Source organism: Micromonospora sp. NPDC049044 (assembly GCF_040649215.1).
In the GTDB taxonomy this organism is placed as follows: Bacteria; Actinomycetota; Actinomycetes; order Mycobacteriales; family Micromonosporaceae; genus Micromonospora.
Genome location: NZ_JBEZFA010000016.1, coordinates 1 through 57,671, shown reverse-complemented (window position 1 = coordinate 57,671; position 57,671 = coordinate 1). Strand labels below are relative to the sequence as shown.

46 protein-coding genes, 5 tRNA genes and 3 pseudogenes (1 of these 54 running past the window's edge) are annotated in these 57,671 nt (G+C 69.7%); 26 read left to right on the top strand and 28 right to left on the bottom strand.

What is annotated here, in order from left to right:
- Positions 1–1,996, bottom strand: partial view of a ricin-type beta-trefoil lectin domain protein gene (locus AB0B85_RS15840; RefSeq protein WP_357407742.1) — the 5' portion only. It extends 701 nt beyond the left edge of the window; 1,996 of the gene's 2,697 nt are visible here — the first part of the coding sequence; its start codon is at positions 1,994–1,996; the stop codon falls past the left edge of the window.
- A gap of 513 nt (positions 1,997–2,509) precedes the next feature.
- Here AB0B85_RS15840 and AB0B85_RS15835 point away from each other — a divergent pair.
- From AB0B85_RS15835 to AB0B85_RS15825, 3 genes are all read left to right on the top strand, one after another.
- Positions 2,510–3,229 (top strand): hypothetical protein, encoded by a 720-nt coding sequence (locus AB0B85_RS15835; protein ID WP_357407740.1) that lies wholly within the window; start codon positions 2,510–2,512, stop codon positions 3,227–3,229.
- A gap of 254 nt (positions 3,230–3,483) precedes the next feature.
- Positions 3,484–5,490: a hypothetical protein gene (locus AB0B85_RS15830; protein WP_357407738.1), complete on the top strand. Its 2,007-nt coding sequence runs from the start codon at positions 3,484–3,486 to the stop codon at positions 5,488–5,490.
- Positions 5,491–5,508: 18 nt separating this feature from the next.
- Entirely contained in the window at positions 5,509–5,904 is a 396-nt protein-coding gene (locus tag AB0B85_RS15825; RefSeq protein WP_357407736.1) for a hypothetical protein, read from the top strand.
- A 293-nt stretch (positions 5,905–6,197) separates the two neighbouring features.
- On the opposite strand, the gene AB0B85_RS15820 is transcribed toward AB0B85_RS15825, so the two are convergent.
- From AB0B85_RS15820 to AB0B85_RS15795, 6 genes are all read right to left on the bottom strand, one after another.
- The gene (locus AB0B85_RS15820) at positions 6,198–6,650 is read right to left on the bottom strand and encodes a SitI3 family protein (RefSeq protein WP_357407734.1); all 453 of its coding nucleotides are present in this window, start codon (positions 6,648–6,650) and stop codon (positions 6,198–6,200) included.
- A 10-nt stretch (positions 6,651–6,660) separates the two neighbouring features.
- Positions 6,661–7,059, bottom strand: coding sequence for a hypothetical protein (locus tag AB0B85_RS15815; RefSeq protein ID WP_357407732.1), 399 nt, complete (start codon positions 7,057–7,059; stop codon positions 6,661–6,663).
- A 158-nt stretch (positions 7,060–7,217) separates the two neighbouring features.
- Positions 7,218–7,745, bottom strand: coding sequence for a DUF6244 family protein (locus AB0B85_RS15810; RefSeq protein WP_357407907.1), 528 nt, complete (start codon positions 7,743–7,745; stop codon positions 7,218–7,220).
- Between the two features lie 196 nt (positions 7,746–7,941).
- Complete coding sequence (locus AB0B85_RS15805; protein WP_357407905.1) at positions 7,942–8,538, bottom strand: kinase; 597 nt, start codon at positions 8,536–8,538, stop codon at positions 7,942–7,944.
- A 284-nt stretch (positions 8,539–8,822) separates the two neighbouring features.
- Complete coding sequence (locus tag AB0B85_RS15800; RefSeq protein ID WP_357407730.1) at positions 8,823–9,830, bottom strand: NADP-dependent oxidoreductase; 1,008 nt, start codon at positions 9,828–9,830, stop codon at positions 8,823–8,825.
- Complete coding sequence (locus AB0B85_RS15795; protein ID WP_357407728.1) at positions 9,827–11,125, bottom strand: MFS transporter; 1,299 nt, start codon at positions 11,123–11,125, stop codon at positions 9,827–9,829. The genes AB0B85_RS15800 and AB0B85_RS15795 overlap by 4 nt, the downstream gene beginning before the upstream one ends.
- Positions 11,126–11,174: 49 nt before the next feature.
- Here AB0B85_RS15795 and AB0B85_RS15790 point away from each other — a divergent pair, with 49 nt between their 5' ends.
- The gene (locus AB0B85_RS15790; RefSeq protein WP_357407726.1) at positions 11,175–11,567 is read left to right on the top strand and encodes a MerR family transcriptional regulator; all 393 of its coding nucleotides are present in this window, start codon (positions 11,175–11,177) and stop codon (positions 11,565–11,567) included.
- A gap of 194 nt (positions 11,568–11,761) precedes the next feature.
- Here AB0B85_RS15790 and AB0B85_RS15785 read toward each other — a convergent pair whose 3' ends face one another.
- Both AB0B85_RS15785 and AB0B85_RS15780 read right to left on the bottom strand, forming a co-directional pair.
- Complete coding sequence (locus AB0B85_RS15785; protein WP_357407724.1) at positions 11,762–12,424, bottom strand: pentapeptide repeat-containing protein; 663 nt, start codon at positions 12,422–12,424, stop codon at positions 11,762–11,764.
- A 157-nt stretch (positions 12,425–12,581) separates the two neighbouring features.
- Complete coding sequence (locus AB0B85_RS15780) at positions 12,582–13,313, bottom strand: SDR family oxidoreductase (protein WP_357407722.1); 732 nt, start codon at positions 13,311–13,313, stop codon at positions 12,582–12,584.
- Positions 13,314–13,418: 105 nt separating this feature from the next.
- Between AB0B85_RS15780 and AB0B85_RS15775 the strand changes: the two genes are divergently transcribed.
- Positions 13,419–14,267, top strand: coding sequence for a LysR family transcriptional regulator (locus AB0B85_RS15775; RefSeq protein ID WP_357407720.1), 849 nt, complete (start codon positions 13,419–13,421; stop codon positions 14,265–14,267).
- A 68-nt stretch (positions 14,268–14,335) separates the two neighbouring features.
- Here the strand turns inward: AB0B85_RS15775 and AB0B85_RS15770 are convergent.
- Positions 14,336–14,402: transfer RNA gene (locus AB0B85_RS15770), tRNA-Lys, on the bottom strand.
- A 59-nt stretch (positions 14,403–14,461) separates the two neighbouring features.
- Positions 14,462–17,536 carry a VWD domain-containing protein gene (locus tag AB0B85_RS15765; RefSeq protein ID WP_357407718.1) on the bottom strand — a complete coding sequence of 1,025 codons (3,075 nt, stop codon included), beginning with the start codon at positions 17,534–17,536 and terminating at the stop codon, positions 14,462–14,464.
- A 283-nt stretch (positions 17,537–17,819) separates the two neighbouring features.
- On the opposite strand from AB0B85_RS15765, the gene AB0B85_RS15760 reads away from it, so the two are divergent.
- A complete protein-coding gene (locus tag AB0B85_RS15760; protein WP_357407903.1) occupies positions 17,820–19,484 on the top strand; it encodes a Na+/H+ antiporter in 1,665 nt (554 codons plus the stop codon).
- Between the two features lie 39 nt (positions 19,485–19,523).
- On the opposite strand, the gene AB0B85_RS15755 is transcribed toward AB0B85_RS15760, so the two are convergent.
- Positions 19,524–21,797: a DUF4132 domain-containing protein gene (locus tag AB0B85_RS15755; RefSeq protein WP_357407716.1), complete on the bottom strand. Its 2,274-nt coding sequence runs from the start codon at positions 21,795–21,797 to the stop codon at positions 19,524–19,526.
- A complete protein-coding gene (locus AB0B85_RS15750) occupies positions 21,797–22,105 on the bottom strand; it encodes a hypothetical protein (protein ID WP_357407714.1) in 309 nt (102 codons plus the stop codon). Before AB0B85_RS15750 ends, AB0B85_RS15755 begins: the two co-directional genes overlap by 1 nt.
- 109 nt (positions 22,106–22,214) lie before the next feature.
- Between AB0B85_RS15750 and AB0B85_RS15745 the strand changes: the two genes are divergently transcribed.
- Both AB0B85_RS15745 and AB0B85_RS15740 read left to right on the top strand, forming a co-directional pair.
- On the top strand, positions 22,215–22,682 hold the full coding sequence (locus tag AB0B85_RS15745; protein ID WP_357407712.1) for a TspO/MBR family protein: 468 nt from the start codon (positions 22,215–22,217) through the stop codon (positions 22,680–22,682).
- Between the two features lie 169 nt (positions 22,683–22,851).
- A complete protein-coding gene (locus AB0B85_RS15740) occupies positions 22,852–24,432 on the top strand; it encodes a sigma-70 family RNA polymerase sigma factor (protein ID WP_357407710.1) in 1,581 nt (526 codons plus the stop codon).
- 111 nt (positions 24,433–24,543) lie between these two features.
- Here the strand turns inward: AB0B85_RS15740 and AB0B85_RS15735 are convergent, their stop codons facing one another.
- Complete coding sequence (locus AB0B85_RS15735; RefSeq protein ID WP_357407708.1) at positions 24,544–24,972, bottom strand: carboxymuconolactone decarboxylase family protein; 429 nt, start codon at positions 24,970–24,972, stop codon at positions 24,544–24,546.
- 211 nt (positions 24,973–25,183) lie between these two features.
- Positions 25,184–26,056 (bottom strand): SDR family NAD(P)-dependent oxidoreductase, encoded by an 873-nt coding sequence (locus tag AB0B85_RS15730; protein WP_357407706.1) that lies wholly within the window; start codon positions 26,054–26,056, stop codon positions 25,184–25,186.
- Positions 26,057–26,250: 194 nt separating this feature from the next.
- Between AB0B85_RS15730 and AB0B85_RS15725 the strand changes: the two genes are divergently transcribed.
- Positions 26,251–27,114, top strand: a complete 864-nt coding sequence (locus AB0B85_RS15725) for a helix-turn-helix transcriptional regulator (protein ID WP_357407704.1) — start codon at positions 26,251–26,253, stop codon at positions 27,112–27,114.
- 508 nt (positions 27,115–27,622) lie between these two features.
- On the opposite strand, the gene AB0B85_RS15720 is transcribed toward AB0B85_RS15725, so the two are convergent.
- Positions 27,623–27,698, bottom strand: a tRNA-Lys gene (locus tag AB0B85_RS15720).
- Between the two features lie 271 nt (positions 27,699–27,969).
- On the opposite strand from AB0B85_RS15720, the gene AB0B85_RS15715 reads away from it, so the two are divergent.
- The 4 genes and pseudogenes from AB0B85_RS15715 (at position 27,970) to AB0B85_RS15700 (ending at position 31,576) form a co-directional block, all read left to right on the top strand.
- Complete coding sequence (locus tag AB0B85_RS15715) at positions 27,970–28,572, top strand: DUF4956 domain-containing protein (RefSeq protein ID WP_357407702.1); 603 nt, start codon at positions 27,970–27,972, stop codon at positions 28,570–28,572.
- Complete coding sequence (locus tag AB0B85_RS15710; RefSeq protein WP_357407700.1) at positions 28,569–29,390, top strand: polyphosphate polymerase domain-containing protein; 822 nt, start codon at positions 28,569–28,571, stop codon at positions 29,388–29,390. The genes AB0B85_RS15715 and AB0B85_RS15710 overlap by 4 nt, the downstream gene beginning before the upstream one ends.
- Positions 29,387–29,857, top strand: a pseudogene (locus AB0B85_RS15705) (chitobiase/beta-hexosaminidase C-terminal domain-containing protein); the annotation flags it as partial. The gene AB0B85_RS15710 and the pseudogene AB0B85_RS15705, both read left to right, overlap by 4 nt.
- 24 nt (positions 29,858–29,881) lie before the next feature.
- A complete protein-coding gene (locus tag AB0B85_RS15700; RefSeq protein ID WP_357407901.1) occupies positions 29,882–31,576 on the top strand; it encodes a CotH kinase family protein in 1,695 nt (564 codons plus the stop codon).
- Between the two features lie 60 nt (positions 31,577–31,636).
- Here the strand turns inward: AB0B85_RS15700 and AB0B85_RS15695 are convergent, their stop codons facing one another.
- The 4 genes from AB0B85_RS15695 to AB0B85_RS15680 form a co-directional block, all read right to left on the bottom strand.
- The gene (locus AB0B85_RS15695; RefSeq protein WP_357407698.1) at positions 31,637–34,621 is read right to left on the bottom strand and encodes a glycoside hydrolase family 3 C-terminal domain-containing protein; all 2,985 of its coding nucleotides are present in this window, start codon (positions 34,619–34,621) and stop codon (positions 31,637–31,639) included.
- Between the two features lie 408 nt (positions 34,622–35,029).
- Positions 35,030–35,824, bottom strand: coding sequence for an ABC transporter ATP-binding protein (locus tag AB0B85_RS15690; RefSeq protein WP_357407899.1), 795 nt, complete (start codon positions 35,822–35,824; stop codon positions 35,030–35,032).
- Positions 35,825–35,850: 26 nt separating this feature from the next.
- Entirely contained in the window at positions 35,851–36,567 is a 717-nt protein-coding gene (locus AB0B85_RS15685) for an ABC transporter permease (RefSeq protein ID WP_357407696.1), read from the bottom strand.
- Between the two features lie 187 nt (positions 36,568–36,754).
- The gene (locus tag AB0B85_RS15680) at positions 36,755–37,711 is read right to left on the bottom strand and encodes an ABC transporter substrate-binding protein (protein WP_357407694.1); all 957 of its coding nucleotides are present in this window, start codon (positions 37,709–37,711) and stop codon (positions 36,755–36,757) included.
- 193 nt (positions 37,712–37,904) lie between these two features.
- Here AB0B85_RS15680 and AB0B85_RS15675 point away from each other — a divergent pair, with 193 nt between their 5' ends.
- The 4 genes from AB0B85_RS15675 to AB0B85_RS15660 are packed head-to-tail and all read left to right on the top strand — an operon-like array spanning position 37,905 to position 41,209.
- The gene (locus tag AB0B85_RS15675) at positions 37,905–38,867 is read left to right on the top strand and encodes a GntR family transcriptional regulator (protein ID WP_357407692.1); all 963 of its coding nucleotides are present in this window, start codon (positions 37,905–37,907) and stop codon (positions 38,865–38,867) included.
- Positions 38,868–38,904: 37 nt separating this feature from the next.
- Positions 38,905–39,840: a DUF6282 family protein gene (locus tag AB0B85_RS15670; protein WP_357407690.1), complete on the top strand. Its 936-nt coding sequence runs from the start codon at positions 38,905–38,907 to the stop codon at positions 39,838–39,840.
- Positions 39,837–40,553, top strand: coding sequence for a PIG-L deacetylase family protein (locus AB0B85_RS15665; protein WP_357407688.1), 717 nt, complete (start codon positions 39,837–39,839; stop codon positions 40,551–40,553). Before AB0B85_RS15670 ends, AB0B85_RS15665 begins: the two co-directional genes overlap by 4 nt.
- Entirely contained in the window at positions 40,550–41,209 is a 660-nt protein-coding gene (locus AB0B85_RS15660; RefSeq protein ID WP_357407686.1) for a 4-carboxy-4-hydroxy-2-oxoadipate aldolase/oxaloacetate decarboxylase, read from the top strand. Before AB0B85_RS15665 ends, AB0B85_RS15660 begins: the two co-directional genes overlap by 4 nt.
- A 175-nt stretch (positions 41,210–41,384) precedes the next feature.
- Here the strand turns inward: AB0B85_RS15660 and AB0B85_RS15655 are convergent.
- Both AB0B85_RS15655 and AB0B85_RS15650 read right to left on the bottom strand, forming a co-directional pair.
- A tRNA-Lys gene (locus tag AB0B85_RS15655) sits at positions 41,385–41,460 on the bottom strand.
- Positions 41,461–41,548: 88 nt separating this feature from the next.
- Complete coding sequence (locus tag AB0B85_RS15650) at positions 41,549–44,230, bottom strand: BNR repeat-containing protein (RefSeq protein WP_357407684.1); 2,682 nt, start codon at positions 44,228–44,230, stop codon at positions 41,549–41,551.
- Positions 44,231–44,470: 240 nt separating this feature from the next.
- Between AB0B85_RS15650 and AB0B85_RS15645 the strand changes: the two genes are divergently transcribed.
- Together AB0B85_RS15645 and AB0B85_RS15640 are read left to right on the top strand one after the other, a co-directional pair.
- Entirely contained in the window at positions 44,471–44,905 is a 435-nt protein-coding gene (locus AB0B85_RS15645; protein WP_357407682.1) for a DUF6010 family protein, read from the top strand.
- Between the two features lie 16 nt (positions 44,906–44,921).
- Positions 44,922–45,863 carry a helix-turn-helix domain-containing protein gene (locus AB0B85_RS15640; RefSeq protein WP_357407680.1) on the top strand — a complete coding sequence of 314 codons (942 nt, stop codon included), beginning with the start codon at positions 44,922–44,924 and terminating at the stop codon, positions 45,861–45,863.
- A 94-nt stretch (positions 45,864–45,957) separates the two neighbouring features.
- Here AB0B85_RS15640 and AB0B85_RS15635 read toward each other — a convergent pair.
- Positions 45,958–46,033, bottom strand: a tRNA-Lys gene (locus AB0B85_RS15635).
- 188 nt (positions 46,034–46,221) lie between these two features.
- On the opposite strand from AB0B85_RS15635, the gene AB0B85_RS15630 reads away from it, so the two are divergent.
- Positions 46,222–47,496 (top strand): Ig-like domain-containing protein, encoded by a 1,275-nt coding sequence (locus tag AB0B85_RS15630; protein ID WP_357407678.1) that lies wholly within the window; start codon positions 46,222–46,224, stop codon positions 47,494–47,496.
- 250 nt (positions 47,497–47,746) lie between these two features.
- Positions 47,747–49,039: an Ig-like domain-containing protein gene (locus AB0B85_RS15625; RefSeq protein WP_357407676.1), complete on the top strand. Its 1,293-nt coding sequence runs from the start codon at positions 47,747–47,749 to the stop codon at positions 49,037–49,039.
- Between the two features lie 142 nt (positions 49,040–49,181).
- Here the strand turns inward: AB0B85_RS15625 and AB0B85_RS15620 are convergent.
- Both AB0B85_RS15620 and orn read right to left on the bottom strand, forming a co-directional pair.
- Positions 49,182–49,254, bottom strand: a tRNA-His gene (locus AB0B85_RS15620).
- A gap of 107 nt (positions 49,255–49,361) precedes the next feature.
- On the bottom strand, positions 49,362–49,958 hold the full coding sequence (gene orn / locus AB0B85_RS15615; RefSeq protein ID WP_357407674.1) for an oligoribonuclease: 597 nt from the start codon (positions 49,956–49,958) through the stop codon (positions 49,362–49,364).
- 66 nt (positions 49,959–50,024) lie between these two features.
- Here orn and AB0B85_RS15610 point away from each other — a divergent pair, with 66 nt between their 5' ends.
- Positions 50,025–51,317 (top strand): glycosyltransferase 87 family protein, encoded by a 1,293-nt coding sequence (locus tag AB0B85_RS15610; RefSeq protein ID WP_357407672.1) that lies wholly within the window; start codon positions 50,025–50,027, stop codon positions 51,315–51,317.
- 340 nt (positions 51,318–51,657) lie between these two features.
- On the opposite strand, the pseudogene AB0B85_RS15605 reads toward AB0B85_RS15610, so the two are convergent.
- The 3 genes and pseudogenes from AB0B85_RS15605 to AB0B85_RS15595 all read right to left on the bottom strand — a co-directional run.
- Positions 51,658–51,873, bottom strand: a pseudogene (locus AB0B85_RS15605) (hypothetical protein); the annotation flags it as partial.
- Between the two features lie 691 nt (positions 51,874–52,564).
- A complete protein-coding gene (locus AB0B85_RS15600) occupies positions 52,565–53,305 on the bottom strand; it encodes a YcnI family protein (protein ID WP_357407670.1) in 741 nt (246 codons plus the stop codon).
- A gap of 17 nt (positions 53,306–53,322) precedes the next feature.
- Positions 53,323–54,987 carry a copper resistance protein CopC gene (locus AB0B85_RS15595; protein WP_357407668.1) on the bottom strand — a complete coding sequence of 555 codons (1,665 nt, stop codon included), beginning with the start codon at positions 54,985–54,987 and terminating at the stop codon, positions 53,323–53,325.
- 202 nt (positions 54,988–55,189) lie between these two features.
- Between AB0B85_RS15595 and AB0B85_RS15590 the strand changes: the two genes are divergently transcribed.
- The 4 genes and pseudogenes from AB0B85_RS15590 to AB0B85_RS15575 all read left to right on the top strand — a co-directional run.
- The gene (locus tag AB0B85_RS15590; protein WP_357407666.1) at positions 55,190–55,780 is read left to right on the top strand and encodes a sigma-70 family RNA polymerase sigma factor; all 591 of its coding nucleotides are present in this window, start codon (positions 55,190–55,192) and stop codon (positions 55,778–55,780) included.
- A gap of 32 nt (positions 55,781–55,812) precedes the next feature.
- Complete coding sequence (locus AB0B85_RS15585; RefSeq protein ID WP_357407664.1) at positions 55,813–56,337, top strand: MauE/DoxX family redox-associated membrane protein; 525 nt, start codon at positions 55,813–55,815, stop codon at positions 56,335–56,337.
- Entirely contained in the window at positions 56,330–57,046 is a 717-nt protein-coding gene (locus tag AB0B85_RS15580) for a thioredoxin domain-containing protein (protein ID WP_357407662.1), read from the top strand. Before AB0B85_RS15585 ends, AB0B85_RS15580 begins: the two co-directional genes overlap by 8 nt.
- Positions 57,043–57,671, top strand: a pseudogene (locus tag AB0B85_RS15575) (hypothetical protein); the annotation flags it as partial. The gene AB0B85_RS15580 and the pseudogene AB0B85_RS15575, both read left to right, overlap by 4 nt.

The following is a 57,671-nucleotide window of genomic DNA, read 5'->3' as shown; positions in this document are numbered from 1 at the left end:
CCCGGTACGCGTCCTCAAGGCCGGAGTTCGCCGCGATGCTGTACGCCGCCGCCGGCCAGACATAGTCGGAGGAGACGAGGATGTCGGCGACAGTGCTGTTCGGCAGGTTCTTGTTCGAGACCTTGTTGATGGGACCGTAGATCTGGGTGATGCTCAGGTCGTGCTTGCGGCCGAAGTCGTCCGAGTTGATCATCCAGGTGACGTTCTTGTCGATGCTCAGCACGTTGTCGCGGAAGGTGATGAACGCCGATCCCTCGTCCGGGTGCAGCCCGTACTTGTGACCCGAGGGCACGCCCTGAAGGTAGTTGTTGGTGATCGTCGTCCCGGGCTGACTGCCGAGCGTGTAGATCGGCGCGGTGTCACTGAGGCGCTGCACCGTGTCGATGATGTGGTTGTAGCTGATGGTGTTGTTCCGCGCCGTCGTGGTCGGCCGGTTGGGCACGATCGAGCCCGACGACCCGTCGAAGTTCCACCAGCCCCAGCCCATCGTGATGCCGGACCACGGCGCCTTCTCGATCCGGTTGCGCTGGATGGTGAGGGTGTCGACGAAGTACGCCGAGATGGGGCTGTGCCCGTTGAACAGGACGGCACTGTCGTACAGATAGTTGTTCTTGATGTCGATGTTCTTCGGCAGCCCCTCGACCTGCGCGGAGTACTTCTCCCGGTTGGTCGACGTGCCGTCTCCGATGTAGACGTGCTGGGGATGGCCGACATCGATGGCCGATCCCGCGACATCGTTCGTGTGGTTGCCGATCAACTGTGAGTTCTGCACGTCGTTGACCATGCTGACGCCATCAGCGCCGGTGTGTTGGATCTTGTTGCGCTGAAGCAGGATCCCGTCGGCGTTCTGCACCTGGACGATGCCGGGAGTGACGTCGACGTTGCGGTAGTAGTAGACGTGGAAGTTGCCCTTCGCGTACACCTGGGCGCCGAGGTTGCCCTGCTGCGCCTGCTTGAAGGACGAGCCGGCGACGTTGAACAGGTTCCAGTCGGAGTGCTGGATCGTCAGGCCGGAGATGGTGATGTTGCGGGCGTGGCTGCTCGTCGAGGTGCCGGCGATTCGCAGCAGCGTGGTGACGTTGTTCGGTGCGTAGACCGTCGCGGTCGACATGTTGTCGGCGCTGGCCTTGTAGTAGTAGACCGTCTTGGTGCCCTTGTCGAAGTAGAACTCGCCGGGTGCGTCCAGGAACTCGTAGGCGTTCATGAGTTTGTGGGTGCCGCCGACCTGGGCGTTGCCGTTGAACGCGCCCTGGGCGATCGCGGCACCCGGCTGCTGGAACAGGGCAACCCGGTTCGCGCCGTCGGTGGTCACCTGGCGGACGCCCACGATGGCAGTGGTCCAGGTCGTGCCCGTCTCGATTTCGATGTCGTCCTGGTTGCGCGCGATGGCGGGGAAGTCGCTCTGGCTGTATTTCGCGCCGTCACACTGCGACCCCGACTCCCAGGCCCACGCGGCCTGGTTGGCCGTGATGTTGTACGTCCCGTAGCAGCCCCCGGAGCTGACCGTCTTCGTCGCCATGACGGCCCGCTTGTCATTGACGTACAGCGCCCGCAGCTTGTTGGCGCGGTCCAGTGGCGCCTTCCAGATGTTGCCGCTGTGCTGGGTCCACCCGGTCACCTGGACACCGCCGTCGAGGACGGGCCGCTCACCGGGGTAGGCGCCGTAGCTGATCCGGAATCCGTTGGTGCCCGAGTCACTCGCGCCGAATTCGACAGTGCTGCTGATCGGATAACTGCCGCCGCGCAGCAACACGTTGATGTCGCCGGTCATATTCGTGTTCACCGTACGAACGACGTCCCGGGCGCGTTGCAGAGTCTTGAATGGAGAGTCGAGCGTGCCCGCGTTCGCGTCGTTACCGTTCGGGGCGACATAGTAGGTCGCCTGGACCGCGGCCGAGGCCGGCAACTGATTCGTCAGCACGGCCGGCACTGCCGCCGAGACGAAGACCGCGAGCGCCAACAACGACGTTCGAGCGGTGGATATGGCTGATTTCACGTACTGTTCCCTTCACTTGCCGTCGACGGGATGCCGAATGTGGGTATCGAGCGACGAGCACGGAACAGCGACGCCACTAAGGACTGGCGGAGGGCTGTTGTTGCCCGACCGCACTCCTTTTCCAATCGCTACGAAGCTCTCCCTCGGACTGTATGTCGAACGTGTGACGAATGCAACAGCCAATTAAGAGTGGTCAATACGCAAAGTCTCCCGTACCGGGCAGACCGCCCGACGCCCACTGCACGCCCTGCCGGCATCGTCCGATGAATCCGCGCCAAGGACCGGGCCGCCTCCGGGACGGTCCAGGCAGGATGAGTACGAGCACTCATCCTGCCGCTACCGTCGGTCGGCATGCTCGACGCCATGGCTCATCCCCACCCAACGACCGGCCACGTCGACCGAGGAACGGTGGCCTCCCCGCCGCGGCCGCGTGGCCGGCGCCAAACAACGCCTCGACGACCTGCCGGCACCCGTCGTCGCGCCATCGCCACGCCACTGGCCAGCGCAATGGTGGTGGCGCTCTGCCTGCTGTCGGCCGGCTGCGCGCAGTACCGCGACGGCGACTCGATGGCACGGGACCAGGCCGCGGCCGAGGCGAGGCACCTCAACGAGAAGCTCGGTACGCCGAACCGGGTGCGGGATGCCGAGTACATCGCCGCGACCGCCATCCTCGAACCGACAAGCGCCGACCCGCCGGGCATCCAACGTGAGCCGCTGGCCTGGTCAGGTCGGGTCTTCGGGGACGAGCAGGCCACCATCGACGTCCGGATCACGGTGCGGGTCGAGGAGAGTCACGGGAACTTCGGCGCTCCCGGCAACTCCGCCGGCCAGGCCACCCGGTGCTACAACTACCTGCTGAAACTCTATCGCTCCGCATCATTCAAGGAGATCGACTGCCCGTCCGTGGTGACCCCTCCGGTGCCCACGGCCAAGCCGTACCCGGACATGCCCAAGGACGCGGTCGAACGACTCACCGCGGTGCTGCGCACCGCCACGCCCGACACCCTCGCGGCCGCGGTGCGGGCCGCCTTCCCCGAGAAGCACGTCACCGTCGACACGACCACCCACCAGAACGCCCTGGTCGCCGTGCTGGCCGTGCCCGCCGAGCGGGAGTGCCTCCTGCTGGTCCGCACCCCCGACGGAGCCATCAAACAACCGGGGTACGACCGGGAGTGGCTGGAACCGGGCGAGATGGGTTGCAACACCGGGTTGTACGTCTCACCACCGCGTTAGCCGAGGATGCGCTCATGCGCTGCTGCTACAGGGCCTGGTCGCCGTACCTGACGCCGACGCTGCGGGCTGCTACCACCCAGGGACCTCAGACCCCGAACGAGGTGCCGTCTTGTTCACGAGGAGGAGACCTCAGAACGGAGCGTTCGGTCACTGCCCCACGACCATGCGTCGCTGAGCCTGCGGGCAGGCTGGAAATGTGTTCCTTCGATTGCAGGGACTCCATAAGATCTCCAACAATCAAGGAGGATGACTCGGTGGGCGATTTCCAGCGGTTCGTGGAGGATGTGACGCAACGTCTGTCCACTATGGCCCAGGGCGAGTTGTACGTCGTCGGCGACGGACTCGACAGGGACTCACTCTGGCTCACCTTCCTCGACTCCTTCCCTCCCGGTACCAACCCGCGGTTCCGTGAGCGAGCCGCGTACGACTGCGCGACCTGCCGCGGGTTCATCAAGCACTTCGGTAACGTCGTCGAGATCCGCGACGGTCAGGTCCGCTCCGTCTGGTCCGGGGTGTCTGCATCCGACCCGGTCTTCTCAGTGGTCGCCGCCGCAATGGACGAATTCGTCGGCACGCTGCCGTTGTCCACCATCTTCCGGTCGAGTCAGGCGCAGTACGGGACGAGGACCACCCGGTCGTTGCGCGACGGCCAGGTCGAGGTGTGGCACCACCTGCACGGCCCGGTGGAGAAGCGGCACCGCACCGAGGACGTCGGCGCGGCACAGGGCAGCTTCGACGCTGCGGTGCAGGTCTTCCAGCGTGGCCTGGACGAACTGACCCCGCACGCTCTGGACACCGTCTTCGGCCTCATCGTCGACAACGCCCTCTACCGCGGCGCGGAACATCGCCCGGCGGTGACCGAGTTCCGCTCACTGCAGAAGCGGTGGACCCAGGCGACCGACCGACGCGCCTTCGTCTTCGCCAACGCCGCGAACCCGGCGGCCCGGTTCCGCAACACAGTGATCGGCACCCTCGTCCAGGACCTGTCCACTGGTGCGGACCTGGAGCAGGCGGTCCGGTCGTTCGAGGCGAAGGTGGCACCGCAGAACTACCAGCGCCCCACCGCGTTGATCACCCCAAGCATGGTCAAGGCCGCCATGAAGACCATCGCCGAGCTGGGCATCGAGGAGTCGTTGCAGCGACGGTTCGCCCGGCTGTCCGACATGTCGGTCACCAATGTGCTGTGGGTCGACAACGACACACAGCCGCGGATGAAGGACGGCCTCGAAGGGCTGCTCATGCAGGCGGCCACCACCCGGTCGGGTGCGTTCCTCCGCGACGCCAAGCCGGAGGAGATGCCCGTGGTCGCCTTCATGAAGAACATCCTGCCCGGCGCCACCGCCATCGACCTGTGGGTCGCCAGCACCCACGAACCGCACCTGGTCAGCCTCACCACCGGCCAGCATCCGACGGCTCCGAGGTTGTTCCGGTGGGACAACGATTTCGCCTGGTCCTACGGCGGCAACGTCACCGACTCGATCAGGGAGAGGGTCAAGCGGGCGGGCGGCAACGTCACCGGCAAGCTGCGGGTGAGTCTGTCCTGGTTCAACCGTGACGACCTCGACCTGCACGTGTATGAACCCAACGGCGAACACATCTGGTACCAGGAGAGGCGCAACAAGCTGGACGTCGACATGAACGCCGGCGGGACGCTCTCCCGCGAGCCGGTGGAGAACGTCACCTGGAGAGGCCGTATCCCCGACGGGGAGTACCGGATCGAGGTGAACCAGTACCGCAAGCGGGACAGCGCGCAGGTCGGCTTCGTGATCGAGACCGAGAGCAACGGAAAGATCGAGCAGTACCGCCACGAGCGGGCGGTCGGCCAGAAGGAGACCATCGAGGTGGGCCGGATGACGGTCGCCGACGAGGTGATCACCGCCTTCCGCCCGGGCAAGGACATGCAGCAGGGCAGCGCGAGCCAGGACCTGTGGGGTGTTACCACCGAACAGTTCGTGCCGGTGTCCACCATCATGTACTCGCCGAACTACTTCGACGACAACGAAGTCGGCAATCGCCACTACTTCTTCATGCTGAAGGGGTGCGTGAACGACCAGCCGACCCGGGGCATCTACAACGAGTTTCTCCGTGGCGACCTGCAGCCGCACCGCAAGGTGTTCGAGGTTCTCGGCGATCGCACCAAGTGCGAGCCTTCCCCCGATCAGCTGTCCGGCCTCGGCTTCAGTTCCACGGTCCGCGACTCGGTGATCGCCAAGGTGACAATGGCCGGCGGCCGGCGCCACCTCATCAGCATCCAGTTCTGATTTCCTAGAAAGGCCATCGTGACCATTTTCGAGCAGGCCACGCGGGAGAAGTTCCGCTACCCGTCGATTAAGGGACTGCTGACCACGGAACAGCTGTGGGAGCTTCCGCTGACCGCCAAGTCCGGCTTCAGCCTTGACGACGTGGCCAAGGCGGTCAACGCCGAACTCAAGGCCGTCGACACCGATTCGTTCGTGGCCACCGAGGCCAATCCGGCCAAGGCGACCCTGGAGTCCAAGCTGGAGGTCGTCAAGCACGTCATCGCCATCCGCATCGCGGAGGACCAGGCGGCGAAGGCGGCGGCGGCCAAGAAGCTGGAGAAGGAAAAGCTGCTGGCGGTCCTGGACCGCAAGCAGGACGCGGCCCTGGAGAACCTGACCGAGGCAGAGCTGTTGGCCCGCATCAGCAACCTGTAGCCCGAGGGCCCGGGGCTCACCACTGGCTGGCGTCGCGGGCCCGGAACCACCGACGCCGGCCACGGCCATGACCTTGTCGGGCACTGGCCGCCCTCGTGCCGTGGTCGGCACTGCATCATCGGTAACTGACTGGGCCGCTCTACGGGGACCCGACGGGTGGAAGCGTGTCGTCGTCGTGGCCGGTCTGGGCTGGCCCGGCGGCAGCCGCGAGGGCCTGGGCGGCCTCGTCCAGGGCCGTGGTCTCGGTCAAGCCATAACGTCTGATCGTTCGCCGACGATCGGCTCCGAACCAGTCACCGGTCGACAAGATCTTCCCCGCCGTGCACGCTCCACCAACTCGGCGCGTGCCTGCGCAGCGTTCCCGAGAAGCGGGTCAGCAGCAGCCAGTCGGCGTCGAGGATCAGCGCGGCGTCCTCCGACCGCTCGTCCAGCACCCGGGCCACGGACGCCAGCATCGCCCGCGTCGCCCGGTCGGAGGATTCGCCCTTAACCAGCCGGAAGCCGATGGTCACGTACCGCTCCGGTTCCCACTCCCACATCGCGCCGTCACCATCCTCGGCCTCGAAGTAGCCGTGGGATCCGGCGTGGATGCTCACCGTGTAACCGCACCGATCGCTGAGGTCCGCACTCAACACCCGTGGCCTGCCATCCACCGCCGACTCCTCGGTGCCGTCCGGAGCGACGACACCGGCCAGCACATCGAGAGGAATATCGCCGGCCAGCGTCAAGCGGTACTCGGTCGCCATGGACAGCCCTTCAGTCTCGTCGCAGAATCTGGATTATCGCCCCGCTGCGCGTCACCGCGACCAGTTCCTTCAATCCTGCGATCGGCCAGTCGTCGAACTGCTTCTGCAACGACCCGAGATCGCCACGCCAGTCGTGGAGGTTCACCATCACCCGTTGGGTCTGCTCGCTGGCGATCTTGTCGGATACCCCGCTCCACACACCTCGCACGCTCTTCGCCGGCATCGGGGAGTAACAGTCGAAGACATGTCCCTCGATCAGGTAGTCGGGATCCTTGCCCGCTTTCCCGGAATCACCGGTACCGAGCCGGGCATCGGCGATCTCCTGCCGGGTCGGGTTCTGGTGGAGTCGGTACCCCTGGGCAGCGACGGTATCGGCGCACTGGTTCTCCAGTTCCAGGGAGCGCCGCACGCGTTCGTCCTCCTTCGGAGGGATCCGGGTACGCCGGCCGGTAGGCGAGCCGCCGCGCTCTCCGGTGGGCTTGCGCGTCCATGGCGTCGTCACGCCCCTGCCGGGGGATGGCGTGGGAACCGAGGCAGGGCTGGCCGGTACGGCACCGCCAGCCCCGCTCAGTTTCCCGAAGACCCCAACTGTCGTGCCTCGGCGATCGCCGCGTCAACGGCCTGTCGGGTGGTGGCGGTGCGCTGGACCAGCATGACAAGCACCTGTTTGACGCTCTCCAGACCTTGTATCAGCGGCCCCGGCTGCCCACCCTGCAAGACCCCGACGACAAGCTGCTGCGCCTCACCGACCTGCGTGATCGTGGCGGCCGTCTGGTCACGGATGCCGTCGACCGCACTCTGGACCGGAGTCAGCCCGCTGATCGTCTCCCCCGGAGTGGCCTGCTTCGGGACAGCAGCGGCCGCCTTCGCGGCATCACCGACAGCCCCGCCGAGGCCGCCCAGTCCACCCCGGATGGTGGCGATGGCCCCGCGAACCCGCGCCACCCCGGCAGCGACCGCAGCGAACCCGGCACCCGCCGCGCGCAGCGCGATCTCCTGCGCCTGCTGATCAGCAGCGGCAGCCAGATCCTGCGCACGCTCGACCCCGGCAGCCAGCGTACGTAGCTCCGTAGTGATCTTCTCGACCTGCGACACGCTGCCGGATTCCTCCACCTGACGACGAGAGCTCAGGTGGTCGAACCTACCGGCACGGCACCGACGTCACCAGACGTCACGGAGGCCGCCGGCACGCGCCGGTGCTGCGCGGCAGCACCGGTTCCGTCTGGCCACCCAGGAGCGACGTTGGGAACGGTGTGCCGGAGCGGCAACACCGGTAGCCGGCTGAGTCGCACTACGGGGACGGCGCATTCGGTGGCAGATCGTCGTCGCGGCCGGCCTGGGGCAGCCCGGCGGCAGCGGCGATGACTTCGACGGCCTCGTCCAGCCCGATGGTCTCGGGGAGGACGAGTTCGTCGGGCCAGTCCAGGACGTCGTGGGCGGCGTACCAGCCACTCATGTCCTCGGCGGTGAACTCACTGGCCTGCGGGCGGGTGAGGTGCCGGCGCAGGGTCTCGGCCAGGGATACGTCGAGGTAGCAGAACAGCGACCGCCCGCAGTGGTCGTCTCGCAGGGCGGTCAGCACGCTGCGGTAGCGGCTGGTGTGCATGATGCCCTCCAGCACCACGTGGTAGCCGTGGTCGAGGGCGAACCGGGCGGTCTGCCCGATCAGGGCGGGTGCCGCGCCGCCGGGTCTGTCCCGCTCGCGCAGCACAATGCGGCGCAGGTAGTCCTGCTCGACCAGGGCGCAGCCCCGGCCGTGCCGGCGTCGTAGCTCGCGGGCGATGCTGCTCTTGCCCGAGCCGGAGTTGCCCCGGATGCAGACGAGGATGGTGGAGCCCGGGGAATTGCGTCCGATGCAAGAAGTGTCGGCGTGCTGGCCTTCTGGCATGGGGAACTTTAGCAGTCGCACCCACCCCTCCCGGCGACGCTCCGAGCTGCGTGTTTGCCGCGAAGATTGCATGTGATGCAGGAGTCACGCATCGAGCGGAGGGGTACGTGGCTCGGGGAGGACGCGGTGTTGCGGGCGATGTTGTCGAGGTGCGCGAAGCAGCAGTTGGGTGATCGGCGGCGGGATCGCGGACGATCACTCGGTGTTGAAGAGATCTACGGATGGGAGTTGCGCTGCACGGAGGTGTGGGAGCCGGGCCATAGCGGCGCCGCCCGGGAGCCGAACTACGGCGGCGTCGGCCAGCCGACCGCCGGCTCGTCGTCGATTGTGATGACGAGCTTCCCGGTAACCCGGCCAGTTTCGGCGTGGGCATGCGCGGCGGGCAGTTCGGACAGAGGATAGGTCCGCTCCACGTGGACCTTGAGCTGTTCCGCGTCAACGAGGTCACGTACCACGTCGAGGGGCTGGGCCATCTGCGTCCTGCCCAGCCAGCGGTACTGCCGGCCCTGTCGGTCGGCGTCCTCCTCGGTCACCCCTGGGTCCAGTGCAGCGCCGAGCAGGAGGCCGCCAGGGCGGAGGCATTCGAGGGAGCGTCGTCCGTACTCGCCGCCGACGAGGTCGAGGACGACGTCAGCGTCGCGGACCACGCTCCGGAAGTCCACCCTGGTGTAGTCGATCGGTTCGTCCACCCCGAGGTCGCGCAGGAACGGGTGGTGCGCGGTCCGGGCCGTGCCGAAAACGTAGGCGCCTCGGTGCCGGGCGAGCTGCGCCGCGAGGTGGCCGACGCCACCGGCTGCGGCGTGGATCAGGATCCGCTGACCGACGCACAGGGCAGCGTACTCGAAGATGGCGACGAGTGCGGTGCGCGCCGCGACCGGCAGCGCTGCCGCGCTCACATGGTCCACGGACACGGGTTTGGTCGCCAGACTCGCCTCCGGTACTGAGATGTACTCGGCGTAGGTGCCAATGAAGTGGATGCCGTAGACCTCGTCACCGACCCGGAACCGGCCGCCCGGCTCGGCCTCGACAACGGTGCCGGAGAGGTCCGAGCCGAGCACCAGCGGTGGCGGCCCGAGTTCCGGTACGAGTCCCCGACGGATCTTCGTCTCGCCGTAGTTCACTGAGGCCGCATGTACCCGGACCAGGGCGTGTCCGAATGCTCGTGTGGGTCGTGGAAGCCGGACAGTACGCAGCACCTGGGGTTCGCCGAACCGCTCGATGACGCTGGCGCGGATCAGGTCGGGGGCGGGTGTGGCGGCGTCGGCCGCGCGCCCTGGTACGGCGGCCGTCACGACCGCACCCCGCCGGCTTCGGCGGCGCTGCGATCCGGCGCCGCTGCCCTTCCGGGGTCGTCACCGTCTGGGACAGCGTCGGCGGGGTGATCGGCTCCGGCACCACCGGCGGTGTGCTGGCCCCGGAGACCGTTGACCACCAGCCCGACGGTGGCGATGGCGATGACGATGGCCGCGACGGTGGGTAGGGCACCGGCCTGCCAGTTGTCGAGTACCGCCCCGCCGAGCGTCGCCCCGGTGGCGATCCCGAGGTTGAGCACGGTGATGCCGATCGCCCCGGAGGTGGCCTCCCGACCGGGGGAGGCGATCCGCAGCAGGCGCATCTGGAAGACCGGTGGCAGCAACCCGATGAGTACGCCCCAGCCGGCGATCACTACGACTGCCACGGCGAAATGGAGATCGAGTAGTAGCAGTGAGGCCGCGCTACCGGCGAAGGCGGCACTGACCCAGGCTAGCGCCTGCCGTGGGAACCGGTCAGAGAGCGATCCGGCGCCGACGGTGCCGACCACCCCGGCCGCCCCGAAGACGAACAGCAGTATGCCGCTGGTGGCGTTGTCGTACCCGCCGAACTGTTGGAGTAGCGGCGCGATGTAGGTGTAGAGCAGGAAGTGGCCGGTGATGACGAGACCTCCGGCCAGCGCGACGCCGAGCACGGTCCACAGCGCTGGGTCGCGGCCTTCCTGCCGTACTGCCTGCTGGGTGGCGTTCGACAGCGGCAGGGTACGGATGCCTAGGGCCGCCAGTGCGAGCAGCGCCGCCAACCCGGCGAAGGAGACCCGCCAGCCGAGCGCGGCGCCGGCGGTGGCACCGAGCGGAATGCCGACGATGCTGGCCAGTGCGGGCCCGGCCAGCACTACCGAGACCGCCCGGCCGATCCGCGCCGGCGGGACGAGCGTTGCCACCGTCGGCACGAGCAGGGACCAGAAGAGGCCGTGCGCGGCGGCGGCGGTGATCCGGCCGGTGAGCGCCCATCCGTACGAGGGGGCGAGCGCGGTGCCGGTGGTCGCTAGGGCGAGCAGCAGCAGGATGACGGGTAAGAGCCGCCGGCGCGGTACCCGTGCGGTCAGCCGGGTCAGCGGGACGCTGGCGACGGCGATCGTCAGTGCCCAGGCCCCGACCAGTCCGCCGGCGGTCGCGGGCGTGATGTCGAGGCCGTCGCTGAGCTGCAGCAGCAGGCTCGCGGGCAGCAGTTCGGTGGTGACGGTGGCGAAGGCCGCGCCGGAGAGGAGAAGTAGTGCTCGCCAGGGCAGCCGGGGCAGCACTTCTGCTGTGGACCCGGAGGGTTGAGGCGTCATGGCTAGTACCGTAAAGTCTCTCATTCATGTGAGAGTCAAGGAGCGGTTTGTGCGGATTGGCGAGCTGTCCAGGCGTACCCAGATTCCGATCCGAATGCTGCGGTACTACGAGGAGCGAGGGCTGCTGACACCGCAGCGCGCACCGAGCGGCTACCGGCACTACCAGGAGGCGGACGTCGACCAGGCAACGCTGGTGAGCAGCCTGGTCAGATCAGGACTGCCGACCAGACTGATCCTGCCGCTGCTCCGCGACAAACAACTGAACCCGGTGGACGGGGACGAGACAGACGACGGAGACGACGACCTTGTCGCACTGTTCGCCGCCGAATTTGCCCGGCTCGACGGCCAGCTCAAGTGCCTGAGCCTCAGCCGGAACGCCGTACAGCAACACCTGCGACGACTCCGCGCCACCCAGGTCAGCCGCGGTCCAACGGCCACCTGAGCGCCCGACCGCCCGAACAGGGCGCAGACCCGGCTCAGCCGTCGGTCGGCGGTACGGTCCGAGGGGCGATCGCCGCGTCGTTGAGCAGGTCGTCGCTGTCATACGCGCCGGGCAGGGCGACCGAGATCCAAATGCCGAGCGACGCGGAAGTATCGGGCTGCCGGTGGGTTCAGGGGCACGACGCCTCCTCGGATTCACTCGTTGCGCAGGGTGAGGTTGAAGGCGGCGACGGTCAGCCGGGTGAGGTCGGCAAGTTGGCCCTCGGCGAGGGTGACGCCGCGCAGGTTGTCCAGTGGCGTCTTGAGGTCGTGGAGGCGGCTGCCCCTGAGGTCGGCACCGTCGAGGTGGCAGGAGTCCAGTTCCAGGCCGGCGAGGTCGCAGGACCGCAGTGCGATGCGCGGTAGTCGACAGGAGGACCACGCGCCGTTGGTGAGAATGCAGTCGGTGAACGCGACCGAGCCGACGGCGGCGACGCGGTGGAAGGTGGCGTAGTCGAAGCGGCAGCCGTCGAACAGGACGTCCTTGAGGCGTACGTCGGTGAGTCTGGTGCCGGTGAACCGGGAGCCGGTGATGGCGCAGCGTTCGATGGTGATGCCGGTCAGGGTCGCGCCGGAGAAGTCGGTGCGGGTGATCTCGCAGCCGTAGAGGCCGCCGGCTTCCCAGGTGCTCTCGCTCAGGTCCACGGCGGTGATCATGCTGCTGCGGATGGTGGCGCCTTCGAGGTGGGCACCGCGCCACGCTGGGCCCTCGACCAGGGCCTCGGTGAGGCCGCCGGCCAGGTCCGTCGTGGTGTCGAGGTCGTCCGGATCGAGGTCCGGGAGCAGAACCTTCACGTCGCCGATCGTGGTGGTGCGCATGTGTCCTCAACCTGTGTGGGCGCGGGGTGGGCACGCCACCCCGCGCGCCCCGGACGCCGCCCACCCAGTCCTTTCGCAGCGGCGGCGTCCACTCGGGACCGCCCGGCGCTCCGGTCACGTCACCGGTGATGAGGAACACCGACCTGGCGGCGAGCCGTCACCAGGGCACCACCCCGGCGTCCTCGAAGAATCCGCCGGTGGGCCCGCCGTCGGGCAGGGTGGCCAGGCGGATGGCGGTCGCTGCGCCCTGCTGGGGGGTACGCACGCCACGGAAGCCGTTGAGGTCGGTGGCGACGAAGCCCGGGCAGGCGCAGTTGATGAGGATGTTCGTGTCAGCCAGTTCCCGGACGTACTGCAGGGTCACCGCGTTCAGGAACGACTTGGAGGGCGCGTAGGCCACCGCGACCGGGCCGGTGGTGGTCTCACCACCGGGGCCGGACTGTCGGGCCAGAGATCCGACGCTGCTGGACATGTTCACGATGCGCGGCGAGGCGGACCGCTTGAGCAACGGCAGCATGGCGTTCGTGACTCGGATGACGCCGATGACGTTGGTCTCCACCACCGTGCGGATGACGGCAGGGTCGACGGTGCTCGGCTGCTGCGGCCGTCCGCCGGTGATTCCGGCGTTGTTGACCAGGGCGTCGAGGCGTCCGGCGCGTTCGGCGATCAGCTCGGCGGCGGTGGCGACACTGCTGTCGTCGGTGACATCCAACGGGACACCGAAGGCGTCGACGCCCGCGTCGCGCAGCTGTGCCACCGCCGCGTCCCGGCGGGTCTGATCGCGGGCTCCGACACCCACGCTCCAGCCCAGCGCACCCAGACCTGCGGCAATCTCGTACCCGATGCCCTTGTTGGCCCCGGTGACCAGGGCGATCTTCGTTTCACTCATGTCTTCGACTCTGCGTGACGGCCCGCAAGCCGTCCAAGACCACCTGGGTCAGGGACGATACCCTGACGGTATCGCCGCACCTCCGTGCCCGGCTAGGCTTCGCGAGTGGAGACACGAGAGCTGCGGTACTTCGTCGCCGTGGCCGAAGAACTGCACTTCGGCCGAGCGGCGCAACGCCTGGGCATCGCCCAGCCGCCATTGTCGCGGGCGATCAGTCAGCTCGAACGCCGGCTGGGTGTCGCCCTGCTGAAGCGTGACAGCCGCGCGGTGACCCTCACCGAAGCCGGTGCCGTCCTGCTGCACGAGGGACGAGCAGCGCTGGACGCTGTGGAAGCTGCCGAGCAGCGCACCCGCCGCGCAGCTCCCGCCGGCACTGGTCACGCCAGCGTCGTCCTGGCGACCAAGGCTGGCGCGTCAGGCGAGTTGCTCGCGAAGCTGCTGCACGCCTACGCCGCCGAACCTGGATCGGTCGACGTCGACGTGGTGCTGTGCGGCCCCGGCGAACAGGAACGACTGTTGCGGACCGGCCGTGCCGATGTCGCGATCCTGCACCACCCGTTCGACGACCTGACCGGTTTCGACACCGAGGAACTGCTCACCGAGGGCCAGGTCGCCGTCCTCCCGGCCGGCCATCCCCTCACCACCCGCACGAGTGTGCAGCTGAACGAGGTGACCGACCTGCCCGACCTGCCGCTACCGCGCTGGCCCGGCGTGGACGGCAGCTATCCCGACGGCCCGGGCCCTGAGGCGCAGAGCCACTCACAACTCTTCCAGCTGGCCGCCCTCGGCCGGACCTTGCTGGTGCTGCCTGACTCGGCCAGATCCCAGTTGAACGACGATCTCGTCGCCGTGCCGATCGTGGACGCGCCGGACGTCACCACCGTCATCGCCTGGCCCCCGCACAGCCGTTCCCGAGCCGTCGCTGATCTTGTCCGGGCCGCCCTCCGCCGCTAGCGCACCGCGACCGCGTACCCGAAAAGGCCCTGACCTGGTGTGAGCCGCCAGGTCAGGGCCTTGATCGTTGGTGCCAGGGACTCGAACCCCGAACCCCGCGGATTAAGAGTCCGCTGCTCTGCCAGTTGAGCTAGCGGCGCTCGCCGACAACGGGACGAGACGGTGGCACGCCCGGCCGCCGCCCCGAACAAGCATTACCGCAGCGTCAGCGTGACCTGCCCGGTCGCGGCCCCGGACGGGTCCACCACCAGGGCGTACGTGCCGGAGGCCGGCAGCACTGTCGGCCCGATGTCGCCGGCCCCGTTGACCACGCAGCCGCTGGTGATCGGGCTGCCATCGGGGGCGCGTAGCTCCAGTACGCCGCACTGGTCGGGTAGGTCGGAGGCGGTCGCGGTCAGCCGCACCGACGTGCCGGCGCTGGCGGTGAACCGGTAGGTGGTGACCGCGCCGGGTTGGTCGACGGTGGCGACGACCTGCGGCCCGCCGACGGTGATCGTCGCCCCCCGGTCGCGGCTGCTGACCAGCCGCAGTGTGGTCGCGCCGGTGTCGCGTCCGGTCGCGTCGACCACCACTGTGTACGTCCCGTCGGCGGGCAGCAGCGTGCCGTCGATCTCGCCGACGCCGTTGATCACGCAGCCGCTGTGCAGCAGTCGGCCCTCGGTGTCGCGCAGTTCCAGCGGGGAGCACTGGTTGGGAAGTGTGCTCGTGGGCACCTCGACGAAGACGCGCTCACCCTGCCTCCCGGTGAACCGGTACCGGGCCCGCGCGCCGGGCTGTTCGAGCGCCGCGGTGACCGCCGGGCCGTTCGCCTGCAGCGTGCCGTCGACGTCCCGAGCCGCGTACACAGCGACGGCGGCTCGTCCGGTGTCGCCGGGGGCGGCGGTGACCCGGACGGTGTACGTGCCGGTGGCGGTGAGGTCGACGCGGTCGATGTGCCCGACGCCGTTGATGTTGCAGCCGCTCGCGATCTCCCGGCCGGTCGGGTCGATGAGCGTGTACGGCGAGCAGCGGTTGGCGATCCCGGGCGCGGTGGCGTCGACGAAGACGGCGTCACCGGCCCGGCCGGGGAACGTCAGCGGCGCCCCGCCGGGGGGCAGGCTGGCGGTCGCCACGGGCACGGCGGTGATCGGCGTGGTGGCGGGCGGGACGACCCGTTCGGTGGTGGCGCCGGCCACCGCGAACTCGGGTCGGCCGCTGACCGCGACGTCGAAGACGCACTCGGTGAGTTGGGCGGGGGCCGTGACGCCGGCCCACCGGCAGATCTGCTCGGCCGTGGCGCGGCGGGCCGGGTCGAGGTCGCCGACCGTGACCTCCCGTTCGGGGAAGGAGCGATCGGTGAACGTGCCGGTGTCCTGCCCGTCGTCGTAGTGCAGCAGCGATCGGTCCGGGGTGATCCGCCAACTGTCCGCGTACGTCGGGTAGAGCTGCGCGAACGGCACCGGTTGGGTGAGCGCGGTCCCGGAGGAGGACGCGATGTCGTCGGTCGGGTCGCCGTCGAAGTCGCCGAGCAGGCCGCGTACCTTCCCGGCCCGGCCGTCGGCGAGCTTGACCAGCACCCGGTAGCCGTAGTGGCCGATCTGGTCCACCGCCGCCGCGGAGCCGTCCGGCCACGTCACGTCGTACCCGTCGGTGGGCCCGGTGTCGGAGGGACGGCGGGTGAGGGTGCCGCCGCCGGGCAGGTCGGTGCGTTCCGGCGGCGCGGCAAGTGGTGCGCCGTCGACGTGCGCCCGGGTGCCGCCGTCGGTGAGCGTGAGCGCGACCCGGTGGGCGCCGACCCGGAACGCGACAGCCGAGTTGACCGAGGCGGCCCGGCTGCCGGCCATCGGCGCCTGTCGGACCTGCACCTCCAGCGGGTCGTTGCCGGTGGCGGTGACAAGCGTGAACTCGCCGACGGCCTGGAAGTCGTAGGCGACCCGGTCGAACGTGACCAGGTGCGGGTCGCCGTTGCTGCCGCCGCAGTTCGCGCCCTCCTCGCAGAGTTTCACCGGACCCTTCTGCGGGGGCGTCTTCTTCGCCGGTTTCCTGCACTCGTCGAGGTTCTTCGGCAGCTGCTTCCCGTCGTACTCGGTGCGTGGCGGCAGTCCCTTCGCCGTCCGGTAGCGGTTCTCCGCGAGTGTCGCCTTCACCTCGGCGGTGCGGATGCCGGTGCCGCCGCAGTCGCCCTGCGGAACCTTGCCCTGGGAGATGTCGTCGGCGTGGTTCAGCTCGTGGTAGAGCGCGGCGCAGGGGTCCCGGGACACGCCGTCCCCGTACGGGTCGACGGAGGTCGGATTCCAGGTGACAGTCGAGGAGCCCTTCCCGTCGGGGCTGTCCGGGGTCTCGAACGCTCCCGAGCCGCCGGGGGTCGGAATGATCCGAACCCGGGGAGACTTCTTGTCCCGCAGCCGTGGCAGCAGGCCGGACGGGTCTCCGCCGGGCGCGGCGAACCCCTTCAGGCAGTTGTCGACAGCGCTCTGGAAGTCGACGCCGCTGACCGGCACGCCACCGGTCGGGTCGACAGCGTAGTCGGCCCGGGCCGGTCGGGACCCGCCGACGACAAGCGCGCCGACGGACACCAGCAGCAGGGCTACGGCGGCGGTCGGCCGACGGCGGCGTGTCCGCAGCAGGACCATCACCAGCGCGACACCGAGCAGCGCCAGCAGCAGCCCTCCCCCGGCCAGCCACAGCCAGCGCCGTCCGCCGCCGCCGTCGCCAACGGTGAAGGTGACGGTCCGCAGTGTGGTCCCGCCCGCGCAGAGGCTTGTCGCGCCGGTCACCGGCAGTGGCAGGTAGCCGGCGGTCACCTCGTACCGGCCGGGTGCGCCGACCGGCCAGAGCGTGTCCAGGCCACCGCCGTCCGGGGTGGCGGCCACCGAGCGGAGCAGCACCGCGTCGGACGTGTCACCGTCGTGCAGGCGTACGCCGGTCAGGCTCACCGTCGTTGCCGCACCGGCTTCCACGGTGGTGAGACCGGCGGTGGCGGCAGCACCGATGCCGTCGTCGTGGAAACTGCGGGCCAGCGTCGGCGTGAGGTCGCGCCCGTCGAGGCGTACCCCGGTCACCTGGACGGTGCCGACGGCGCTGGTCGGCAGCGCGCACGCCGCGTCGGTGGTGTTCGTGACAGTGAGGTCGAGACGGACCTGGTCGCCGGCCCGGTAGACGGCCTGGCCGGGCCGCAGGGCCAGGCCGAGGCCGCCGTCGGCGGGGGCCGCGGCGGCGCTCACCGTGCCGGCGGCCAGGGCGCTCAGCAGTACGGGAAATGTGGCCGCGAGTCGCACCGTCCATCTCATGGTGCGGACTGTAGGGGCGCGACGGCCGGTCTCCGCACGCTCTGTCGGGGACCGGTCCCAGCCGTGACGGTGACGTACCGGTAGTGGTCGCCGACGCTGGGCACGGTGGCCGCAATGCAGCAGCCGGCCAGGCCCGGTTGATCAAGCGGGTAGGCTCGTTACCGCTGCACGCTGCGCTGCCCGGCACCAACGGCGCCGGACGGCCGGCTCGGCCGCAAGCCCGCAGTGGCTCCGAGGAACCTCGCGTCGATCCAGGGGAAGTAACCAGGTGAGCACCCATTCGATGCTGCTGTTCGTGCTCGCCGCCGTCGCGGTCATCGTCGCCGTCCGGTGGGTGGCGGCCCGTACCGGTCTGCCAGCGGCGGCGCTTCTGCCGCTCATCGGCATCGCGTACGCGCTGCTCCCCGGCCCCAACGTCGGCCTCGACCCCGACCTGGTGCTCATGATCGTGCTGCCGCCGTTGCTCTACAGCGCGGCGCTGGACTCCTCACTGCTGGACATCCGCCGCAACCTGCGGATCGTGGTCAGCCTGTCCGTGCTGCTGGTGCTCCTCACCGGGGTGCTCGTCGGCATCGGGTTCCACCTGTTCGTCGCCGGGGCGACGCTGGCCGCCGGCATCGCGGTCGGTGCCGCCGTCGCGCCGCCCGACCCGGTGGCCGCCCTGGCGGTGGGCCGCCGGGTCAACCTGCCACCGAAGATGGTCACGATCATCCAGGGTGAGGGGCTGCTGAACGACGCCACCGCGCTGACGATGCTCAGCGTCGCGGTGGCGGCAGCCGTGGGTGGCGAGTTCTCGTTCCCGGGAGCCGTGGCGAAGTTCCTGCTGGCGGCGGTCGGCGGAATCGCCGTGGGCGCCGCCGTCGCCTGGGTCGTTCGCCTGGCCCGACCGTTCACCGCGGACCCACTGTTGGCGAACGCCGTCTCCCTCGCGACACCGTTCGTGGCGTACCTCTTGGGCGAGGAACTGCACGTCTCCGGGGTGCTCGCCGTGGTGATCGCCGGGCTGATCGTCGGCCACCAGACGCCCCAGCTCACCTCGGGCGCCGCCCGGCTGCAGACCAGCGCGGTGTGGCGGCTTGTCGACTTCCTCCTCGAAGGCTTCGTCTTCCTGCTGATCGGTCAGCAGCTTCCCGAGGTCGTCAAGAACCTGCGGCAGTACGAGACCTCGACGATCGTCATCGCTGTCGCGGTCTCGGTCGGCGTGGTGCTGCTCCTGCGCCCCGCCTGGCTGGTGCTGACCCAGTCCCTCCCCCGCTCGCTGCACACCCGACTGGGCGGCATCTCCGAGCAGGACGACCCCGACGAGCCGGCCAGCGCCCGACAGGTCGCCCGCGCCGACCGCAACGCCCGTCGGCTCTCGCTCCGCGAGGTGACGGCGCTGAGCTGGTCCGGCACCCGCGGCGTGATCAGCCTGGCCGCGATCTTCACCCTGCCGCTGACCACCGACAGCGGCGCGCCCTTCCCCGACCGTGACCTTCTGCTGTTCTGCACCTTCGTGGTCGTCCTGGTGACGCTCGTCGGGCAGGGCCTGACGTTCGCGCCGCTCGTGCGGAAGCTGGGGCTTCGCGCCAACGAGACAGACCAGGCGCGGGTACGCAACGAGGCCCGCTCGGCGGCGGTCGAGGCCGCCCTGGCCCGCCTCGACGAGGTCGCCGCCAGCGAGCCGGACAGCGCGACGGCGGTCAGCACCACCCGTACCCAACTGCTGGCCCGACTGGCGCGCTACCGGGGACGGCTCGACCTTCTGGAGCAGAGCGACTCCTCCGAGATCCCCACCTCACCGCAGTACGAGACAGCACTTCGGGTCCGCCGGACAGCCATCGACGCGCAGCGCGAGGAACTCGTACGCTGGCGCGACTCCGGCCGACTCCCGGACGAGGAGCTCCGCATCCTGGAACGCGAACTCGACCACGAGGAGCTGCTGCTCCCGAAGCGGGCATCCAGGTGACAGCGCCGTGGCCTCAGCCGGGCGCCGTCACCTGCCGCCTCACAGTTGGCGCAGGATCACCGGGTCCTTGATCTTCTTGTCGGCCGCGAGCAGCAACGCCTTGCTGATGATCTCGGCGAGCCGGCTGTCACCCTCGAAGGGCAGGAACATCTCCGGCTCCTTCGCCTTCGCCGAATCCGGAATGATGCACAGGTACCGGTCCTCCGGGGCGATCAGGATGTTGCCCGAGCCGCAGTGGATGCGGTACGTGTGCAGGTCACCCCGGACTTCGAGGAACCGGTCGGTGACCGTGCACCGGCTGCCGATCGCCAGCCGGGGAATCAGCTCGGCCAGCACCTCCCGGCGGGTCTGGGCCGTCGGGGTGAGGTCACCGAAGCTGTTCTGCGACCAGTAGTCGCGGTAGCGGCCCTGCGGACCACCGTCGAACCAGTTCGGGTCGTTGCCCACCCCGGCGGCGGCCACGAACAGGTCGACGTCGCGCATCACCTCGCTCAGCACGACCGGCGGAATTTCCTCCAGCGGCACCGGTGTGCGCCCGTCCCTGGCGAACCACAGCTGGTCGGTGACCATGGTGTCGAACACCCCGTCGACGGACGCGTCACTGATGCCGGCGATGTTCAGCTCGGCGCGCAGCCCCCAGTCCGCAAGCGCCACCCAGGGCGCGTCGTAGCTGGCGCCGTTGTCGCGGTGCTGGACGTACGACCAGCCGCGCCGGGACAGCAGTGCGTTGAGGCGCTGCTGGCGCACGATGTGCGCGGCGAACCGGTTGGAGTACGTGCCGGTGGCCCGCTCCGCGTCGGTCAGCAGGTACTGCTCGCGGTGTGCCTGTTTGAACGGCTGGGTGATCGCGTGCCGGGCCAGGAAGTCCCGCCAGGCTGGTGCCGAGGTCGGGTCGTCCACCGGATGCCAGAGTCGGACCGTCGCGTCGGCGGTGGGCTCGAAGACGGTGTCGTCCGCGGTCCGCAGGGCGTCGCCGCTCCAGCAGCAGGCGACGCCGTCCACGGACCAGATCAGGCGGCGGGCCAGGGTTCGGGCCAGCGGATGGTCCAGGAACCGCTCCCGCCACTGCTCGACGGTCCACGTACGGTCGCGCCGCAGCAGCCCCTCCAGGCGATCACGGGTGGCGATCAAGGTGACGCCGACGTCGGTGACCGTCGCCTTCAGCTCCTTCAACTCCTCGCCGTGCTCCTTGCGCACCTGCGCCGGAGGGGCCTTGACCACCTTGCCGTCCGCGTTGCGCCACACCACTACAGCGTCGATGCCGCGCACCTCGAGCTCGTACGCGCAGTCGCCCAGCTTGTCGGCGAGCGGCAGCCCGAAGCCGGGCAGGGCCATCTCCTCGACGTCCTCGCGGCCGACGCCGAGCGCTTCGGCGTGCTTGGTCAGGCCCTTCTCGACGATGCGGAGCGTGCTCTTGTAGGTCAGTCGCGACGCCAATCGCGCCAGTTGCGCGAGGGCGGCGGGGTGCTCGGTGTCGACGAGCACCGCGACCGCGACGTTCGCGAGCTTCGGGCTCGACGGACCGTGCCCGGGAACCTTGCGGGCGGCCCGTTCCGCGATGTGGCCGAGGCTGCGCAGGGTCTCCTCCGACGGCGGGCACATCGCCCGCATCCAGAGCAGGCCCCACAACACCCCGACGTTGTGGCGGTCGGCCAACCGCGGCGGGAAATCGTCGATGTGACCGGGGCAGCACGTGGTCATCCGCAGCGGCAGACTGCGTGGCAGACCCACCAGCGGAAGCCAGTCGTCGAGCCGATCGGTGAACTCGTCGACGCCGACCGCGTCGAGCAGGGCCCGGGCACTCTTCTGCCAGGCGGCCGTCGGTCGTGCCTTGTCCGCACCGAGCAGGCAATGAGAAAGCAACGCCTGCCACCGGGATCGGCGCTCCTCCGACATCGCCTCGATGTCCGCGATGGCCCGGTCAGCCCACTTCTCGCCGACGTTGACGGTGGGCCACATCGCCGCGTCCTCGTCGCCCATGTCGCGGAACGAGAACTCGATGCGCGTACGACGCCAGGTCGCCAGGGCCGCCGGGTGCGAACGCCCAGCGAGGTACTCGGTTCGTAGCGACTCCCGGGTGAATGTCACGAGCAACGTGCTCCACCTACCGAATCCCAGCCATGCCTGACCGCCCAGTCGGTCCAACCACCCCGATCCGGTCAAGCCGCCGCCCGAGAGCAGAGCGCGGATCCGCCCGTACAACTGGTTGCTGTCCTGGCCCGGCACCGTCCATTCGTCGAACAGCGCCTGCCGCACAGGCACCGGTTGCGCGGCGAGGAGTTGCAGGTCCAGTTCCGAGTCGTAGGTGCCCATCAGCCACCCACCAGCGGCACGAGCTTCAGGAAGGTGACCCGGGACCCGGCGTGCAGGCGGACCTTCTCGTCCAGGGCGGTCACCTGCCGGTCGTCGACAAGCACCACGAAACGGTTACGGGTGAATCCCTCGAGCGCCACCCGGGTGCGTTCCTCGGGGTCGACCTGCGCACCGGACTCGGCGACCTCCAGGAATGTCCGTCGACGGATCAACTCGTCGAGACGGAGTGTCTCCTCGAAGACCTCCATGGTCCACTCGGGCCCGCTCGACGCTCCGGTTGTTTGCTCGACGACTGTGATCAACGGCATGGCGCAGAGACTAATCGAGCACTCCGACACGTATTTCGCGCTCGTCCCCCGCCCGATGACCGTTGACCGGGCGGGGGTTGGCCCGGCGCAGGCCGGGTAGCAGAACCGCATGCGACTTCCAACTCTGGTCAAGACCGCGGCGGCTGTCGCCGCCACGGCCGCCGCCGGGACGGCGGTGAACGACACGAACAATCGCTGGTACCAGCGGCTGCGCAAGCCGACCTGGCAGCCGCCGCCCGTCGTGTTCCCGCTGGCGTGGACGCCGCTGTACGCGCTGATCGCGGTGGCCGGCGCCCGCGTGCTGGACCGCACCAGCGACGCCGAACGCGCCGCGTTCACCCGCGCCTACGCGCTCAACCTGGCTCTCAACTTCGGGTGGAGCGCGCTGTTCTTCAAGGCCCGCAAACCCGCGGTGGCGCTGGCCGAGATCGCCGCGCTCAACGCCTCCAACTTCGCGCTGCTCCGCCGCGCTTCGCGGGCCGACGGTATCGCGGCTGCCGCACTCGCCCCCTACGTCGCGTGGACGCTGTTCGCCACAGCCCTCAACGGCACCATCGTCCGCCTCAACAGCAACTGATGAACTCTGTGGTGCTCCTCGGCCGAGGGTTGGCGTCAGCCCTTCGCTGAGGCACCCTCCGGCCACCGCTCCCCAACCTTTGCGTAACGCTGCCAGTTTGTGTGACCTGGACGGGCGTCAACCAGTCTCCACGATGTAAGAAGATGCCCGTGAAGGCGAGGTTGTGAGCGTGACCGATCACGCGTACCCGAACAGGACCGACATGTCTGCGGTGGTGGACGCGGCACGCCGCGGCGACCCGGCGGCGATGGACGCGTTGGTCTCGCACTATCTGCCACTGGTGTACAACATCGTCGGCCGGGCACTGAGCCGGTCGGTGGACGTCGACGACGTGGTGCAGAACACGATGTTGAGCGTCGTGCGAGGGCTGGCGGGCGTACGCGATCCGCGGCTCTTCCGGTCGTGGTTGGTGGCCGTCACCATGAACGAGGTACGGGCCTACCGGCAGTACCAGCACACCACGCCGACGCCGCCGGAGGACATCGACAGTCTGGTCGTCCCGGGTTCCGACTTCGAGGACCTGACCCTGACGAAGCTTCGCCTGTCGGACGAGCGCCGGGAGGTGGTTCTGGCCACGCGCTGGCTGGACGACGACCACCGCCACCTGCTGTCCCTGTGGTGGCTGGTCGAGGCCGGTCACCTTTCCCGCGCCGACCTGGTCGATGCCCTCCAACTGGACCCACACCACGTGACCGTCCGCGTGGCCCGGATGAAGGCGCAGTTGGACACCGCCCGGCTGGTGGTGCGGGCTCTCTCCGCCCGGCCCGGCTGCGCAGGCCTGATCGACACGGCCTCCGACTGGGACGGTCGGCCCGCGCAGGTGTGGCGCAAGCGGTTGGCGCGGCACATCCGCACCTGCGGGCAGTGCCCGAACGCGACGTCGGATCTGGTTCCGGCCGAGCGGCTGCTGGCCGGCCTGGCGCTCACACCGCTCCCGACCGGCCTCGCGTCGGACCTGGCGCGCACGGCGTACACGGTCTCTGACGCGTCGCGGGGAGTCGCACCGACCGGCGCGCCTGTGAAGACCGCCGGGGCGCTGCGGGGCGTCACGTCCGCGAGGACCGCCGGGGTGGCGCAGCGGGCCGGCGTCGCGGCACTGTCCCTGCCCAAGGCCCTGATCGGTGCCTTCGCGGCGGCCGCAGTGATCGGAGGGGGTGCGATCGTCTTCGCCGGTTACACAGACGAGCCGAGGCAACGGCCGGTGAGCGCGACCGGCGTCCAGCCCTCCACCACGACCACCGAATCGGGCGATGAGACCACCGAACCCGCGTTCGCGTCGCCTTCCCCGACGGCGGTCACGGCGTCGCCGTCCACCTCGCGCGCGAGTTCCATCCCCACCAGGTCAGCCACGCCGACCAGATCGCCGACGCCGAGCACGTCACCGACGAAGGCGCCGACGAAGGCGGCCAGCGCGCCCGCCGGCGTGTCCGCCACGGAACAGCGGCTGCTGGTGCTGCTCAACGAGCGGCGCCGCGCGCTCGGGCTGCCGGCGGTCGCGCTGCGCACGACGGAGCACCGCGCCGCGGAAGAGTGCGTCAAGAAGAACCTGGATGCGGGCACGATGACGCACTGCGGCCATGAGGTCCTCTTCGCGTCCTCGGGGACCGCCACGCCCGAGGGGATGATCGAGGCCTGGTTCAACAGCCCCGATCACAAGACGGCGCTGACCTACGCCAGCTCCCGCTTCGCCGGCCCCGCCATCGTCTCCAACGGCAGCCGCCAGATCGCGGCCATCAACATCGACTACTGAGGCTTCCACAGCCAGGGTCGGTGCTCTGAACCGGCACTTCGTCCGTCTCATGGCGCTGGCCGGAAGGGACCAGGCCCGGTCCAACCGTACCGGGCCTGACCCCTGAACCCCTTACTTACCAGTGTCTGAGCGTTGCGGGTTCTCCGCGAAGACCTGGGCCGCGACCTGGTAGCCGTCGAACGCGCGTGCTACGCCAGCGTAGGCCGCGACCTGAAGGAAGACTTCGGCGATCTCTTCCTTGGCTGCGCCGGCGTTGAGCGCGATGCGAAGTTGACCACGGAGGGGCTCCAGGACCCCGAGTGTCGCCGCGATGGTGACGGACACCAGTGCCCGCGTCCGTGTATCTAGGTGCTCGGTGCGCGGCCAGACGTCGCCGAAGGCGTGCATCGTCGCGATCCGTTTGAAGTCTGCGCCGTTAGCTGGCTCACCAGGCGTGGCGCCAAGAAAGCGCTCCAAGCGGAAGCCCAGCAGACGCTCAGCAGTGTCCAGCGCGGCGGCGTACCGCGGGTCTGTCGGATGGTTCGTCGTCACGATAATCACTCTTCCATCTATAAGGACAAAGAAGGCGAGATCCGGCATTTCGAAGGCGACCGAGGATCGTCACCTCAGTCGAGCTGATCAAGTCGCATGTCGGGACCGGGCAGCGTCTGTGGGAGCCATGGCTGACGGCCGCTGGTCGGCCCCGGTGGCGGTTGCCGGGATCGGCCAGCCGACCGCCCCGCCTGTCACCCGAGACGGAGTCAGCGCATGGTCAGGAAATCTGCCAATCGATCGGATGCTCGCCCGGGCGCGGGATCAACGCAGTGAACAGCGGGCTGGGCTCTGCGAGGACGGCGGTACGGAACTCCGCCCAGTAGCCGTCGGTGCCCAGGATCTGCTTGGCCCTGGGAATGGCTGCCGAGTCAGGTGCGGAGTAGTAACGAACCTTGGCGTTGTCCCCGTCGACGGCGGCTCGGTACACGACGTCGGCGGTGATCGACGGGTCGGAGCCGGTTGGCGCGTTCTTGGAGAAGAACGCATCGATTCCAGCCTGATAGTCCGCAGGGACGTCCTGCGCAATGTCGATCTTCGTGAAGATGCGGGTCGAGTGCTGTCCGGGCAGGACGGCCTTGACCGCGATGCCGAAACCGGCCACCTCCAGGCTCATCCCCTCACTGAGGGCCGCCACGGCTGCCTTGGAGGCGGCGTAGACGGCGCTGTACGGATAACCCTGCTCGGCGGTCAACGAGGAGATGTTGATGACCGTTCCGGAGCGCTGGGCGCGGAAGATCGGCAGGAAGGCCCGACTGAGCGCGATCAGTCCGAACACGTTGGTCTGGAACTGCCGGTGGATCTGGTCCATGCTGCTCACCTCCACCGGCCCCATCTGGTAGAAACCCGCATTGTTGACCAAGACGTCGACCTGTCCGAACTGCTCCACGGCGGTCTGCGCGAAGGGCCCTGCCGCCTGCTCGTCATCGACGTCCAGCAACAGCGTCCTGACCCGCTGCAATCCGTCGTGCACCGTGAGGTCGGCCTCCTTGCGGACTGTCGCGACCACGTTCCAGCCTTCGGAGGCGAACTTCTCGACGATGGCCCGGCCTATTCCAGTTGCGGTACCGGTCACCACGATCGTTTTCGACATAGAGCGCTTCCTCACCTATTAGTTGGTCCCGCCCGGACATCAGTGCCCTTTCTGGGCTTTGCTGCTGTCCGGTCAGGGGGTGGCTTGCTGATGCGTCCTAGTCTCACCGTGGTAGGTCGGGCCGGCCAGGTTCGGTTTTTCATGGGAAAGACAGTCCCAGGTATCCGCCGAGGCCCGGGGGTAGATTGGGTTTCATGTCCAAGCGCCCGGAGTTCAGCGTGAGCAATCCGCTTGCCGAGTTTCTGCGGGCCAGTCGTGCACGTATCCGACCGGACGACGTCGGCCTAACCGACGGCGGCCGGCGGCGCCGCGTTCCCGGGCTGCGCCGTGAAGAGGTCGCTCAACTGGCCAATGTCAGCGCGGACTATCTGGCCCGGCTCGAGCAGGGACGCGTCACCACTGCGTCACCCGAGGTCCTCGACGCCCTCGCGGACGCGCTTGGTCTCGACCGCGACGGCCGCGAGTACTTGCACTCGATCGCAGGGCCGAAACAGCGCCCAGGATCCCGTACTCAGACCACGTCGCGGGTTGACCCGCAGACCCAGCGATTGCTCGATAGCCTGTACGAAGTTCCCGCCTACGTATTCGGCCGGAGACTGGACATCCTCGCCTGGAATCCCCTGGCCGCCGCCTTGTTCACCGACTATCGGGCGCTACCGGAGCGGCACCGGAACCTTATCTGGCTCACCTTTCTCGATCCAGATTATCGGGTAATGAACACCGACTGGGCCAGGGCCGCCCAGGAATGCGTCGCTTACCTACGCATGGAGGCCCGTAACTACCCTAGCGATCAGCGACTGGCTGAACTTGTCGGGACTCTCTCCGTCAAAGATGCGGACTTCCGCACATGGTGGGGCAGCCAGCAGGTGACCGGCGCCGCACTGCGCCGCAAGATTTACCAGCACCCGCTAGTCGGCCCACTCACCCTCGATTCGCAGCAATTCGACGTCAACGGCAAGTCCGACCAGCACCTCGTGGTGTTCACCGCCGAACCAGACAGCCCATCCCACGAGGCACTGAAGTTGCTCGCCCAGTGGGCGAACACGCCAGTGGCTTGAAATCCCCGTTCCGAAATGCCCTGCCTCAGATCCGGCATCGTGGTGGTAAACCCGACCCGTGGCCGGGTCGTGCGCGTCGTGATCAATCACAAATGTGGCCTGGGGCGGATGGAACGCGTGGAGAAAGCCGGCGGAGACGGCCGGCGGCCAGGGCCCCGGCAAGGTCATGAGGTGCCCGGCCTGATGTGGTCGGTGCAGACGCGCCCTTGCTGGTGGTAGCAGGGCAGGGATGGCCGGTTCAGGTGACCATCGCGGTTCCTACGCCTTGTCGATCGTCCGAAGTGAGCCATGCCGCCCTGCCATCAGCGCTGATCTCGACCGTGTCCGACCCACCGGCTGTCACCGTGCCCGAAGCCGCTTGAACGGCGCTCGCCGGCATCGCACCGCGTCCCACCGACCCCGGCCAGGTCCAACGGCTTCCGAGCACCCGCCGAGCCACCATCCGCCGCGGCCGTACACGAAGAAGGCCCTGACCCGGTGTGAACCACCAGGTCAGGGCCTATCTCGTTGGTGCGCCGCCAGGGACTCGAACCCCGAACCCGCGGATCAAGAGTCCGCTGCTCTACCAGGTGAGTTGGCGGCGCTCGCCGGCAACGGGACGAGACGTAACACCGCACCCCGCAGACGGCGGCGACCCGAGCCCGAAGGGCCAGCCGGGCCCGCAACCTCCGGGACGAGCATCACCTGCTCCGAAACTTTCGGCGGCGAGTCGAGAGCCGCACTCCCTTGTCGGACGCCGATTCCCTGCCTACCGCACTCTCAAGACATTGACACACACTGATGCCATCCTTACAGTCACCAGATATATACCGAAAGTTTACCGGAACCACCTGGTGACCAGGAGGAACCCCAGAGATGTCGCAGCTCGTCCTGTTCGCAATCGACATCTGCGCGGTGGCGCTGCTCGTCTTCGGGCTCTACTTCCCGCGGCACCGCCGGCGCGACCTGGTCGTCGCCTACCTGGGGGTCAACGTCGGCGTCCTCGCGGTGGCGAGCGCACTGAGCGCCAGCGACGTCGGGGCCGGGCTCGGGCTGGGTCTGGCGCTGTTCGGGGTGCTCTCCATCATCCGGCTCCGGTCGACCGAACTCGACCAACACGAGGTCGCGTACTACTTCTCCGCTCTCGCGCTCGGCATCCTCGGCGCGCTCAGCACCACCTCGGTCTGGCTCAGCGGCGGCCTGATGGCGCTCATCGTCGCGGTGATGTTCGTCGGCGACCACCGGCGGATGCTCCGGCACTACCGGCACCAGATCATGGTGCTCGACTCCGCCGTCACCGATCAGGTCGCTCTCGTCGCCCAGCTGGAGCAGCTGCTCAACGCCCGGGTGCACACCGCCACCGTGCAACGAGTCGACATGGTCAACGAGACGACAATCGTCGACGTCCGATACTCGGTTGCCGGGCGCAGCGGGGCGGCCAGGGCCACCAGACCGGCACGGGCCGGAGCGGCCCGATGACCCCGTCACCGCTGGCCGGGATCGCCCCGATCGCGCTCGCCGAACTGATGGAGCGGGCCGCCCTGCAGTGCCGGGTGGACCGCAAGTACGTGGTAGCGGTGGACGAGGTGCCGCACCTGCTGCACCAGCTCACCCCGTACGCCCGGGTGCTGGACATCGACGGCCGGCGCGTCTTCGCGTACGAGTCGGTGTACTTCGACACGCCGTGCCTGGCCAGTTACCACTGCGCGGCGTACCGGCGGCGGCGGCGCTTCAAGGTACGGACCCGCACCTACCTCGACTCCGCCCAGTGCTGGCTGGAGGTCAAGATCAGCGGGGCGAGAGGGCTTGTCACCAAGCACCGGCTGCCATACCTCGCCGAGGACCGGCACACCGTCCGGTCCGGGCGCGGGTTCGTGGAGGAGGCCCTCGTCCGGGAGTTGATCTGGCCCAGCCTCGCCACCAGCCCGCTTGATCCGGTGCTGACCACCAACTACCGCCGTAGCACTCTGCTGCTGCCAGCAACCGCGAGTCGAGTCACCATCGACACCGGGCTCACCTGGCAGGCCGGTGACCGCACCCTGCAGTTGCCAGGCATCGCCGTGGTCGAGACCAAGACCAGTTCGGCCGCCTCACTTGTCGACCGCATGCTGTGGCAGCGCGGGATCCGACCCGTCCGCATCTCGAAGTACGCCACCGGCCTCGCGGCGCTGCGCCTGGATCTGCCCGACGTGCCGTGGCGACGGACGTTGCGCCGCCACTTCCCTGCCCGCCCGCCGCTGGCGGGTCCGGCCTCGACCGTCCCCATCCGATCAGAACAGGAGGCATCGTGCTCATGACCGTCCGCAGCACCCGCGTTCCGGCCGGCTTCCGGGCCGCCGGGATCACCGCCGCCGCCATCCTCGTCGCGGGCCTCCTCGTGGTGTCCTCACCATCGGCCGGAGCCGAGCCGCTCGCCGGAGCCGAGCCGCTCGCCGGAGCCCACCCGATGGCCGGCGCACCCACCGGCCCCAATGCCGCCGACCCGGCCACCGGTTGGACCGGCACCGGCACGGACCGGGACACCGCGGCCGCCGATGCCCTTGCCGCGGCGGACGACCTGGTCGGCGACATCGTCTTCTCCGTTCCCAGCGGCACCTTCCAGGGCGAGGTGACGGTGACGCTGAGCAGCACGGTCGTCGGCGCGCAGATCCGCTACACCACCAACGGCACACCGCCCACCGCCCAGTCGTCGCTCTACTCGGGCTCGGCGCTGCGCTTCACCCGTACCACCCAGTTGCGGGCGCAGGCGTTCGTCGGTCAGACGCCCACGGGTGCGCCCGGCACCGCCATGTACGCCGCGCAGAACGTCACCACCGCCCACGATCTGCCGGTGGTGCTCATCGACTCGTACGGTGCCGGTCGGCCCGACCGCGAGTACCTCGACGCCACCGCCATGATCTTCGAGCCGGGTGCCAACGGCACCACCTCGCTGGCAGCCACCCCGACGGTCAGCACCCGGGCGGGTTTCCGGTTGCGCGGCAACTCGTCGGCCACATTCGAGAAGACGCCGTTCCGCGTCGAGTTCTGGGACAACGAGGACGACGACGCCGACTATCCGGTGCTGGGCATGCCCGCCGACTCGGACTGGGCGTTGCGCGGCCCGTTCACCGACAAGGCGCTGATCCGGGAGGCGCTCGTCTACGACCTCGGCCGGGAGATGGGGCTGCCCGCTCCGCGTTACGCGTTCGCCGAGTTCTACCTCAACACGGACGCGACCCCGGTGGGCGCCGGTGACTACCTGGGCGTCTACATGATCGTGGAGACGATCAAGAACTCCAAGGACCGTCTCGACCTCAAGCAGTTGGACTCCGACGACGTGACCCTGCCGAAGATCCAGGGCGGGTACATCTGGAAGTTCGAGTGGATGGCGGCCGAGGAGCCCACGTTGCCCTGCACCGGACCGGCCGCCACCTGCTGGAACTACCTCGAGGTGGTCGACCCGTCGCCGCTGCAACCGCAACAGCGCGACTGGCTGCGCGGTCACCTCCAGGAGTTCAACGACGTGCTGCACGCGTCGAACTTCGCCGACCCGACCACCGGTTACCGCAGGTACATCGATGTCGACTCGTTCGTCGACCTCATGATCGTCAACGAGCTGAGCCGGGAGATGGACGCGTACGTGCGCAGCTCCCACTTCTACAAGGACCGGGACAGCAAGATCTTCGCCGGTCCGCTGTGGGACTTCGACCTGAGCTTCGGCGTGGGTGGGTTCTTCGCGAACGACCAGGTATCGGGCTGGCAGTACCAACAGACCAGGCAGCCGTCGGCGAACGACTGGTTCGCCCAGTTGCTGCGGGATCCCGCCTTCGTCAACCAGGCCCGCTCGCGCTGGCAGACGCTGCGACGCGGCCTGCTCTCCGACACCGCGCTACAGGCTCGGATCAACGCGCTCGCCACCCCACTCACCAACGCCGCGCAGCGCAACTTCCAACGCTGGCCCAACCTGACGTCGCCGACGGTCAGCTTCTTCCGCACCCCGACCTCACCCACCTGGCAGGGTCAGGTCCAGGTGATGCAGGACTGGATGCTGCGCCGCGCCGCCTGGTTGGACTCCACCGCCGGCTGGGGTGGGTCCGTCACCACGCCGCCGCCGTCACCCACCACGCCGCCGCCCTCCCCGACGACACCGCCGCCGTCACCCACGACGCCGCCGCCGTCTCCGACCACCCCGCCGCCGTCGGCCGGCTGTACCGCCACGTACGCGCTGACCAGCCAGTGGACCGGCGGCTTCCAGGGCGAGGTACGGGTCACCGCGGGGACAGCGGCGATCAGCGGCTGGACTGTGACATGGACCTTCGCCAACGGGCAGAACGTCACCCAGGCCTGGAACGCGACAGTCACGAGTCAGGGATCCACCGTCACCGCCCGCAACGTCGCCTACAACGGCGCCCTCGGCGCGGGCGCCAGCACCACCTTCGGTTTCCTCGGCTCGTCCACCGGCACCCCCAGCACACCCACCCTGAGCTGTAGCGCGACCCGCTGACCAGGTCAGAGCGCCGGCCGACCCGGGCCGGGACGACTATCGTCCCGGCCCGGGTTGCGGTCACCTGATGGCGAAGTCGGCCAGCCGTAGCGGGGAGTCGAACACCAGGTACACGTCGTGGGTGCCGGCGGCGCGGGCCAACTCGGCGCTGACGCTTACGTACCGGTAGTCGTCGCCGGTGCTGGGCACGGTGGCCGTGCCGAGCAGCCGGCCGGTGGGCGAGCCCAGGCGGACCTGGATCGTGCCGGCGTCCGCGCTGGCCCTGGCGACAGTGGCGGTGAAGGTGTGGGCACCCGGACGCAGGGCGGAACCGGCGAACGAGATCCACTGGCCGGCCGCGGTGGCGCCGACGGAGGTGCCCTGTGCCTTCGTCTCGTCGACCAGCCGCACCCCCGCGTACCTGTCGAAGTTCTCCGCCCGGGTGGGCCGGGACAGGTCCCGGGCCGGCACTGTCTCGCCGCGGACCCGAACCGCGGTGCGGGCCCGGATGTCCTCGGCGGACGCCCCCACCATCAGGTCGTACGTGGACGACTCGACCACCCAGCGGCTACGGGTGACGTCCCAGTGCGCCAACTCGGCGGCGGGCAGCCGCAACGTCACGGTCCGGGTCTGCCCGGGTGCGAGTTGCACCCGCTGGAAGCCCTTGAGCTGACGGATCGGGGTCTTCACCCGCGAGGTGCGCTGGTGGGTGTAGAGCTGCACCACCTCGGACCCGGCCCGGCTGCCGGTGTTCGTCACGTCCACGCTCACCGTGATGGTGCCGTCGGCAGCGATCGGTCGGTCGCCGGTGCGCGCCTTGCCGTAGCGGAACCGGGAGTACGACAGCCCGTGCCCGAACGGGTAGAGCGGCTTCGCGGTGCTGTACAGGTAGGTCTGCCCGGACGAGATTATGTCGTACTCCAGCAGGTCCGGGGGCAGTTGGTTGTCGGAGCGGTACCAGGTCTGGGTGAGTCGGCCGGACGGGTTGCGGTCGCCGAACAGGACGTCGGCAACGGCGTGCCCGGTCTCGGCGCCCGCGTGGGTGGTCCACACGATCGCCGGGACGTGCTCCTGCTCCCAGGTCAGGGTGACCGGGTAGCTGGTCTGGAGCACCAGGACCGTACGCGGGTTGGCCTTGACGACGGCCTTGACCAGCGCCTCCTGGCCGGCGCTGAGGGCCGTGGAGGCGCGGTCGTGCGCCTCGCGTCCGTTGATGAACGGGTTGCTGCCCACCACCAGCACTGCGGTGTCGGCCGCCTTGGCCGCCGCTATGGCCCGGTCGATCCCGCTGCTGATCACCTCACGGCTGAAGTGGGTAGCTGCGGCCGGGGTGGACGCGCCGAGCTTGAGCGCGCCGTCCTCGCCGACAGTGACGTACTTTTCGGCGGCGAACCAGCTCTCCTTGGTCTCGTAGCCGACGTAGCGCAGCACCACCGTGCCGTCGTCCTGGGGCTCGAACTTGAACTGCTGCTGGACGTACCAGCCGTTCGGCTGCTCGTCGCGGGTGATGAACGGCCCCCAGTTGTAGCCGAGGTACCGACCGTTGGCGGCGTTGCGCAGCGTCACCACATCCTGGCCCCAGTCGACCGCGTCGAACTGGGCGACAAGTGCCGGGGTGGCGCCGGTCCCGAGGACCGGGTCGGCGTCGGTGGTGCCGGTGGCCGAGACGTACCGGCCGGTCGCCACGTCCTTCAGGGCGATCCGGTCCGCCCCGTCGAGCCCGCTGACACGTGCGGAGTTGCCCAGCCGCTCGCGGATCCCGTCCAGCGCGGTCACCTGGTACGGCAGGTCGGCGCCGTACCAGTCGGAGTAGAGGGTGTCGGCCAGCGGGCCGAGCACCGCCACCTTGCGGGTGCGGGCCGGGTCCAGCGGAAGCGCCTGTCGGGAGTTCTTCAGCAGCACCATCGCCGCACCGGCAGCCTGCCGGGCCAACCGCTGGTGTTCCGGGCTGTTGATGACGTCCGGGGTGATGCCGCCGTGGCGGCCACCGCCCGGGTCGAACTCACCAAGCCGGAACCGCACGTTCAGGATCTCCCGGATCCGAGCGTCGATGTCCGCCTCGGTGAGCAGGCCGGTCGCGAGCGCCTGCTTGAGGGCCGTCACCGTCGGTTGGGCGTTTGTGTCGTCGGTGATGAAGCTGTTGAGGCCGGCCTTGACGATCGCGGCGTTCGCCTCGGGCTGGGTGGCGTAGTACCCCTGGGAGGCGACGAGGTTGTTGGGGGCCCAGGCGTCGGTGACGTTCATCAGCGGCTGGTCGGTCCAGCCGCGTACCACAGTGGCCAGGTCTGGGTCCACAGTGGCGGGCCGCCCGTTCACCAGGTTGTACGAGGCCATCACCCCGGTCGCCGCGTCGGCGGCGATGGCCGGCTTGAACGCCGCCCGGTCGTACTCGTTGAGCACGCGGGGAGGCACGTTCGACGAGGTCACGTCGCGACGGACCTCGTTGTTGTACGCCAGGTAGTGCTTGAGCGTCGGCGCGCTCTTCAGGTGGTCCGGGTCCCCGCCGGTCATCCCCGAGCCGTACGCGGTGGAGATCTCGGCGGTGAGCAGCGGGTCCTCGGAGTAGCCCTCCTCGTTGCGGCCCCAGCGGGGGTCGCGCAGCAGGTTGACCACCGGTGCCCACAGGTTGAGACCCCAGACGCGCGGGTTCTGCGCGTGGTAGCCGCGCGCCTCGTCGCCGACGGCCGAGCCGACCCGGTTGATCAGGTCGGTGTCCCAGGTGCTCGCCATGCCCACCGGCTGGGGAAAGGTAGTGCCGCGGGCCTTGACGACAGCACCGTTGTTGTCGATGTCGGTCGACCAGGCGACCCCGTGCAGGGCCTCGGTGCCGGTCTTGAACAGGCCGATGCCCAGCCGGGGCACGGCCGGCTGGTACTGGTGCAGCCAGGAGATCTTCTCGTCCAGGGTGAGCCGGCCGAGCAGGTCGTCGACCCGGGCCTGCACCGGTAGGTGTGGATCTCGGAACGGGTAGGTGGGTTCGGCGAGGGCGGTGCCGGGAACGGCCGGTAGAGCCAGCAGGGCGAGCGCGAGCACGGCGATTCCGCGCCGAAGGCGCTTGTTCCCCATTTGCTTCTCCTCATGTCGTACGACCGGCGCCAAGGGGCGCCGAGACCGGCGCGGCCAGGCTCGACACCCGGCTGACGGGCCTGAACGACGGATCGTCGAAGCGCTTCGACGATGCCACCGCACCACCACGGTCAGGAAGGGGTGCGATTCGCGCAACTATAGGTGCGCATCTATGGCGGTACAAGGTCGGGCGCTGCGCGCTTCCGGTCGGTGTCTCATTGCCGACCATCGCGCCGACACCGAGCTGGCCCCCGCCAAGCCCGCAGACGAGCGGGGACGGGGGCCCATCCTGCATCGCGACGCGGGACAGCCCTGCCGCTGAAGAAATGGCTCAGGGGACAGGACCTGTCGGTCCTGTCCCCTGGATGCTGCACGGTGAGCCGCAGCCGCGGCGGCCCGCGACCGATGTCAGACGGGAAGGTCAGACGACTTGGCTCCGTCCGGCGAGTAGTCGTCGCCCAGCAGCAGTTGGTGTAGTTCTGCCGAGCAGGCGGCCACCTGGTCCATGTGGGCGTTGTGTCCGAAGGAACGCGGCCGTGGGATGTCGATGTCCACGAGCCGTTGCAGCCGGCCGGGCCGGGCGCTCAGCACCGCGACCCGGTCCGCCAGCAGGACGGCCTCCTGGATGGAGTGGGTCACGAAGACGACGGTCGTGCCGAGGTCCATGTGGATGCGCTGCAACTCCGCCGCCATCTCCTCCCGGGTCAGCGCGTCGAGTGCGGAGAACGGCTCGTCCATCAACAGGACCTTTGGTCGCTGGATGAGCGCTCGGCAGAGCGAGACCCGTTGCTGCATGCCGCCGGAGAGTTCGTGGGGAAGCCGCTTGGCGAATCCGTCGAGCCCGGTCATCTCCAGCAGGCGCATGGCGTGATCGCGGTGCTCCGACCGATGCCACCGGAATATCTCGACTGGCAGCAGCACGTTACCGAGGACCGTCCGCCAGGGCAGCAGCGCGGGGCGTTGGAACATCATGGCGACATCACGGCGAGGTCGGGTCACCGGCTCGCCGCCGACCCGGACGTCACCCGCCGACTGCGGGATCAGCCCGGCGATGAGCCGCAGCAGTGTGGATTTGCCACATCCGGAACGCCCGATCACGGCCATGAACTCGCCGTCGCGGATGTCCAGATTGATGTTCTCCAGTGCCTTGACGGTGCCGGTCCGGCTCTTGAACGTCCGTGACACTTCACTAAGATTGATCATCATGCTCCCAGAGGTCCGAGCGCCGGTCATGATGAGATCGCCCGGGCCCATGGCACGAGGATTCGCTCGAGTGCGCCGACGAGGTAGAACAGGCCGGCTCCCATGAGCGCGAGCAGGGTCAGTGCGGCGAAGGCGAGCGGGGTGTCGGCGGACTGTCCGGAGCTGACGACTACCGAGCCGAGACCCCGGTCAGGCTGGATGACCTCACCGATGATCGCACCGACGATGGCCAGTGAGGTAGCTACCTTCAGGCCCACGAAGACCTGCGGCAGCGCCCAGGGGAGGCGGACCTTCACGAAGGTCTGCCACCACGACGCGGCGAGCGAGTTGGCCAGCTCGCTCAGGTCGTTCGGCGTCGAGGTGAGGCCGGCCATGGCGGAGACCAGGATCGGGAAGAAGCAGAGAAGGACGACCATCACGATCTTGGGTTGGGTGCCGAACCCGATCCAGACCAGGAGGAGAGGCGCGAGCGCAACCTTCGGTACCGCGTTGATCCCGGCAATGAGCGGTAGCGTCATTCGTTCTACCGTTCGGGAGGCGGCCAGCAGGATCGCGATCGCCAGTCCGCCAACCGCGGCGATGCCGAAGCCGGTGACCGTCTCCAGGAGGGTCACCCAGGCTTCCCTGAGGAGATAGTCCGGCAGGCGGAGGAACGCATCGACGACGTCGGGTGGGGCAGGCAGGAAGAATGGCTCGATATTGAAGGCTTTGGTGGCCAGCCACCACAGGGCGACCGCCAGCACCGCGCCCAGGACAGGCAGCCCGGCAGTCGACCATATGTGTGTTGACCTGGAGCTGGTCCGTTCGACAGGCATGGTGGCTTTCTCCGTGGAGGTCGGGTGGCAGGGGTTGTGCCCGGTGGCCGTGAGGGGATGGCGCCACCTGCGGCAACCATCCCCCCACGCCAGGTCCGCGAGGTGACGCTTCTCGTCAGCCCTTGGGGATGAAGCTGTTGTCGACGATGTCCTTCGGGGTCAGACCGTTCGGAACCACGCCGGCGCCCTGCAGGATGGCGATCGACCGCGACACCCGCACCTCGTCCATGGATCCGATCGGGGCTCCACCGGCCGGTGCCACGTACGCGGCCATCGCCTCGATCTCACCCACGCCCGCCGCTACGGTGTAGGTCGGCTTCACCTTGTTCAGGATCGTCGCGGCTTCCTGCGGGTTCTTGACGCTGTACTGCAGTCCCTTGAGGATCGCCTCGGTGAAGCGACGGACCAGGTCCGGGTTGTCCTTGATCAGGGCCGGGGTGGTGATGATGGCGTTGCCGAAGAGGTCGCCGAGGTAGTCGCTGTACGGCAACACCACGACCTCCTTCTTCGATACCGTCGCCAGGGCGCCACGGCTGAGCAGGAAGGTGCCGAGCGCGTCCACCTGGCGACTGGCCATCAGCCCGTTCAGTGCGGTGGTCTGCGCGCCCTGGATCTTGACCGTGTTGGGGTCGAGTCCGGCCATCCTGGCGTAGGCGGGAAAGAGCAGCTCCGTGACCGAGCCGGCGCCGGTGGCCATCGTCTTGCCCGCGAGGTCCCGCGGCGCGCTGATACCGGTGTCCTTGGTGGTCATCACGGCGACCAGGGTCTGCTGGTGGACAGCGGCGATGGCGCGCCAGTCGGTGAACTCGCCCTTGCCTGCCTGAATCACCGCGCCGGTGAAGTCGAGGGCGCCGAACTGAACCTGGCCAGCCTTGAGTGCGGTCAGGTTCGGTACGTTTCCGGACCCCTCCTTGATCTCCACCTCGATGCCGGCCTCGGCGAAGAAGCCCTTCTCCTTGGCCACCCACGCGAAGGCGTCCCGGCCGACAGCACCGAAGGCCGTGATGTAGGCGACTTTGTCGACCTTCTTCGACTCCTTGGTGTCGGCGTCTGAGCCGCTGCAGCCGCTCACGGCTACGAGGGCCGCGGCAAGGACCGCGGCTACCAGCACACGGGACCGCTCAATCATCATTTCTCCAGCTTCCAGGGGGGTTTGAGAAGCGGACGCGGGGAGCGCCCGAGCAGGTTGGGTAGAGCCCGCCACTGATCATCGATCGTGGACTGTAGAGGATTCACGCCGCGCCTGTCACCGCCGAGATGCGACGGTGACCACCCCAGCAGTCGGCCATCTGGCTCTTTCGGCAGCTCAACGGCGTGTTGACATCCGGATCATGAGCAACGATCCTGTCTACAAGATTGTGCGAGATTTCGCGCACAGTTTGCAGGCGCCCTCCGGTAGCGGGGTTGCGGCCGGGCCGCCACGGCCCCCGGCGATCCACCGCAAGGGGCACGGCACCTGGTGGTGTCCAATCGGTTCGGGCTCGGCAAGCCGGGCCCGGCGACACGGAAAATCGGTGACCGTAGCCATGGGTACTTCGCCACGACGTCCGGCAGGCATCTCTGCCGACGAGGCTTACGAGCAGCTGCGCCAGGCGATCCACAGTGGTGATCTCGGGCCCAACGAACGCCTTGTCGAAGCCACCTTGGCCGACCGGCTTCAGGTCACCCGCGGTGTGGTGCGCACCGCGCTGATCCGACTGACCCAGGATGGTCTGGTCGTTCGTACCCCCAACCGCGGGGCACACGTGCGGATGTTCACCGAGGCCGAGGCGGTCGAGATCCTCCAGGTGCGTGCCGCCCTGGAAGCGCTGACCGCGCGGCAGGCGGCGGTGAACGCAACCGACCAGGAGATCGCCGCGATCCGGCGGCAGCTCGACCAGATGGCCCTGAAGCTCAAGCAGGATGACCTGCTCGGCTATTCCGAGGGAAATGCCAAGCTACACGCGGCGATCATCGCGGCCGCCCGGCACGGGACCGCCGCGCAGCTCATTGCCGGCCTGCGCGCACAACTCGTCCGGTTCCAGTTCCGCACGATCCTGGTCGCCGGCCGACCACCCAAGTCGCTCGCCGAGCACACCGCGATCGTGGAGGCCATCGTCGATCGCGATCCCGACGCCGCGGAGTTCGCCATGCGCCAGCACCTTCTGAGCGTCGTATCCGCATTGGACAAGACCGCTACCGCGATCCGGCGGCGGTCCAGTCCTGTCGACTCCACCCACGCGGCCTGAGTCGAGCGTCACCTCACCAGCCCTTCCAAGGAGCAGAATGTCAGACCATCCCACCCCGTCCCCGCGCGCCCGCGCCCTGGTCACCGGGGCGTACGACACCCACGTCCACGTCGCTCCCGACGTGATGGATCGGCGGATCGACGATCTCGACCTGGCCCGACGGTGCGCCGAGGTCGGCCTCGCCGGCTTCGTACTGAAGTCCCACTACGTGGCGACCGCTGAGCGCGCGGCGGTAGTCCGCAAGGTCGTCCCCGACGTGGACGTGCTCGGCGCGGTCACGCTGAACGGATCGATGGGTGGCATGAACCCGGCCGCAGTCGAGATCGCGGGCCGTCAGGGCGCGCGGATCGTCTGGATGCCCACCGTCGACTCGGGCAACCAACGCCGCAGCAGCGCCACCGACCTACCCGGCGCCAAGCCGGCGATGTGGGGAGCGCTCCAGGCCGACCTGCACGCCCAGGGAATCGTGCCGGCCGTCGTCGAGGTCGTCGACGAGGAGGGCCAGGTGCTGAACCAGGTGCGGCAGGTGCTGCGGGTCATCGCCCGTCACGACCTGGTGCTGGCCACCGGGCACCTGAACGGCGACGAGATCCTCGCCGTGGTCCGGGCCGCGAAGGAGGAGGGCGTACGTCGCGTCGTCGTCACCCACCCCGAATTCACCTCCCAGCGTCTGCCGGTGCATCGACAGCGGGAACTGGCCGAGGCCGGCGCTCTGCTGGAACGGTGCTTCACCACGCCGCACACCGGGAAGGTTGACTGGGACGACCTGTTCGCCAACATCCGGCAGGTCGGCGCCGAACACTCGATCCTCTCCAGCGACCTGGGACAACCATTCAACCCGCCAGTCGAAGACGGTCTCGCGCTCTTCGCCGACCGTCTGCTGGACGCCGGCTTCAGCGAGCAGGACATCCACACGATGGCAGTGGTCAACTCCCGGCGCGTCGCGGCGGCGAAGACGGAGGTGCCGGCATGAGTGAGCGCAGGCTGCTGGTGGTCGGGGCACACAGCGCGGACTTCGTCTGGCGGGCGGCCGGCACTGTCGCCGCCCACACCGCCACCGGCGGGGAGGCCCTCGTGCTGGCCCTTTCGTACGGCGAACGGGGCGAGTCCGGCGAGCTGTGGAAGGACCCGAACCAGACGATCGAGGGCGTCAAGCGGATCCGGCACGCCGAGGCGGAGCGGGCCGCAGCCGCCGTGGGCGCCAGATTCGAGGCGTTCGACCTGGGCGACTACCCCCTGCGCATCGGCAACGAGGACATCGATCGGCTGGCCGAGCTGATGCGCGACTACGCCCCCCACGTGGTGCTCACTCACCCGGACCGGGACCCGTTCAATCCGGACCACCCGGCCGCGCACGCCGCAGTGGCGACCGCCCGGCAGCTCACCGCAGGTGCGGGCGTCGCCAGCGGCTTCAAGACCGCACCGCCCTCGGAGTTCCTGGTCTTCGAGCCACACCAGCCGGAGCTGTGTGGCTTCACACCCACCGTCTTCGTCGACATCACGGACGTGATGCCCGCCAAGCAGGAGGCGATGGCCGCGATGGGTGCCCAGGGCTACCTCCGTGAGTACTACACCCAGCGGGCCGACCAGCGAGGCAATCACGCTCGCCGGGTCACCGGCAACAGCGCGATCCGGCAGGCCGAGGCGTTCCAGCGGCTGATCCCGAATGTGGTCGGTACGCTGTGAGCGCCACCCCTTCGCCCGCCGGGACCGACAGTGACGCCCTTGCCGCGTTGATCGCCGGTGGCGTTGCCACCGCGTACGAGGCGTCCGGGCGGCGAGGCCTGATCGACGTGGAGCTGACGCAGATCGTGCCGGGCACCACTGTCGCCGGCCCGGCCCGCACCGTCCAGTGCGGACAGGGCGACAACCGGGCCGTACACGAGGCCATGACGGTGCTCAGGCCCGGCGAGGTCCTGGTTCTCAGCATGCCCGAGCCCGCACCGGTCGCGTTGATCGGCGAGTTGTTGGCAACGCAGGCCAAGGTGGCCGGTGCGGTTGCCGTACTTGTCGACGCGGCGGTCCGGGACGTGGATGAGTTGCGCGCACTCGGCCTGCCGGTCTGGGCCCGCTGGTGCCGCGTACGGGGCGCGACCAAACAGGAGCGGGGCTCCCTCGACGTCGTGGTACAGGTGGGCGGCGCCAGCATCGCACCCGGCGACATCGTGCTGCTCGACGCCGACGGCGCGGTGGTCGTCGACAGGGACAGCCTCGCGGAGGTGGCTGCGGCGGCCACGGCCCGGATAGCGAAGGAGACCCGACTGCGGGCGCGCCTGGAGGCCGGCGAACTGAGCTACGACCTGCACGGGATGAGGGCGACAGACGAGGCAGCGGCTGGCTGATCTCCGTGCCGGCGGACGTGGCCCACCACTCCTGCCGCAGGCCTGTCCACACCTCGAACGCCCGCTCCGGCCAGCCTCGAACAGCTCGGGGCAGGCCGGAGCTCGGGGAAGGTTCCGAACCACCCGGACAGCCATCAAGGCCCTGGCCAACTTCTTGCTGGCCAGGGCCTTTGGTTGGTGCGCCGCCAGGGACTCGAACCCCGAACCCGCGGATTAAGAGTCCGCTGCTCTGCCAGTTGAGCTAGCGGCGCTCACCGACAACGGGACGAGACGCTAGCACAGGCCCGGTCGGGTGGCTCAGCCACCCAGCGCCGCGCCGCGAGGGTGCGGGCCGTCCCGTCACGAGGTGGCCAGCACGTACATCTGCACGGGCTGGGCCGGCGGTGTCTGGTCGGCAGGCCGGGGCTGGTCCTGGTTGGAGGGCATGCTCTCCCAGCGCAGCACGTAGGTGCGGTCACCAGCCACCGAGGTCGCGGTCCGCACGCCGATGCCGGGGAACGTCGACCGCACCTGAGTGATCTCGCTGGGCAGTTGCGGATCGGGCACGTCGGCCACGACGCTCATCAGGGACGGGTCGACGATCAGGGACCGCTTGACCCCACGGCACGTGTACGGCACCCGCAGTTTGCCGTCCGGCAGCCCGCTCGCGGCGGACTGCAACGAGACAGGGAAGGCCAGGGTGCCGGACCCGAGGATCTCCCACCGGCCGGTCCAGTCGGTGAGGCGGGTGATCCGCCAGCCGCCCGCGCCGTCCGGCTGTGCCGCGTAGAGCTGGTTGCCGAGGTAGGCGTCGTACTTGGTGTAGGTCACCACGACCCGGTTGGCGGCGTCGAAGCCGAGCCGGACGTTGCCGTTCACCACGCCACCGTAGGTGGGCACCGGGTCGATGACCTCGGACCGGAGGTAGGTCAGCGGCAGGGCCAGTGGCCGGCCCGCGCTGTCCTCCCAGGTGACCAGGTCACGGCTGCGGGCGTACGACGGCATGCTGGAACTGCCGGCATCCTGGGTGTCCCGCCAGACCAGCGCCAGGTGCCAGTAGCCGTCCGGCCCGCGCAGCGGCCCCTCGGGGTAGGCGTTGCGGCCGGCTCCGTCGACCAGTGGGCGGCCGAGCAGGCTGGACCAGGTACGGCTGACCGGGTCGTACCGGTTGTAGTAGTCGGCACCGTCGCCGCTGACCCCGTTGCGGTAACTGAACAGCAGGTCACCGTTGGTGTGGCGGAGGAAGCGCGGATAGGTGACGGACCCCTCGACGGAGCTGTTGACCATGGTGGGGATGCGGGTCAGCGTGGACACGTCACCCGGCACCGAGGTCCGGAAGTAGACAAGCGGCACGGCGTGCATGTTGCCCGCCACGTGCAGGTTCCCGGTGCTGTCCAGCGCCATCGTGATGCCGTTGTGGCTGTCCCAGCCGACTGTGGAGTCCAGCGTCCGGCGCGTCCAGGTGGTGCTGTCGAGCGAGCGCTTCGCCACTGTCATCCTGCGGTCGGCGTCGTAGTACGCCACGTACTGGTCGGCCCCGGAGGTCAGGACCGCCTGCTCGACCGGATGCCCCGCCCAGGTGGTCCCCACGTCGATGACCTGGCTGACGGCCCGGGACGCGCCCGGCAGCGGGTAGTCGCCGGGCGCGCGGGGCGAGCAGTCCAGCGGCCCGGGCTCGGCGGGCGCGACGGCCGGTGCCCTGCTGGTCTCCGCGGCGAAGAACGGCAGGCTCACCGAACCGCCCTGCGAGTACAGGCCCGCGCCACCCCCGGTGAGCAGGTCCCGCCAGCGGAGCCCGACGTACCTGTCGATGGCCTGTCCGGCCGCGACGCCCGCGCCGTCGATGGCGACGTGGACGCCGCTGCCCCGGTTCTTGCCGTCGATGCTCATGCTGAGCGTCGCACCGGGCTGCGCGGTGACGCCCCCACCGGCGAGCAGGGCGTCGGAGGCGCCGGCTGACGACCGGGTCATCCGGACCAGCTGCCACTGGGCCTGCCCGCCGTCCGCCTGCGACTGGCCGACCCGCAGCACGTAGTAGGTCTGGGTGCTGTCCCCGTGATCGACGATGTTGAAGGCGATGCCGGTCCACGGCCGGTAGGTCAGGGCCGGTTTCGGCAGGGTCAACGACGTCTTGAGCAGGAATGTCTCGCCCAGGGTGAATCCGCTCGGGTACATCAGCCGATCGGCGGTGCCGGACGGGACGGCGGTCCCGCCGGCCACACGCCAGGTGCCCCGGGCGACCCGCCAGCCGCTGCCGACCGCCCCGTCGGCCCGGTCGAACCCGTCGTGGAACGAGCGGTAGCCGGGCGACGTCGTGGCGGTCACCGTGAAGTCGCGCAGGCCGACGGTGCCGGCCTGCGAATAGAGCCCGACCTTGCCGCCGTTGATCCGGTCGGCCAGGCGCAGCGGGACGGTCTGGTCCACCTGGGTGGCGCCCGCGCTGATCCGGACCACGGCTCCCCGGCCGTCCGCGGTGCCGGTAACCCGTACGCCCAGCGTGGCACCGGGGGCGGCGGCGAGATCTCCCTCGCCCAGCAGTCCGGCGTCCGTCGCGCCGGCGGAGTTGTCGATCCGCACCAACTGCCACCGGGCCCGCGCCCCGTCGACCTGGTTCTGCCCGACGCGCAGGGCGTAGAAGGTCTGTGTGCCGTCGGCGTGATCGATGACCTGGAAGGCGATGCCTGCCCAGAGCCGGGTGGACCCGGCCGGGGTGGGCAGCCCGAGCGAGGTGGTGATGTCGTAGGTAGGGCCGAGGAAGAGCGAGTCCCGGACCAGCACCCGCTCGGCGGGACCGGCGGCCTGGGCGGTGCCGGCCGCGATGGACCACGTGCCACGGGGCGCGGCCCAGCCGTTGCCGACCGGCCCGTCCGTGCGTTGGAAGTCGTCGCGGAACGAGACGTCCGCCGCACCGGCCGCGGCGGCCGGGGTGCTGCCGGGCGCAGCCGGGCCGCCGGTGGCCAGCAGAGCCGCCACGGCGACGGCGAGGGCCCGGCCCCACCCGGGTCGTGGGCGTCGGTTGGGCACCCTGGGGTCGGCGGGCATCACAGATCTCCTTCGGAGCGGCGCTGGGCAGTCCCGGCGGAGCCGCGCGGGGCAGGGAGGTGCCGATTGTACGGACCTCGTCGCTCCTGTGTGGACCGTCGCGGCGCGGGAGCGAGCGGCGGCGCTGGGGGGTGGCGAGAATCCGGCGGACCGTGGCATTTTCGCCTCTCGTCCTCCACCGCGGGCCTTCCTAGGCTCCTTCCCGACATGCTTCAACGGGAACGAGAACGGTGCTGGATCGTGCTTCGCTATGTCATGCCCGTGGTGATCGGGCTGGTCTTCGTCGGGCTCAACTCCCTCGTGCCGGAGCCGCACCGGCGGCGCCTGAACGCGCTCGTCGTGACCGGTGCCGGGGCCGCCTACATCAGCGGTGGCGGGTTCGGGCTGTGGGAGCTGGCCTTCTGCGTACTGCTGGTGGTGGTGGGCTACGCCGGGCTCACCTCGTACACCTTCATCGGCGTCGGATGGCTCCTGCACACCGTCTGGGACGTCCTGCACCACCGACGCGGCACCCCGATCATCCCGTCGCTGCACGACTCGTCCTTCGGCTGCGCGCTCTGCGACCCGGTCATCGCGCTGTGGTGCTTCGCCGGTGGCCTGTCGGTCAGAGACCTGTACGACCGGGTCGTGCGGCGGGCGCACGACGCGCGCCCGGCGGTCAGCGCCCAGTCCTGACTGGTTGAATTCCGCCATGCACACAGTGGCCGTGCTCGCCCTCGACAGCGTCGTCCCGTTCGACCTGGCCACCCCGATGGAGGTCTTCCACCGCACCCGCCTGCCCGACGGGCGCGCCGGCTATCGCGTCCTCGTCTGCGCCGCCACACCGACGGTCACCACCGGCGCGTTCAGCATGGCGGTGCCGTGGGGCCTGGACGTCCTCGTCGACGCCGACACCGTCGTCGTGCCGGGGGTCTCCGACCCCGCCGCCGCGACACCCGCCCCGGTGCTCGACTCGCTGCGTGCCGCCGCCGCGAACGGCGCCCGGATCGCCTCGATCTGCGGTGGCGCGTTCACCCTGGCGGCCACCGGCCTGCTCGACGGGCACCGCGCCACCACGCACTGGCTGGCCACCGACCGGCTCGCCGCCCAGCATCCGCGGATCCAGGTCGACCCCAACGTGCTCTACGTGGACAACGGCCAGTTTCTGACCTCCGCCGGCGCGGCGGCCGGGCTCGACCTGTGCCTGCACCTGGTCCGCCGCGACCACGGTGCCGCCGTCGCCGCCGACGCGGCGAGGTTGTCAGTCATGCCGTTGGAACGCGCGGGCGGACAGGCGCAGTTCATCACGCACGAACCACCGGCCCCGGAGGGGGCGACACTGGAACCGCTGCTGGCCTGGATGCGGGACAACGCCCCGCGCGAGCTGACCCTCGCCGACATCGCCCGCCACGCCGGCATGAGTACCCGGACGTTGAACAGGCGTTTCCGCGACCAGACCGGCACCACCCCGCTGCGGTGGCTGCACCGGGTCCGCGTCCACCAGGCGCAACACCTTCTCGAGACCACCACCCATCCCGTCGACCGGGTGGCGACGCGTGTCGGCTTCGGCTCCACCACCGCCTTCCGGGAGCACTTCAGGCGGATCACCGGCACCAGCCCGCAGGCGTATCGGCGGAGCTTTCCGGGCGAGTGACCACGACCCACGACGGCAACCGAGGGTGGGACGTCACCAGAAATGAAGAAGACCCCGGCCCGGCAGGTGACTGCCAGGTCAGGGTCTTGATCGTTGGTGCGCCGCCAGGGACTCGAACCCCGAACCCGCGGATTAAGAGTCCGCTGCTCTGCCAGTTGAGCTAGCGGCGCTCGTTCGGCAACGGAGAGAAGATTAGCACCCCCACGAGCCGGGCTCCAATTCGGTTACCCGGCTCCCCCCTTCGGTCGAGCTTTGCGGGCAAAACTCCACGAACCGGTCAGCGCTCCCGGGACGGGGGCTTGAGTTGCGGCGGTGATGCGGCACGATGTCCGCCAGGTACGCGAGAACAGAGGTGGGCATGGCACGGTTCATGCGAGCCGGAGCGGTGGTGGGCACGCTGACTCTGGTGGCGTCGCTGGCACTGACCGGGTGTGGCGACGAGCAGAAGAAGCCGGCATTCGTCGGCGGGACGGCGGCGGCCGACACGAGCGCCGCGCCGGACTCGTCCGTGCCCTCGGCACCGACCACGCCGAGCGCGCCAACCGGACCGACGCTCATGCTGAGCCCGGCCGACGGCACGAAGAACCGGCCGGTGAGCACGGAGATCAGCGCCAAGGTCCCGGACGGCGGGAAGGTCGCCGCGGTCACCCTGACCGCGGACGGCGGCGGCACCGTGGAGGGCAAGCTACGCACCGACGGCTCCGCCTGGGTGCCGTCCGCCCCGCTGAAGTGGGGCACCCGCTACACCGCCACGGTCACGGCCAACGCGGCCGACGGCACGACCAGCCAGGGCACCAGCAGCTTCACCACGATGGCCAAACCGAAGTCGACGATCGGGTCCGGTCTGTACCTCTTCGACGACAAGAGCTACGGGGTGGCCATGCCGGTGGTCACCGAGTTCCACCCGGGCATCCCGAAGAAGGACCGGGCGGCGGTGCAGAAGCGGATGTTCGTCCGCACCGATCCGCCGCAGCCGGGGGCCTGGCACTGGGTGGACAACGGCACCCAGGCCTACTACCGGGCGCCGGAGTACTGGAAGCCCGGCACGACCATCACGGTGCGGATCGCCCTGGCCGGGATGCCGCTGAGCAACGGCAAGTACGGCGACCTGGACCGCAAGGCCACCGCCAAGATCGGCCGGTCGTTCGTGATGAAGGTCGACAACGCCAACAAGAAGATGATGGTGTACGAGGGCGGCGCGCTGGTGCGCACCATCCCGGTGAGCCTGGGCAAGAAGAGCACGCCGTCGTCGAGCGGCACGATGGTCGTGATGGAGAAGAAGGAAGCCACCGTCTTCGACACCCGCGACGACCCGGACCCGGCCAACCGCTACGTCACCGACATCCAGTTCGCCCAGCGGCTCACCTGGGGTGGCGAGTACATCCACGCCGCGCCCTGGTCGGAGCACGTGCAGGGGCGGCAGAACGTCTCGCACGGCTGCGTGAACGTGTCGATGGCAAACGCCAAGTGGCTGTTCGACAAGACCCGGATCGGTGACCCGATCACCATCAAGGGCACCGAACGCAAGATCGTCGCCGGCAACGGCTGGACGGCGTGGAGCCTGAGCTGGTCGGCGTTCGTCAAGGGCAGCGCGCTCCCCGTACCAAAGGGTGGCGCCGGCCCGCTGCTCTGAGCCTCGTCGGTCCCCTACGCGCTGGTCCTGCCGATGGCGGGGCCGGCGCGTACCCTTGCACTCCGGCGAGGCGACGACGCCGCGGCGACCCCACCACCCCGGACGGAGACGAATCACGCTCACGAAACGCCGGATAGTAGCAAAATCCGGCAGGATTCTCGGCGTGTTTCGGTTCACCCTCGGCAACCCGGGCCGGCTCTGGTGCGTCAGTAGGAGACGATGGGGCAGCGACCACGACTGTGAGGGAATCATGCGAGCTAGCCAGGATCAGCTGATCAGGCAACGTTGGCGACGCCGTGTGTTCGCGGCGGGGTTCCTCGCCGTGGCGCTGGCCTTCACCGCGGCCTGCACCGACGGTGGCGACGGCAAGCCGTCCTCATGGCACGGCGGCGACGAGAGCCCGCCACCGAAGGCCGCGGCGACGATAAGCGAGCCGGCGGCCGACGCCAAGGACGTGCCGGCCTCGACCGGCATCACCTTCACCACCAAGGATGCCGTGCAGACCGCCGTCGAGCTCAAGGACGCGGCCGGCAAGGCGGTCGAGGGCGCGGTCGCCCCGGATGGCAAGACGTGGCAGCCGGCCGGCGCGTTGGCGTACGGCACGAGTTACACGGCGACCGTGACCGCCACCGGCGACGACGGCCGTCCGGCCACCACGACAAGCACCTTCACCACAATGGCCAAGCCGGCCAACCAGGTCCGGGTGAGTAGCTTCCTCGGCGACAACCAGGTGGTCGGGGTCGGCATGCCGCTGATCGTGAAGTTCAGCCGGGGCATCCCGGAGGACTACCGCGACGACGTGCAGCGGCGGATGACGGTGACCTCGACCCCGGCCCAGGAGGGCATCTGGCACTGGGTCAGCCCCACCGAGGTCCGGTACCGGCCGAAGGAGTTCTGGAAGACCAACAGCAAGGTCTCGTACCGGGTGCAGGCCGGCGGCCTGCCGATGGGTGAGGGCTGGTACGGCCGCGCCGACCTCGCGGTGGACGTCAAGATCGGCCCGTCGGTGATCATGACGGTGGACAACAAGACCAAGCGGATGACGGTGACCCGCAACGGCGCTGTGATCAAGACCATTCCGGTCAGCCTGGGCAAGAAGAGCACCCCGTCGTCGAGCGGCACCATGGTGGTCATCGAGAAGCTGCGCAAGACGGTCTTCGACACGATGGAGGAGCTCGGCCCGGAGGAGGGCTACCGCACCAACATCGACTTCGCGCAGCGTCTCACCTGGGGCGGGGAGTTCATCCACGCGGCACCCTGGTCCGAGGGGCAGCAGGGCAGCGTGAACGTCTCGCACGGCTGCGTGAACGTGTCGATGGCCAACGGCGACTGGCTGTTCAAGAACACCCAGATCGGTGACCCGATCACGGTCAAGGGCACCGAGCGCAAGCTGCAGAACGGCAACGGCTGGACCGACTGGAACATGAGCTGGGACGAGTACGTCAAGGGCAGCGCCCTGCCGTACGAGCCGCCCGCCGACCCGGACACCACCCCGCCGACCCCGGACGGCGCTGGCACCCCGTCCGCCACGCCGACCGCCTGAGCCAAGGTCGACTCGCGTCACAGGAAACCGGGGCATCCCAGCGAGGGGATGCCCCGGTTTTCGCGTAACCGGTGTGGATCAGGGTCGTCGAACACGACTGAGGCCCCCTCCGGGGAGGGGGCCTCAGTCGTACGACCATCTGGGTGACTGATGGGAATTGAACCCACGACAACCGGGACCACAACCCGGTGCTCTGCCAACTGAGCTACAGCCACCATGCCGCCGTCGCCCGGTCGATCGCCCCGGGCGGGGTGCGGACCAATAATAGCCGCACCACGGCCGGCCCCGTCCAGCGGGTATCCGGGGCCGCCCGCGCGTGGGGTCAGAGTTCGGCGGCGATCGCCTTGGCGGTCTCCACGTCCGGGCCGGGCAGCGGGACGAAGAGCGTACGCCGGTAGTACTCCAACTCCCGGATGCTCTCCCGGACGTCGGCCAGCGCCCGGTGCGCCAGGCCCTTCTGCGGCTGGCCGAAGTACACGCGCGGGTACCAGCGCCGGCACAGTTCCTTGATCGAGGAGACATCGATCATCCGGTAGTGCAGGTGGGCGTCGAGCCGTGGCATGTCGCGGGCGATGAAGCCCCGGTCGGTCGCGATCGAGTTGCCGCACAGCGGGGCCGTCCGCGGCTCCTTGACGAAGGTGCGGACGTAGTCCAGGACCAGGTCCTCCGCCTCGGTGAGGGTGACCACCGAACGGCGGACCTCCTCGGTGAGGCCGGACTTGGCGTGCATCGTCTGGACGATCTCCGGCATCCCCGCCAGTGCCACCTCGTCGGCGTGGATCACCACGTCGACCCCATCACCGAGCACGTTGAGATCAGGATCGGTGACAAGTGCCGCAACCTCGATCAGTTTGTCCCTGCCAAGGTCCAGCCCGGTCATCTCACAGTCGATCCAGACAAGAAGATCAGCCACCGGCACAGCCTACGCGCAGCCCACGCCTCGCGGCTGCGCGCTCTCGGCGGAGCAGACCGCTAGGGTTTCGGGGTGCCAGCCGATCCCGTAGCACCGCCCGCCGTCACCGACGACGACCCCGGCGGCCGTACGGTCCGTCGCCTGGTCACGGTGGTGGCCCTCATCGCCGTGCTGCCAGCGCTCTACCTGCCGGGCCTGAACCACAAATTCCTCGACCTCAAGATCTACATGTCGGCGGTCGACTGGTGGCGCGTCGGCCACCCGCTCTACGACTACGTCCAACCCGACCGGGTGCAGGGCGAGCTGTACTTCACCTACCCGCCGTTCAGCGCGCTGCTGCTGTGGCCGTTCGGGCTGCTGAAGCTCGGTGCCACCGTGGCGATCTTCACGGTGCTCACCGCGGCGGCCGTGGTGCTGACCACCCGCTGGCTGGTGTCGCCGGTCATCGCCCGGCACGACCTGCCCCGGGCGTTCACGCTCACCGCCGCCGTGCTGCTGGTGCTGGCCATGGAGAGCACCCGCGAAACGCTCACCTTCGGGCAGATCAACATGCTGCTTGTCGTGCTGATCCTGGCCGACCTGCTGTTCGCCGTACCGCAGGCGCGGCGCTGGGCCGGCGTCGGCGTGGGGCTGGCGACGGCGCTCAAGCTCTTTCCCGGAATCTTCATCGTGTACCTGCTGGCCACCAGGCGGTGGCGGGCCGCGGCGGTGGCGAGCGCGACCGCGGCGGCGGCGACACTGCTCGCGGCGGCGGTCGCCCCGGCCGACTCGTGGCGGTTCTGGACGCACGAGTTGTGGACCACCGAGCGGGTCGGCCGCACCGACATCGTTAGCAACCAGTCGCTGTTCGGCCTGCTCAGCCGGTTCACCGAGCCGGCGAAGCCGGACCGACTGCTCTGGCTGCTGTTGGTGGCCGTGGTGGCCGCCTACGGGCTGTGGCGGGCCGCCCGTGCGGCGCGGGCCGGTGACCCGTTGACGGGGCTGACGTTGACCGGGTTGGTCGGTGCCCTGGCGAGCCCGATCACCTGGACCCATCACATCTACTGGTTCGTGCCGGCGGTGGTGCTGCTCGCCGACGCGGCGTTGCGCGCCGACCGTCCGGACCAGGCACGTCGGCGATGGTGGCTGGCCGGGCTCGCGCTGGGCATCACCGCCGTGACGGTCTACGGCGTGGTGACGTTCCAGAAATGGGGGGCGGGACCGATCCGCACGCACAACCCGGTGGACTTCGTTGTGCAGAACGCCTACGTGCTGATCAGCCTGCTGCTGTTGGTGGCCCTGCCGGTGCGCTCCGCTCGCCGGCGCCTCGCCGACGACCAACCGCAACCTGCGGAAAAATCGCACCAAATGGACGGATCTACCTAGTAACCACCAGTGGCGCTAATCTGGCCCAACTACCTCAAGCGTCGCTCGGGTAGCACCGATCCCCCGGTGAGGGTGGCCCTCCGCGTCGGCAGCGTGGAGGGCCACCCGCTGTTTCGTCGACCCGCACCGGCCGGACGGTGGCCTTCGCGCCCGCCGGCGGCCACGCGAGGCTCACTGTCGCCTCGGGCCGGGGCACCCGGGCCGACTGCTCCAGGTCCGTGCGGGCAGCGGACCGGGCCGGTGCGGCACCGATCGACCGAGACCGCTCCCCCGCCCCCGAGCCGACCATGCTGAGCTGCCGCACGGCCGGATAGGGCGCGGCCGGCGCGGGCTCCCGGGTGCCCAGGCCACTGAGCGAGGTGACCCCGAGCCGGCCGGCGAGCACCGGCACCTGGTCCGGCTCCACCACGAAGATCACCTCGCGGGGCCGCAACGGTCGCAGCAGGAGCAGCAGGGCGCACGCCACGAGCAGAACGCCACCGGACAGCAGGCTCCAGGTGGCCGGGCCGGTCCACCCCGCGTGCACCTCGGCGCGCAGGTCCAGCGCCAGGTCGGCGGCACCGTCGGGGCGCATCAGCACCAGACTCATCGGCTCACCGGCCAGGTCGTCCGCGCTCCACTCAAGCGAGCCGACGCCCTCGCGTACCCAGGACGGCCGGTCCGATGGGCCGACCGGCACGACGGCGGCCGGATCGACCGGAGCGCCGGCAGCGGGACCGGCCGGGTCCAGCCGAACCGGCAGCGGGCCCTGGGCCAGCGCCACCCGGCGGAGCACGGCGTGCGGCACCGGCGCCAGCCAGTCACGCACCTCGGCGGTGGGCGCGAGCCCCACGAAAGCCGGCCCGTCGGTGCTGCGGGCCTCCAGCCGCAGCCGGGTCTGCCCGGTACGCGCGAACGGCGCCCCCTGGCGCAGCAGCTGGTCGAGGTCGGTGACCACCACCGCGTGGCCGGGTGTGCGGAGCGTCTCGAAGCGGGCGGCGAAGGCCCCGTCGGGGTCGGCGTGTCGGGTCACCAACCACAACCCGCCACCAACGAACAGCGCCGGAATCCCCACCGCCAACAGCAGCACACCGACGATCGCCCGCACGACACGCATTCGCACCGTCTCCCTCCGTAGCCAGATACCCGGCCGACCTTACCGACGCAGGGGCGGTGATCAGGGGATATCCACGGCACCGTCAGGTCCGACCACGTGAAAGCGCGCTGGCCCGCCGGATGGTTCCGGCGGGCCAGCGGGCGCGACAGGGTCAGGACTTGGCGACCGGCTCCCGACGGGTCCGGGTGAACGCCAGCCCGCCCAGCACCAGTCCAGCCAGTCCGGCGACGAGACCGGCCACGCCGAGGCCGACCGCGAGCCCGTTGCCCTCGTCGTCATCGTCGTCGTCCGGCGACGACACGACGGCGGCGGCGCTCGACCCGCCTGAGCTTGTCGACGCCGCGGCGGCGGTGAGGGTGAGCACCGGCGCGGGGTTCTCCGGCTCCTCCGCACCCGGCGCCGGCGGGTCGATCCAGCGCGAGATGTTGCCATCCGAGTAGGTCTGCAGGACCTTGAAGACCATCGAGTCGACCTGCGGCAGCGGCCCCATCGAAACGGGGAACTCCTGGAACTGACCGGGCTTCACCGCCGCGTCGCCGGTGGCCGTCCAAGTGATCTTGGAAACCGCCTCGGTGAGCGGGCTGCCGTGCACCTCGATCGGCGGGTCCACCTTGCGCTTCTCCGTCGCGACAGTCCAGCCGGGCACCGGCATTGTCGACACCGAGCCGACCGGGGCGTTCTCCGGCAGCGTCACCTCCAACTTGGTGGTCGAGGCGGTGTCGCTCTCGTTCGGCACCCGGAACGCCACCCGGGCGTACCCGCCCTGGGCCGCCTCCTTCGGGTTGACCGTGACGTGCGCGGACGCCGGTCCGGCGAAGCCGAGCACAGCGGTGGCGGCGGCGGTGAACGCCAGGGCGGCAGCGGCGGTTGCGGTGCGCCGGAATCGGGTCATGGGTTTCGCGAACCTCTCTAACGGATCGGCACGGTGGCGGTCACCGTGGCCTGGTCGATGTCGGTCGTTCGGGCGGTGATCTTGATTTGCCAGTCGCCGGCGGCCGGCAGGCTGATGTCGCCGTAGGCGTGGTTGTCGGTCAACCCCAGCAACGGAATCTCGATCGGCTCGATCCCGGCCGAGGGCAGCGCGGCGGTCGCCCGCCACTCCACCACCGGCAGCGGCTGGTCGTCCTTGCCGTACGCGTACAGGTGCACCGAGTTGTTGCCCCGCTGGGCCGGGCTCAACTCGACCTCCATGGAGTAGAGCGGACTGGTCAGCCGGGTCCTGAAGTCGCCCGCCTCGGCGCTGGCCGGGCCGGCCACCGCGGTGCGGGCCGGCGTCGTCTGCACGAGCGTTGCGGACAGGCCCAGCACCACCACTGTGACGGCCAACTCCACCCAGACCGCCCGGCGGATCGGGGCCGGGCGCTGCGCCGCGACCCGACGACGCACCAACTGCCGGGAGTACGCGGCCACGGCGATCACCACCGCGAACAGCCCGATCTTGGCCAGTAGCAGCCGCCCGTACGTGGTGTCGACGAGCGCCTGCGGAGTGGCCACCTCGATCAGCGCCTGGACGGTGCCGGCCAGCAGGAGGGCCGAGACGGCGAGCGCCGCCCAGCGCGACCAGATGGGCAGGATCGCGCCCAACTCCCGCTCGTCGGCCTGGCGCAGCAGGAATCCGGCGAGCATCAGCAGACCACCCAGCCAGACCGCCATGCTGCCCAGGTGGACAGCGTCGACCACCACCGAGACCGCCGGCGCCGGGGAGGCCGCCGGGTGGCCGGCCAACGGCCAGGTCAGCAGGGCAGCGCCGCCGAGCACGGCCAGGATGATCGAGTCGGTGCGGCCGGCCGGCCGGGTCAGCAGCGGCCGGAGCAGGAAGACGGACGCCGCCAGCAGGCCGAGTCGGACCAGGTGGGCGGCACCGAACGCGCTGCCGAACACACTTCCGAACCCCTCACCGGTCACGTCGAAGAGACCACCGCCGGCCGTGTAGGGCACCTGCAACCACAGGTCGGCGAGGGTGGCGACGGTCACCAGGCCGAGACCGGTCCAGGCCAGCCGGGCCGGCCCCCGCCGGGAGAGCCGTCGCGGCCACAGCGCGGCGAGCACCAGCGCCGGCCCGACGAGCAGCACCAGCCCGGCGTAGCCGAGGAAGCGAGCCACCTTCACCGCCGTACCCACCACCGGGTTGGCGCGGCTGTCGGTGCCGGAGTCGACAGGTGGCGTCGACGGCGCGCCGACCGAGTAGGTGAACGCCCCGGACACCGGGTGACTGTCGGCGGAAATCACCCGGAAGCTGACCAGGTAGGTGCCGCGCCCGCCGGCCGGGTCCACCGGAATGCGCACCGCGCCGCCGTCGAAGGACGGCTCCCCCCGATCGGCGCGGGAGCCATCCGGGGCGATGACCCGGATCTTGCCGGGCACCTTGCGGACCGACTCACTGAACCTGAGGACCACCTCGGACGGCGCGCTCGGCACGATCGAGGAGGTGGCCGGGCTGGTGCTGTCCAGCACCGCGTGGGCGCTGGCCGGGGTGGCTGGCGCGATCAACAGGGCGACGACGGTGACCAGCAGGCCGGCGGCGGCGGCCAGCCGGGTGAGCCAGCGGCGGGGGGCGACAGTCATGCCAGCCATGGTCGCCGACCGCTGTGGCTCTCGGCGAGCCGAGTCGGGCAGAGGGCTCAACTCGGCTCAGCCGCCCGCGCCGCACCAGAGGGATCGCGTGTCATGACGGGGTAGTCGGCTCGGGTCGCGGAAAAGTTCCCGACGTGGCGCAGACCATCCAGGGGCCGAAGGACCCTGGCGCTGCGCCGGGTGCCGCGTAACCTGGTTTTTCGTGATCCCCGTCCCGCGTGACACCGGTGCCGCCGGTCCGGCAGCGCCGGCCGGTGACGTCGCGCGGGACCCGGCAACCGCGTGGGCGTTCCGTGCGCGCGACGGTGATCCGCAAGCGCAGGCGGCGTTCGTCCGGCTGACCCAGCTCGAGGTCTGGCGCTTCGCCGCCGCGCTGGTCGACCCGGACAGCGCCGACGACCTGACCCAGGAGACCTACCTGCGGGCGTTTCGGGCCCTGCCCGCGTTCGAGGGCCGGTCCAGCGCCCGCACCTGGCTGCTCGGCATCGCCCGACGGGCCTGCGCCGACCACCTGCGGACGGTGATCCGCCGCCGCCGGCTCGACGAGCGGCTGGCCGCGAACGCGTACACCGACCACCCGCACCCGGACCCGGCCGGCCAGTTCGGTGCGGCGGATCTGGTCCGCCGGCTCAGCGCCGAGCGACGGGCCGCGTTCGTGCTCACCCAGATGCTCGGCCTCTCGTACGCCGAGGCGGCCGCCGTCGAAGGCGTGCCGGTGGGCACCATCCGTTCCCGGGTCGCCCGGGCCCGCGACGAGCTGGTCGAGGCGGTCGGCGACGCCCTGACCGGCTGAGCGGGGAACTTCCGGCGCTGACGGGACGACAAATGAGCGTGACTGCACCTTCCCCCCGGGGCGGCCGTTGGCCGGTCGTCCGGCCCTGGCTCGGCACTGTGGCACGGCTCGGCCTCGCCGCCGTCTGGCTCGTCGCCGGCGCGTCGAAGGTCGGTGACCTCGCCGCCTCCGGGCGCGCCGTCAACGCGTACCAGGTGCTGCCCTACGACGTGGCGACGGTGGTCGGCGCGGCGCTGCCCTTCGTCGAGCTGGCGTTGGGCGTGCTGTTACTGCTCGGGCTGGCCACCCGGCTCGTCGCCGGGGTGTCGGTCGCGCTGCTTGTGGTCTTCATCGTGGGGATCGCCTCGGCGTGGACCCGTGGGCTGGCCATCGACTGTGGCTGCTTCGGCAGCGGTGGGCAACTGGGCGAGGGGCAGGCACCCAGTTACCTCCCGGAGATCCTCCGGGACCTGGGATTCTTGGTACTTGCCGGATTTCTGGTGAGCTGGCCGCATACGCCGGTATCGGTGGACGGGTGGTTGGCCGGCGAACCCGCTGTGGAGGACGAAGATGAGTAGTCGCAAGGGGCAACGGGACGCCGCCCGGGTCGTCCGCGAGCAACTCGCCCGCGAGCGGCGACGTCGGCGCACGGTCTGGGTCTCCGCCGCGGCGGTCGTCGTCCTGGTCATCGCCGGTGTCGTCGGCTGGGTCGTCTGGTCCAACCAGCGCTCCGACGACTTCACCACCCCGCCCGGCGCGAACGCGCCAGGCACCGGCATCGTCAGCGGCGACGGGCCGGTCACCGTCGACGTCTACGAGGATTTCCTCTGCCCGGTCTGCAAGCAGTTCGAGCAGACCAGTGGGTCGACACTTGAGCAGTTGGTGGCCGAGCACAAGGCGAAGGTGGTCTACCACCCGGTGGCGTTCCTCAACCGCTTCTCCACCACCGGATACTCCACCCGGTCCTCGGCCGCCTCCGGCTGCGCCGCGGCCGGCGGCAAGTTCCGCGAGTACGCCAGAGCCCTCTTCGACAGGCAGCCGCCGGAGGGCAGCGCCGGGCTCACCAACGACGAGTTGATCGACATCGGTGCCGGCGTGGGCCTGGACCGGGGCTCGTTCGGCGGCTGTGTGCAGGCGCAGACGTACAAGACGTGGACCGAACACGTCACCGAGGACGCCAGCCAGAGCAAGGTCACCGGCACGCCGACGGTAAGGGTCAACGGTCAGCCCCTGGAAAACCCCACTCCGGACGCGCTCACCGCGGCCGTGGCGGCGGCCGGCAAGTGATCCGTACCCTGCTGGCCCGCGCCGGCCTGGTCGCCGCCGCCGCCGGCCTGGTGACGCTGATCAGCGCGGCGCCCGCCGCCGCGCACGGCGCGGACGCCCCCGACGGCACCAACTACCGGACCCGGACCACCGGGGTCACCCCGCAGCGGCCCGGACTGGAGGTACGCGTCGTCGAGGCCGGTGCCCGACTGGAGTTGACGAACAACACCGGCAGAGCCGTCGAGGTCATCGGCTACTCCGGTGAGCCGTACCTGCGGGTCGCCCCGGACGGAGTCTTCGAGAACAGCCGCTCCCCCGCCACCTACCTGAACCAGACAATCGCCGGGGACACCGCGCTCCCGGCCGAGGCCGACCCGGCCGCCCCACCGACCTGGCGGCGCATCGCCGACGGCAGCACCGTGCGCTGGCACGACAGCCGGGCCCTGTGGCAGGAGTCGGCAGCACCGGCGGCGGTACGCGCCGCGCCGGACCGGGAGCACCGGGTCCGGGACTGGACGATCCCACTGCGGGACGGTGCCGACCCGGTGACTGTCCTCGGCTCGGCGGTCAACAACGATGGCAGCGCCTGCGCGGGCTACACCGCCCCTGGCGTCGACGGTCAGGCCACGGTCATCGCGGACGCGAT

Bases quoted from the DNA above. Each gene is read 5' to 3' on its own strand.
- AB0B85_RS15750 (WP_357407714.1), bottom strand. From the start codon at position 22,105: ATGCCGTTGATCACAGTCGTCGAGCAAACAACCGGAGCGTCGAGCGGG.
- AB0B85_RS15625 (WP_357407676.1), top strand. From the start codon at position 47,747: ATGCGAGCTAGCCAGGATCAGCTGATCAGGCAACGTTGGCGACGCCGT.
- AB0B85_RS15760 (WP_357407903.1), top strand. From the start codon at position 17,820: ATGCTGCTGTTCGTGCTCGCCGCCGTCGCGGTCATCGTCGCCGTCCGG.
- AB0B85_RS15820 (WP_357407734.1), bottom strand. From the start codon at position 6,650: ATGGCGACCGAGTACCGCTTGACGCTGGCCGGCGATATTCCTCTCGAT.
- AB0B85_RS15765 (WP_357407718.1), bottom strand. From the start codon at position 17,536: ATGAGATGGACGGTGCGACTCGCGGCCACATTTCCCGTACTGCTGAGC.
- AB0B85_RS15640 (WP_357407680.1), top strand. From the start codon at position 44,922: ATGCACACAGTGGCCGTGCTCGCCCTCGACAGCGTCGTCCCGTTCGAC.
- AB0B85_RS15595 (WP_357407668.1), bottom strand. From the start codon at position 54,987: ATGGCTGGCATGACTGTCGCCCCCCGCCGCTGGCTCACCCGGCTGGCC.
- AB0B85_RS15805 (WP_357407905.1), bottom strand. From the start codon at position 8,538: ATGCCAGAAGGCCAGCACGCCGACACTTCTTGCATCGGACGCAATTCC.
- AB0B85_RS15670 (WP_357407690.1), top strand. From the start codon at position 38,905: ATGTCAGACCATCCCACCCCGTCCCCGCGCGCCCGCGCCCTGGTCACC.
- AB0B85_RS15665 (WP_357407688.1), top strand. From the start codon at position 39,837: ATGAGTGAGCGCAGGCTGCTGGTGGTCGGGGCACACAGCGCGGACTTC.
- AB0B85_RS15630 (WP_357407678.1), top strand. From the start codon at position 46,222: ATGGCACGGTTCATGCGAGCCGGAGCGGTGGTGGGCACGCTGACTCTG.
- AB0B85_RS15700 (WP_357407901.1), top strand. From the start codon at position 29,882: ATGTACGCCGCGCAGAACGTCACCACCGCCCACGATCTGCCGGTGGTG.
- AB0B85_RS15695 (WP_357407698.1), bottom strand. From the start codon at position 34,621: ATGGGGAACAAGCGCCTTCGGCGCGGAATCGCCGTGCTCGCGCTCGCC.
- AB0B85_RS15690 (WP_357407899.1), bottom strand. From the start codon at position 35,824: ATGATCAATCTTAGTGAAGTGTCACGGACGTTCAAGAGCCGGACCGGC.
- AB0B85_RS15730 (WP_357407706.1), bottom strand. From the start codon at position 26,056: ATGTCGAAAACGATCGTGGTGACCGGTACCGCAACTGGAATAGGCCGG.
- AB0B85_RS15715 (WP_357407702.1), top strand. From the start codon at position 27,970: ATGTCGCAGCTCGTCCTGTTCGCAATCGACATCTGCGCGGTGGCGCTG.
- AB0B85_RS15780 (WP_357407722.1), bottom strand. From the start codon at position 13,313: ATGAGTGAAACGAAGATCGCCCTGGTCACCGGGGCCAACAAGGGCATC.
- AB0B85_RS15725 (WP_357407704.1), top strand. From the start codon at position 26,251: ATGTCCAAGCGCCCGGAGTTCAGCGTGAGCAATCCGCTTGCCGAGTTT.
- AB0B85_RS15585 (WP_357407664.1), top strand. From the start codon at position 55,813: ATGAGCGTGACTGCACCTTCCCCCCGGGGCGGCCGTTGGCCGGTCGTC.
- AB0B85_RS15785 (WP_357407724.1), bottom strand. From the start codon at position 12,424: ATGCGCACCACCACGATCGGCGACGTGAAGGTTCTGCTCCCGGACCTC.
- AB0B85_RS15650 (WP_357407684.1), bottom strand. From the start codon at position 44,230: ATGCCCGCCGACCCCAGGGTGCCCAACCGACGCCCACGACCCGGGTGG.
- AB0B85_RS15755 (WP_357407716.1), bottom strand. From the start codon at position 21,797: ATGGGCACCTACGACTCGGAACTGGACCTGCAACTCCTCGCCGCGCAA.
- AB0B85_RS15745 (WP_357407712.1), top strand. From the start codon at position 22,215: ATGCGACTTCCAACTCTGGTCAAGACCGCGGCGGCTGTCGCCGCCACG.
- AB0B85_RS15795 (WP_357407728.1), bottom strand. From the start codon at position 11,125: ATGACGCCTCAACCCTCCGGGTCCACAGCAGAAGTGCTGCCCCGGCTG.
- AB0B85_RS15580 (WP_357407662.1), top strand. From the start codon at position 56,330: ATGAGTAGTCGCAAGGGGCAACGGGACGCCGCCCGGGTCGTCCGCGAG.
- AB0B85_RS15600 (WP_357407670.1), bottom strand. From the start codon at position 53,305: ATGACCCGATTCCGGCGCACCGCAACCGCCGCTGCCGCCCTGGCGTTC.
- AB0B85_RS15710 (WP_357407700.1), top strand. From the start codon at position 28,569: ATGACCCCGTCACCGCTGGCCGGGATCGCCCCGATCGCGCTCGCCGAA.